The 57671-nt window shown below is 59.5% G+C and carries 46 protein-coding genes, 1 tRNA gene and 1 riboswitch (1 of these 48 running past the window's edge); of the genes, 18 read left to right on the top strand and 29 right to left on the bottom strand.

The features are described 5' to 3' along the window. The 4 genes in view from OU26_RS02300 to hisD are tightly spaced (at most 50 nt apart) and all read right to left on the bottom strand, a layout consistent with a single transcriptional unit that may run on beyond the window. Nucleotides 1-392, bottom strand: partial view of a hypothetical protein gene (locus OU26_RS02300; RefSeq protein ID WP_026646223.1) — the 5' portion only. Its footprint begins 385 nt before the window's first position; the window shows 392 of its 777 coding nt (coding positions 1-392); its start codon is at nucleotides 390-392; its stop codon lies beyond the left edge, outside the window. Continuing rightward, complete coding sequence (gene hisB / locus OU26_RS02295) at nucleotides 392-991, bottom strand: imidazoleglycerol-phosphate dehydratase HisB (protein WP_026646224.1); 600 nt, start codon at nucleotides 989-991, stop codon at nucleotides 392-394. The genes OU26_RS02300 and hisB overlap by 1 nt, the downstream gene beginning before the upstream one ends. A gap of 50 nt (nucleotides 992-1041) precedes the next feature. Next, nucleotides 1042-2226, bottom strand: coding sequence for a histidinol-phosphate transaminase (locus OU26_RS02290; protein WP_026646225.1), 1185 nt, complete (start codon nucleotides 2224-2226; stop codon nucleotides 1042-1044). Then, nucleotides 2223-3605 carry a histidinol dehydrogenase gene (gene hisD, locus OU26_RS02285; protein ID WP_026646226.1) on the bottom strand — a complete coding sequence of 461 codons (1383 nt, stop codon included), beginning with the start codon at nucleotides 3603-3605 and terminating at the stop codon, nucleotides 2223-2225. The genes OU26_RS02290 and hisD overlap by 4 nt, the downstream gene beginning before the upstream one ends. 356 nt (nucleotides 3606-3961) lie before the next feature. On the opposite strand from hisD, the gene OU26_RS09405 reads away from it, so the two are divergent. Beyond that, nucleotides 3962-5281 (top strand): MFS transporter, encoded by a 1320-nt coding sequence (locus OU26_RS09405; RefSeq protein WP_237743749.1) that lies wholly within the window; start codon nucleotides 3962-3964, stop codon nucleotides 5279-5281. Nucleotides 5282-5391: 110 nt separating this feature from the next. Here the strand turns inward: OU26_RS09405 and dnaE are convergent, their stop codons facing one another. The 18 genes from dnaE to OU26_RS02190 all read right to left on the bottom strand — a co-directional run bounded on the left by dnaE (nucleotide 5392) and on the right by OU26_RS02190 (nucleotide 27388). Continuing rightward, nucleotides 5392-8982 carry a DNA polymerase III subunit alpha gene (gene dnaE, locus OU26_RS02275; protein ID WP_026646227.1) on the bottom strand — a complete coding sequence of 1197 codons (3591 nt, stop codon included), beginning with the start codon at nucleotides 8980-8982 and terminating at the stop codon, nucleotides 5392-5394. A gap of 62 nt (nucleotides 8983-9044) precedes the next feature. After that, nucleotides 9045-9974, bottom strand: a complete 930-nt coding sequence (locus OU26_RS02270) for an RluA family pseudouridine synthase (RefSeq protein WP_026646228.1) — start codon at nucleotides 9972-9974, stop codon at nucleotides 9045-9047. Continuing rightward, the gene (locus OU26_RS02265) at nucleotides 9971-10525 is read right to left on the bottom strand and encodes a signal peptidase II (protein ID WP_026646229.1); all 555 of its coding nucleotides are present in this window, start codon (nucleotides 10523-10525) and stop codon (nucleotides 9971-9973) included. Before OU26_RS02265 ends, OU26_RS02270 begins: the two co-directional genes overlap by 4 nt. A 21-nt stretch (nucleotides 10526-10546) precedes the next feature. Beyond that, a complete protein-coding gene (locus tag OU26_RS02260; RefSeq protein ID WP_026646230.1) occupies nucleotides 10547-12166 on the bottom strand; it encodes a DivIVA domain-containing protein in 1620 nt (539 codons plus the stop codon). A gap of 110 nt (nucleotides 12167-12276) precedes the next feature. After that, entirely contained in the window at nucleotides 12277-12558 is a 282-nt protein-coding gene (locus OU26_RS02255; protein WP_026646231.1) for a YggT family protein, read from the bottom strand. Between the two features lie 99 nt (nucleotides 12559-12657). After that, entirely contained in the window at nucleotides 12658-13140 is a 483-nt protein-coding gene (locus tag OU26_RS02250; RefSeq protein ID WP_026646232.1) for a cell division protein SepF, read from the bottom strand. Between the two features lie 30 nt (nucleotides 13141-13170). Beyond that, on the bottom strand, nucleotides 13171-14421 hold the full coding sequence (gene ftsZ / locus OU26_RS02245) for a cell division protein FtsZ (protein ID WP_026646233.1): 1251 nt from the start codon (nucleotides 14419-14421) through the stop codon (nucleotides 13171-13173). A 181-nt stretch (nucleotides 14422-14602) separates the two neighbouring features. Further along, complete coding sequence (dusB, locus tag OU26_RS02240) at nucleotides 14603-15832, bottom strand: tRNA dihydrouridine synthase DusB (RefSeq protein ID WP_081815623.1); 1230 nt, start codon at nucleotides 15830-15832, stop codon at nucleotides 14603-14605. Nucleotides 15833-15871: 39 nt separating this feature from the next. Next, nucleotides 15872-17347 carry a glycine--tRNA ligase gene (locus tag OU26_RS02235; protein WP_026646235.1) on the bottom strand — a complete coding sequence of 492 codons (1476 nt, stop codon included), beginning with the start codon at nucleotides 17345-17347 and terminating at the stop codon, nucleotides 15872-15874. 209 nt (nucleotides 17348-17556) lie between these two features. Next, the gene (pilO, locus tag OU26_RS02230; RefSeq protein WP_026646236.1) at nucleotides 17557-18168 is read right to left on the bottom strand and encodes a type 4a pilus biogenesis protein PilO; all 612 of its coding nucleotides are present in this window, start codon (nucleotides 18166-18168) and stop codon (nucleotides 17557-17559) included. A 15-nt stretch (nucleotides 18169-18183) separates the two neighbouring features. After that, nucleotides 18184-19146: a hypothetical protein gene (locus OU26_RS02225; protein WP_051592915.1), complete on the bottom strand. Its 963-nt coding sequence runs from the start codon at nucleotides 19144-19146 to the stop codon at nucleotides 18184-18186. Nucleotides 19147-19154: 8 nt separating this feature from the next. Continuing rightward, complete coding sequence (pilM, locus tag OU26_RS02220; RefSeq protein WP_026646238.1) at nucleotides 19155-20204, bottom strand: type IV pilus assembly protein PilM; 1050 nt, start codon at nucleotides 20202-20204, stop codon at nucleotides 19155-19157. Nucleotides 20205-20243: 39 nt separating this feature from the next. Then, complete coding sequence (locus OU26_RS02215) at nucleotides 20244-21071, bottom strand: prepilin peptidase (protein WP_237743750.1); 828 nt, start codon at nucleotides 21069-21071, stop codon at nucleotides 20244-20246. Between the two features lie 3 nt (nucleotides 21072-21074). Further along, on the bottom strand, nucleotides 21075-23498 hold the full coding sequence (locus tag OU26_RS02210; protein ID WP_051592907.1) for a hypothetical protein: 2424 nt from the start codon (nucleotides 23496-23498) through the stop codon (nucleotides 21075-21077). A gap of 51 nt (nucleotides 23499-23549) precedes the next feature. Continuing rightward, nucleotides 23550-24833 carry a type II secretion system F family protein gene (locus OU26_RS02205; protein WP_026646240.1) on the bottom strand — a complete coding sequence of 428 codons (1284 nt, stop codon included), beginning with the start codon at nucleotides 24831-24833 and terminating at the stop codon, nucleotides 23550-23552. A 123-nt stretch (nucleotides 24834-24956) separates the two neighbouring features. After that, nucleotides 24957-25400 carry a type IV pilin protein gene (locus tag OU26_RS09610; protein WP_051592908.1) on the bottom strand — a complete coding sequence of 148 codons (444 nt, stop codon included), beginning with the start codon at nucleotides 25398-25400 and terminating at the stop codon, nucleotides 24957-24959. A 541-nt stretch (nucleotides 25401-25941) separates the two neighbouring features. Beyond that, on the bottom strand, nucleotides 25942-26604 hold the full coding sequence (locus OU26_RS02195; RefSeq protein ID WP_026646242.1) for a PulJ/GspJ family protein: 663 nt from the start codon (nucleotides 26602-26604) through the stop codon (nucleotides 25942-25944). Between the two features lie 16 nt (nucleotides 26605-26620). Continuing rightward, the gene (locus OU26_RS02190) at nucleotides 26621-27388 is read right to left on the bottom strand and encodes a prepilin-type N-terminal cleavage/methylation domain-containing protein (protein WP_237743751.1); all 768 of its coding nucleotides are present in this window, start codon (nucleotides 27386-27388) and stop codon (nucleotides 26621-26623) included. Nucleotides 27389-27711: 323 nt separating this feature from the next. Between OU26_RS02190 and OU26_RS02185 the strand changes: the two genes are divergently transcribed. The 16 genes from OU26_RS02185 (at nucleotide 27712) to OU26_RS02115 (ending at nucleotide 48852) form a co-directional block, all read left to right on the top strand. Continuing rightward, nucleotides 27712-29472 carry a GspE/PulE family protein gene (locus OU26_RS02185; protein ID WP_033498835.1) on the top strand — a complete coding sequence of 587 codons (1761 nt, stop codon included), beginning with the start codon at nucleotides 27712-27714 and terminating at the stop codon, nucleotides 29470-29472. Between the two features lie 18 nt (nucleotides 29473-29490). Beyond that, nucleotides 29491-31599 (top strand): type IV pilus twitching motility protein PilT, encoded by a 2109-nt coding sequence (locus tag OU26_RS10605; RefSeq protein WP_272944579.1) that lies wholly within the window; start codon nucleotides 29491-29493, stop codon nucleotides 31597-31599. A gap of 121 nt (nucleotides 31600-31720) precedes the next feature. Continuing rightward, nucleotides 31721-32800, top strand: coding sequence for a hypothetical protein (locus OU26_RS10430; protein ID WP_051592909.1), 1080 nt, complete (start codon nucleotides 31721-31723; stop codon nucleotides 32798-32800). Further along, on the top strand, nucleotides 32688-33515 hold the full coding sequence (locus tag OU26_RS10425; RefSeq protein ID WP_237743752.1) for a hypothetical protein: 828 nt from the start codon (nucleotides 32688-32690) through the stop codon (nucleotides 33513-33515). Before OU26_RS10430 ends, OU26_RS10425 begins: the two co-directional genes overlap by 113 nt. A gap of 92 nt (nucleotides 33516-33607) precedes the next feature. After that, nucleotides 33608-34759, top strand: coding sequence for a hypothetical protein (locus OU26_RS02170; protein WP_026646246.1), 1152 nt, complete (start codon nucleotides 33608-33610; stop codon nucleotides 34757-34759). Between the two features lie 129 nt (nucleotides 34760-34888). Then, on the top strand, nucleotides 34889-35590 hold the full coding sequence (locus OU26_RS02165) for a DUF805 domain-containing protein (protein ID WP_026646247.1): 702 nt from the start codon (nucleotides 34889-34891) through the stop codon (nucleotides 35588-35590). A 35-nt stretch (nucleotides 35591-35625) separates the two neighbouring features. Beyond that, nucleotides 35626-35738, top strand: a riboswitch (TPP riboswitch). Continuing rightward, complete coding sequence (gene thiM, locus OU26_RS02160) at nucleotides 35729-36646, top strand: hydroxyethylthiazole kinase (RefSeq protein ID WP_051592911.1); 918 nt, start codon at nucleotides 35729-35731, stop codon at nucleotides 36644-36646. It overlaps the preceding riboswitch by 10 nt. Before the next feature lie 114 nt (nucleotides 36647-36760). Next, entirely contained in the window at nucleotides 36761-39385 is a 2625-nt protein-coding gene (thiC, locus tag OU26_RS02155; RefSeq protein WP_026646249.1) for a phosphomethylpyrimidine synthase ThiC, read from the top strand. 159 nt (nucleotides 39386-39544) lie between these two features. After that, the gene (gene thiD, locus OU26_RS02150) at nucleotides 39545-40387 is read left to right on the top strand and encodes a bifunctional hydroxymethylpyrimidine kinase/phosphomethylpyrimidine kinase (protein ID WP_026646250.1); all 843 of its coding nucleotides are present in this window, start codon (nucleotides 39545-39547) and stop codon (nucleotides 40385-40387) included. Nucleotides 40388-40443: 56 nt separating this feature from the next. Continuing rightward, complete coding sequence (locus tag OU26_RS02145) at nucleotides 40444-40809, top strand: thiamine-binding protein (RefSeq protein ID WP_026646251.1); 366 nt, start codon at nucleotides 40444-40446, stop codon at nucleotides 40807-40809. Nucleotides 40810-40898: 89 nt separating this feature from the next. Next, entirely contained in the window at nucleotides 40899-41945 is a 1047-nt protein-coding gene (locus OU26_RS02140) for a LacI family DNA-binding transcriptional regulator (RefSeq protein ID WP_026646252.1), read from the top strand. Nucleotides 41946-42226: 281 nt separating this feature from the next. Further along, complete coding sequence (locus OU26_RS02135) at nucleotides 42227-43558, top strand: MFS transporter (RefSeq protein WP_026646253.1); 1332 nt, start codon at nucleotides 42227-42229, stop codon at nucleotides 43556-43558. Between the two features lie 164 nt (nucleotides 43559-43722). Beyond that, a complete protein-coding gene (locus tag OU26_RS02130) occupies nucleotides 43723-45279 on the top strand; it encodes a glycoside hydrolase family 32 protein (protein WP_026646254.1) in 1557 nt (518 codons plus the stop codon). A gap of 317 nt (nucleotides 45280-45596) precedes the next feature. Next, a complete protein-coding gene (locus tag OU26_RS02125) occupies nucleotides 45597-46400 on the top strand; it encodes an ABC transporter permease (RefSeq protein WP_033498831.1) in 804 nt (267 codons plus the stop codon). A gap of 263 nt (nucleotides 46401-46663) precedes the next feature. Next, entirely contained in the window at nucleotides 46664-47722 is a 1059-nt protein-coding gene (locus OU26_RS02120) for an ABC transporter substrate-binding protein (RefSeq protein WP_026646256.1), read from the top strand. 5 nt (nucleotides 47723-47727) lie between these two features. Next, nucleotides 47728-48852: a nucleoside hydrolase gene (locus OU26_RS02115; protein ID WP_152571288.1), complete on the top strand. Its 1125-nt coding sequence runs from the start codon at nucleotides 47728-47730 to the stop codon at nucleotides 48850-48852. A gap of 52 nt (nucleotides 48853-48904) precedes the next feature. Here OU26_RS02115 and OU26_RS10420 read toward each other — a convergent pair whose 3' ends face one another. The 7 genes from OU26_RS10420 to OU26_RS02080 all read right to left on the bottom strand — a co-directional run bounded on the left by OU26_RS10420 (nucleotide 48905) and on the right by OU26_RS02080 (nucleotide 57391). Further along, nucleotides 48905-49495, bottom strand: coding sequence for a hypothetical protein (locus OU26_RS10420; protein ID WP_237743753.1), 591 nt, complete (start codon nucleotides 49493-49495; stop codon nucleotides 48905-48907). A 480-nt stretch (nucleotides 49496-49975) separates the two neighbouring features. After that, complete coding sequence (locus OU26_RS02105) at nucleotides 49976-50767, bottom strand: isoprenyl transferase (RefSeq protein WP_026646259.1); 792 nt, start codon at nucleotides 50765-50767, stop codon at nucleotides 49976-49978. Between the two features lie 4 nt (nucleotides 50768-50771). Further along, entirely contained in the window at nucleotides 50772-51512 is a 741-nt protein-coding gene (gene recO, locus OU26_RS02100; RefSeq protein ID WP_026646260.1) for a DNA repair protein RecO, read from the bottom strand. 44 nt (nucleotides 51513-51556) lie between these two features. Continuing rightward, nucleotides 51557-53182 carry an alpha/beta hydrolase family protein gene (locus OU26_RS02095; RefSeq protein ID WP_026646261.1) on the bottom strand — a complete coding sequence of 542 codons (1626 nt, stop codon included), beginning with the start codon at nucleotides 53180-53182 and terminating at the stop codon, nucleotides 51557-51559. A gap of 133 nt (nucleotides 53183-53315) precedes the next feature. Further along, complete coding sequence (ispG, locus tag OU26_RS02090; RefSeq protein ID WP_026646262.1) at nucleotides 53316-54515, bottom strand: flavodoxin-dependent (E)-4-hydroxy-3-methylbut-2-enyl-diphosphate synthase; 1200 nt, start codon at nucleotides 54513-54515, stop codon at nucleotides 53316-53318. A 67-nt stretch (nucleotides 54516-54582) separates the two neighbouring features. Then, nucleotides 54583-55761 carry a 1-deoxy-D-xylulose-5-phosphate reductoisomerase gene (gene dxr / locus OU26_RS02085; protein WP_026646263.1) on the bottom strand — a complete coding sequence of 393 codons (1179 nt, stop codon included), beginning with the start codon at nucleotides 55759-55761 and terminating at the stop codon, nucleotides 54583-54585. 112 nt (nucleotides 55762-55873) lie between these two features. Further along, complete coding sequence (locus OU26_RS02080) at nucleotides 55874-57391, bottom strand: DivIVA domain-containing protein (RefSeq protein WP_026646264.1); 1518 nt, start codon at nucleotides 57389-57391, stop codon at nucleotides 55874-55876. Between the two features lie 198 nt (nucleotides 57392-57589). Here OU26_RS02080 and OU26_RS02075 point away from each other — a divergent pair. Then, a tRNA-Val gene (locus tag OU26_RS02075) sits at nucleotides 57590-57663 on the top strand. The last annotated feature ends 8 nt before the right edge of the window (nucleotides 57664-57671 follow it).

Below are 57671 nucleotides of genomic sequence, written 5' to 3'. Positions count from 1 at the left end.
GACAACTGGCAGAAGGCAGCGAGCAGTTGGGCTGACGTGACCCGGGTGATGATCACCGCGGATTTCGCACGGTTACCCAGAAGTCCCTGCAGCTCGTCGTCGAACGAAAGCGACGTCTCAGCCTCGGAAAGCACCGCGTCGGCCTCCCGTGCCTCGTCCGAATCGACCGAAGTGGCCGAAGCGTCGGAATCCGAAACATCGGGCGTATCCTGCGTTTCGGACTTGTCGCCGTCCCGTTTGGCCGCCTCCTCGTCCTGGAGCTCCTTTTCAAAACCGGCCATGGCCGCTTCCAGCTCTTCCTCGCTGAAATGCATGCCATCATCGCCGGCTTCGCCGAAGCCGTTCGTGGAATCGTCCGGAAAATCGTCCAAATCGTCCTTGTCGTCGGACATCACAGGGCGCCCTTCGTGCTCGGAATGCCATCGACGCGCGGATCCGGTTCGATGGCGAAGCGCAGCGCACGCGCCAAAGCCTTGAACTCGGCTTCGGCGATATGGTGCGGGTCACGACCGGAAATCACGTGCAGATGCAGGCAGATGCCTGCGTGCATGGCGATGGATTCCATGACGTGCCGAACGAGCGATCCGGTGAAATGCCCGCCGATCATGCAATATTCGAAACCTTCCGGTTCGCCGGTGCACACGCAGTACGGACGTCCGGAGATGTCCACGACGGCCTTGGCCAGCGCCTCGTCAAGCGGCACGGTGGCGTCGGCGAAACGGCGAATGCCACGCTTGTCTCCGAGAGCCTGCTTCAACGCCTCGCCGAACACGATGGCGATGTCCTCCACGGTGTGGTGCGCGTCGATGTCGGTGTCTCCGGTGGCCTTGATTCTCAGGTCGATCAGCGAATGCTTGCCGAGCGCCGTCATCATATGGTTGTAGAAGGGCACGGACGTGTCGATATCGGTTTTGCCCGTGCCGTCGAGGTTGAGGCTCAGCTCCACCTTGGATTCGCTGGTTTCACGAACGATGGTTGCGGTGCGTGCCATGATTGCGACTCCTTTTCACGATGATTGCGATTCTGTTGCGTCGGCTTGTCTCAGCCTTTTTCCACGATACGCAGCGTTTCGACGAGCGCCTCGCGGAATCGCGCCATCTCCTCGTCGGTGCCCATGCACACGCGCATCCAGCCTTCCGGACCGACCACGCGGATGAGTACGCCCCGCTTGAGCAGTTCGTCGAAGATGCGGTCGCGGTCATCGAAGTGGCCGCCGAAGAGGATGAAGTTCGATTGCGTTTCGGCCACTTCCAGCGGCTGACCCTTGTAGGTCTGCTGCTTGAGCCAGGCGGCGGTGGCGTTGCGGGTCTCACGCAGATGGTTCACGCGGCTCAGCTGCTCGTCGGTGTGTTCGAACGCGGCGAGGGCGGCGGCCTGGGTGACCGCGGACAGGTGGTACGGCATGCGGACAATGCGCACGCAGTCGATGATGCCCTTGCTGGCGGCCATATAGCCGACGCGCGCTCCGGCAAAGGCGAAGGCCTTGCTCATGGTGCGGCTCACGGCGAGATTCTCGTATTCACCGATGAGTTCCAGCGCGGTGGGCGTTCCCGGATCGCGGAATTCGATGTAGGCCTCGTCCACCACGACCACCGGGTGCACGCCTTCGGCCGCGCCCGCCACTTCAGCGGTTCTGGCGGCTTCCAACACCCGCTTGAGGTCCTCAGGCTTGAGCGGGGTTCCGGTCGGATTGTTCGGGCTGGTGAGCACGATCATGGCCGGCTTGACCTCTTCGATGGCCTTGATGGTGGCGTCCACGTCAAGAGTGAAGTCAGCATTGCGGTGCGCGAGCTTCCACGTGGTGAACGTGTCGCGCGCGTACTCCGGGTACATGGAGTACGTCGGGTCGCAGCCAAGGGCGGTTCGTCCCGGACCGCCGAAGGCCTGGAACAGCTGCAGCATGATCTCGTTGGAGCCGTTGGCTCCCCACAGCTGGTCGACATCCAGTCTCACGCCGGATTCGCGTTCCAGATATTTCGAGAACGCCTTGCGCAGCTCGATGTGCTCGCGGTCCGGATACCGGTTGAGCGTCGGCGCGATCTCCTTGACGCGCTGGGCGATGGTTTCCACTACCGCCGGTTCCGGCGCATACGGGTTCTCGTTGACGTTGAGGCATATCGGCACGTCGAGCTGCGGCGCACCGTACGGCTCCTCGCCGATCAAATCGTTGCGAAGCGGCAGGTATGCCGGAATCGCGTTGCTTTCAGCTGCGGAAGTTGCGCTCATCGAAGACCAGCCTGCTCTTCCTGTTCCTTGATGGTCGCCTTGTCATACGGATCGTCGATGAAGCGGCTCAGCACGCATTCGCCGTGCGCCGGCAGATCTTCGGAGACGGCGAAGGCGTTCACGCGGGCGGCGAGCGTCTTCAGACCCTGCTCGTCGTATTCGATGACTTCGACGGGCTTCATGAAGGTGTGCACGCCGAGGCCGGCGGCGAAGCGCGCGGTGCCGGAGGTCGGCAGCACGTGGTTGGAACCGGACATGTAGTCGCCCAGCGGAACCGGGGAATACGGGCCACGGAAGATGGCGCCCGCGTTGCGGATCTTGGCAATCACCGCGTCCGGATCGGCGGTCTGCACTTCGAGGTGCTCGGCGGCGTATGCGTTGGCCGCGTCGATGGACTGCTCGATGCCATCCGTGAAGATGATGCCGGACTGGCGGCCACGCAGCGACGTGTTGACGCGCTCGGCATGCTCGGTACGCGGCACGCGGTATCGAAGGCTTTCCTGAACCTTGTCGGCAAGCTCCTCACTGTCGGTGATGAGCACGGAACCGGCAAGCTCATCATGCTCGGCCTGACCGATCAGATCGGCGGCGAGCCAACTCGGGTTGGCGCCCTTGTCTGCGATGATGGCGATTTCGGTCGGGCCGGCGACCGCGTCGATGCCGACGATGCCGGACACCATGCGCTTGGCGGTGGCGACGAAGATGTTGCCCGGACCGGTGATCTTGTCGACCGGGTCGCACAGGATCTCGCCGTCCTGCGGCTCGGATCCCTTGGCGCCGTAAGCGAACATGGCGATGGCCTGCGCGCCTCCGACCGCGTACACCTCGTCCACGCCGAGGATGGCGCAGGTGGCGAGGATGGTCTTGTCCGGCAGACCGTCGGAGTTGTTGCGGCTCGGCGGGGTCGCAATCGCCAGGGATTCGACGCCCGCTGCCTGGGCCGGCACCACGTTCATGATGACGGAGCTCGGGTAGACGGCCTTGCCACCAGGCACGTACAGTCCGACGCGCTGCACCGGAATCCAGCGTTCGGCGACGCGTGCGCCTTCGGCCAGATCGGTGTGGAACGGCGCGGGCACTTGGGACGCGGAGACGGCGCGGCAGCGGCGCACGGACTCCTCGATGGCGGCACGCACTTCCGGATCGAGCTCGTCGAGCGCGGCCTTCATAGCCTCGGCCGGCACACGCAGGTTCTCAGGGCGAATATGGTCGAACTTCTCCGCGAAATCACGCAAGGCCGCAGCGCCGCGAGCCTTCACGTCGTCAAGGATCGGCTGCACAAGTTCGGTGGCCTCGTTGGTGCCCATCTCAGCGCGGGGCATGGCTTCCAGCATTTCGGCTCGGGTCAGCTTCTTGCCTCGCAGGTCAATGATTCGCATATAGTTTTCTTCGCTCATAACGCACCATGGTAACAACGTCAAGTCACGAGAAAGCCCTGGCGTCTCACATTCAACCGCATTGTGAGACGCTGCGGGATATCGAGGGTTTCGCACGCGGCATCGCGCAGCTGCGTGCATCCATGCCCACCTTCCATCCGCGACTCGAGAATAGGGCATCCATACCCCGATGTGTTACGTGACAACCGTTACATGACGGTGTTAGGTTGCTGCCAATCAGACAACCACGATGGCCAAGGAGGACACCGCCCATGTCACAACAATCGTAAAAGATTCCAAAGACAGCAGCAAAACCGAAATTCTTCTACGGATGGTGGATAGTCATCGGCGGTTTTCTGATGATGGCCACCTGCTATACGACGTTCGTCAACTGTTCGTCGCTGTTCCAGACGCATATCGTCTCGGACCTGCACATGACCATCGGCCAGTACAACACCGGCACTTCGCTCGCTTCTCTGATTTCGATCGTCGCCACGCTGTTCATGGGCACCCTGATCGACCGGCTGGGCGCGCGCCAGATTGCGTCCTGTCTGGTGATACTTTCCGCGGTGCTGCTGTTCGGATATTCCGCGGCCACCGCTCCCTGGCATATCTATCTGCTTGCCGCGGTCTCCGGCACGTTGATCACGTCCGGCGTACGTCTGTTCATCTCCGTGGTGGTGACCAATTGGTTCAATCTCAAGCGTGGACTCGCCGTTTCCACGGCGTTGTGCGGTTCCGGTTTCGGTGGCATGATCCTCTCCCCCGTGGCCAGCGCCATCATCGCCAACTATGGCTGGCGCACCGCCTATGTGGTGCTCGGCGTCATCTGCCTGGTGGCGGCGCTGCCGATTCCGGTGATCTTCTTCCGCACCAAGCCGAGTGAGAAGGGACTGCTGCCGCTGGGCGCCGAACTGAGTGATGAGGAGATCAAGGAGGCCGAGCGCAAAAGCGGCCATTCGCTATCCGAAGTGAACGTCGCGGTCGGCTGGAAAGTGCTGCGCAGGCATGCCGGTTTCTGGCTGCTAGTGTTGGGATTCCTGTTCGTCGGCGTCATCAATGGCGCGGTGTCCGTGAACATGGTGTCCAACATGACATCCGTCAACAACAACGGCACCGAAGTGGTGACGGGAGGCCACAGCGTGGTGTGGGCCGGAACCATCATGTCGTTGTATATGGGCGTCGTATTGGTGGCGAAGGTGGCTCTTGGCTGGATTTTCGACCGTTTCGGCATGTACGGCGGCGTGTTTGTCGGATCCGTGTCCTGCCTGCTCGCCTGCCTGTTCCTGTGTTTCCCGACCACGGATTGGGGTCCGATTCTCGCCGCGGTTTTCTATGGTATCGGAACCTGCACCGCCACGATCGGCCCGTCGATTATGATCACGCACGAATACGGCCGCCGTGATGTCGGCAAGCTGACCGGTTTCGCGGTGTCCGCCACCGCGCTCGGCGGCATCATCGGCGCGATCGTGTCCGGTCTCGCGTTCGACAAGGCGCTGTCATTCACCCCGGCCTGGATCATCGGCATCGTCTGTTCGGTGTTGATGGCGGTGTCGTTGTCCGCATCCGCGGCCATGTCCAAGAACGTGGTGGCCAAGTGCATCGCCGACGGCGCTCCGAAGATCGATGCCGAAGGCAACATCATCGAGGAAGGCCAGACGGAAGAGCAACAGGCCTGATCTCAACTCCTTTGAAAGACACGGAACGGGCCGTGGAAATCCATCGATTCCAGATTTCCACGGCCCGTTTCGTCGCTGCTTTCCGCTAAGCGCGCTGAGCGCCCGACCGATCAGGACAGCGGCAGCGAACTTGGGCCGAACAGGATCTTGATTTCGGCAAACAAGGACGTGTCGCGCTTGACGCGGAACCGGTCGCCGAACGTCAGCACCTTGGCGTTGCCCTTGTCATCCATCAGCGCCAGTTTCACCTCGCACGGTCCGGGATGGCTGGTCAGGATCTCACCCAAACGTCGCACATGCGACTGGTCGAGAGCGATCGGCGGCAGGACGATCGTCACTGGACGCTCGTCCTGCGCCTCCAACGTCGGTACGGCGAATTCGGTGGCGCGCATGCTCACCGTCTCGTCGCGTTTCTCCACCTGGCCGCGTATCTGCGCCACGGTGTCAACCGCCAGTTCGGAGGCTGCGGCCTCGTATACCTTGCCGAAGAACATGCATTGGATGGAGCTTTCCAGATCCTCGATGGTCACGATGGCCCAGGGGTTTCCCTTCTTCGACACACGTCGGTCCACGTTCGTGATAAGTCCCGCGATAGTCACCTGCTGCCCGTCCGGCATGCTTCCCGCGCGGTCGATCAGATGCGCGATGGACATTTCGCGCAGCGACACCAGAACCGACTGCATACCGCTCAACGGATGGTCGGAGACATACAGGCCAAGCATCTCGCGTTCGAAGTTCAGTTTGGTCTTCTTGTCCCACTCCTCCACATCGGGCACCTGGACCATGGCGTCTCCCATCGCGGAATCGTCCTCACTGGAATCATCCAGATCCGCGAACAGGTCAAATTGGCCTTCCGCCTGCTTGCGCTTCAGCCCGACCACGGAATTGATGGCCGTCTCATGAATGGTGAACAGGGCCCTGCGGTTCGGATCGATCGAATCGAACGCGCCCGCCTTGATCAACGATTCCACCAGACGCCGGTTCAGCGCCTCCAATGGCACGCGCTTGATGAAGTCGGTGAAGTTCACATACTTGCCGCGGCCGCTCTCTCGTTCCGCAATGATCGCATCCACGGCATTCTTGCCGACGTTGCGGATGGCGCCGAGGCCGAATCGCACGACATCGCCGACGGCCGAATATTCGTACACCGATTCGTTCACGTCCGGTGACAGCACCTGGATGCCCATGCGTCGAGCCTCGCCCAGATACAACGCGGTCTTGTTCTTGTTCGTGCTGGCGCCCTGCAACAAGGCGGCCATGAACTCCACCGGGTAGTGGGTCTTCAGGTATGCGGTCCAGTAGGAAATCAAACCGTATGCGGCGGAATGCGCCTTGTTGAACGCGTAACCGGAGAACGGCACGAGAATGTCCCACACGGCCTGTGCGGCCTCTTTGGAATATCCGTGTTCCCTCATGCCGGCGAAAAACGGGATCTGCTCCTTGGCCAGCACTTCCGGCTTCTTCTTACCCATCGCTCGACGCAGCACATCGGCCTTGCCCAGCGAATAACCCGCGAGGATTCGCGCCGCGGACTGCACCTGCTCCTGATAGACGATCAGACCATAGGTCTCGTCCAGCACCTCCTTGAGCGGCTCGGCCACTTCGGGGTGGATAGGCGTGATCTTCTGCAAACCGTTCTTGCGCTTCGCATAGTTGGTGTGCGAGTCCATATCCATCGGACCCGGACGGTACAAGGCGATCAGTGCGGAGATGTCGTTGAAGTTGTTCGGTTTCAACGTCTTCAGCAGCGAGCGCATGCCGTCGGAATCGAGCTGGAACACGCCGAGCGTGTCGCCTCGTGACAGCAGGTCGTAGGTGGCGCGGTCGTCCAGCGGGATCTTCGTATGGTCGATGCGCTCCTTGCCGTTCGCCTCGATGTTGTTCAGGGTGTCTCGGATCACCGTCAAGTTGGACAGGCCAAGGAAATCCATTTTGACCAGGCCAAGCGTTTCGCATGTGTGGTATTCGAGCGTGGTGGTGATGGTACCGTCGGTGCGTTCCAGCAGCGGCGACGTGTTGGTGATCGGCTCGCTACCCATGATGGTGGCGCAAGCGTGCACACCGGTCTGTCGGATCAGTCCTTCGATGCCCATCGCCTCGTCCGTGATGCGTTTCGCATCCGGGTCGGAATCGTACAGTTCACGGAATTCGCGTGCCTCGGCGTATCGTTTCGCGCTCGGATCGAAGATGTCGTGCAGCGGAATATCCTTGCCACCGGTCTGCGCTGGTGGCAGCGCCTTGGTGATCTTCTCGCCCACCGAGAAGTCGTATCCCATGATGCGGGCGGAGTCCTTCAACGCCTGCTTGGTTTTGATGGTGCCGTAGATCACGCACTGCGCCACTTTGTCGCGTCCGTATTTCTCGCCCACATAATCAAGCACGCGGCCGCGGCCGTCCGGGTCGAAATCAACATCGATATCAGGCAGCGAGACGCGTTCCGGGTTGAGGAATCGTTCGAAGATCAAACCATGCTTGAGCGGGTCGAGTTCGGTGATGCCCATGGCGTACGCCACCATGGCGCCTGCGGCGGATCCACGGCCGGGCCCCACCATCACGCCGTGCGACTTCGCCCAATTGATGTAGTCGGCCACGACGAGGAAGTAGCCGCAGAACTGCATCTGGCAGATCACGCCGCATTCGTAGTCGGCCTGCCGTAGCACTTCAATCGGTGGATGGCCGTTGTAACGCCGTTCCAGGCCTTCCTCGACCTTCTTGAGGAACAGGGATGTCTCGTCCCATCCTTCCGGGCAATCAAAACGCGGCATGAACGCGCCGTCCTCATGGTCGTCGAACATGACGTTGCAGCGTTCGGCGATCTCCAACGTGTTGTCGCACGCTTCAGGAACGTCCTTGAACAGTTCTCGCATCTCTTCGGCGGACTTCAGGTAGTAGCCGGTGCCGTCGAACTTGAATCGTCCCGGCTCATCCAATTTGGAACCGGAGTTGATGCACAGCATGGCGTCCTGCGCGCCCGCGTCCTCGGCACGCGTGTAGTGCGAATCGTTGGTGGCGAGCAACGGCGCTTTGAGCCTTTTCGCGATGTCGAGCAGGTCATTGGCCACCTGCCTCTCGATTTTCAGTCCGTGATCCATCAATTCGATGTAGAAGTTGTCACGGCCAAAGATGTCCTGGAGCTCGCCAGCCGCACGCAATGCTTCGTCGAACTGTCCCAGAAGAAGTCGCGTCTGGATGATGCCCGACGGACAACCGGACGAGGCGATGACGCCTTTCGAGTATTTGGCCAGAACCTCCTTATCCATACGGGGGTAACGCATGACGCGTCCCTCGAGGTTCGCGTCGGTGGAGGCCTTCATGAGATTCACCAGACCCTCATCGTTCTCCGCCCACATGGTCATATGGGTGATGACGCCGGTGCCTGACACGTCATTCGGGTTACGACGCCGGTGCAGCGGGTCGAGATCAGGATTCCAGTTGGTGTCCCAGCTCACACGGGTGGGATCCTGACGCGCGGTTTCCGGCGTCACGTAGGCTTCTATACCGATGATGGGCTTGATTCCCACGTCGACCGCATTGCGCCACATCTCATAGGCGCCATGCATGTTGCCATGGTCGGTGATGCCGATGGCCGGCATGCCCAATTCCTTGGCGCGCTTGACCAGATCCGGTATTTTCGACGCGCCATCAAGCAGCGAATAATGCGTATGGTTATGCAGTTGCACGAAATTTCCGGAAGTAGCCATGTTTTCCAATCTACCTGCGATTGGTGACGTACGCCCCCATTCCATGCCGTACGGCCACGTAACTATTGCGGCTGTTCGGCGTGCCGTGCGCGCATCACATCAAGCGCGTGCTGCAGGTCTGCCGGATAATGCGATTTGACTGTGGTCCACACATGTGTTCTCGGGTGGCGGAACTCGAGCTGCATGGAATGCAGCCACTGGCGTTCGAGCCCAAGCGCCTCGCTCAGCTGCGGGTTCGCGCCATACATGGCGTCCCCGGCCAATGGATGTCCGATGGATGAGAAATGCACGCGGATCTGATGGGTGCGTCCCGTCTCCAGGTTCACAGACACGAGCGTGGCCTCGCCGAAACGCTCCAGCACGTCCCAATGCGTGATGGCCTCCTTGCCGGCCGGTGTCACGCAGAAGCGGAAGTCGGAGACTTTGGCACGCCCAATCGGCGCCTCGATTGTGGCTTTGTCCTCCTTGAGGTTGCCCTGCACGAGCGCATGATACGTCTTGACGACCTCATGTTCGGAGAACTGCCTGCGCATCTCCACATACGCCAAATCGGACTTGCATACGAGCATCAGTCCCGACGTGCCCACGTCAAGCCTTGACACAATACCCTGACGCCCCGCGGCGCCATACGATGTGATGTGCACTCCCCTGTCGATCAGGCTGCCGAGCACGGTCGGACCGGTCCATCCCACGGACGCGTGCGCGGCTACGCCGACCGGCTTGTCCACCACCACGACGTCGTCATCCTCGTAGACGACCGCCATATCGTGGGCGATCGGTTCAGGCTGGGCACGTTCCTCCACGATATCGAATTCGACGGTTTCGCCCGCCTGCAGATTCGACGATTTGGAGATGTCCCTGCCAAGCACACGCGCCTGTCCGCTCTCGATGAGATCCGCCGCTTTGGCACGGGAGATTCCGAGCATTTTGGCGACGGCCACGTCGAATCGTCTGCCGACGAGCGCGTCGGGAGCAGGTACAAGCCGGCTCATGCGGTCTTCGCCCCGTTAACGTTTTCGTTGGACTCCTTGGAACCTTCGAGTTCATCAAGTTCCTGCCGGCTGTACGGTTCGCCGAAGAGCAGCAGCAACACCGCGGCGATTCCGGCGAACATGAGGAACACGTCAGCCACATTGCCGACGGACCACCCATAGTTCAGAAAGTCCACGACCTTGCCGTTGAGGAATCCTTGGGCGTAGGCCACGCGGTCGATGAGGTTGCCGAACGCTCCGGCGAAGCCGAAGGCGAACACCACCGTCCATTTCATGGAGATGGTACGCACGGCAAGCGCAACCAACACCACGCAGGCCGCCATCGCCAGCAGGGAGATCAACCAGGTCATGCCGGATCCCATGCCGAGGGACGCTCCCGGATTACGCACCAACATGAACGACAGCAGTCCGGGAATCACACGTATGGTGCATCCATCGGACAACGCGGACAACGCCCACGCCTTGGTGAGCTGGTCGATAGCGATCGCAGCGACAGCAATACACGCAAAGACGGCCACGCGGATGCGCAGCCGTCTTTGATCATTCTTCATGATGTCAGACACAGGCTATTCTCAGTCGTTGTTATCCTGGGATTCCTGGTCGTAATTGTTCGAGTCGGACACCTGGTTGACGAGCTGGCCGAGGAAGTCGGTGAGTCGCGCACGGTATTCGGTCTCGAACTGCTTGAGGCCCTTGATGTTGCCTTCGATGACCTTGGTCTGGGTCTCGAGGTTGTCTCGGACCTGCTGGGCGTAATCATCGGCAGCGGTGCGGGTCTTCGAATCGTAATCGAAGGCGCGCTTCTGGACCTCGGCCTCATAGGTGTCGGCCTCGGTGTGCTTGTTGGAGAAGTACGTGTCGGCGTCCTGGGTCTTCTGAGCGAGGTAGTTATCGCCGTCCTGCTGCTTCTGAGCCAGATACGCGTCGCCTTCCTGCTGCCTGCCAGCTAGGTAGTTATCGCCGTCCTGCTTCTTGCCGGCGAGATACGCGTCGCCTTCCTGGGTCTTCTGAGCGAGGTAGGTGTTGCCTTCCTCGGTCTTCTGGTTCAGGTAGGCATCGCCTTCCTGCTGCTTCTGAGCCAGGTAGTTGTCGCCGTCCTGGGTCTTCTGAGCCATGTAGCCATCGGCGTTGGCACGGGTGTCGGCGGAGTACTGGTCGGCCTCGGAACGGGTGCGGTTGGAGTAGTCGTTGGCGTTGCCGATGATCTCCTCGTACTTGCGCTGGCTTTCCTCGGTGATTTCCTTCGCCTTTGCCTTGCCCTTGTCGACGTACTGGTCGTGCAGCTGCATGGCCAGCGTCAGCATGGCAGTGGCGCGTTCCGGTTCGGTGTTCGCGGCTGCCGCGGCGCCGGCGATCTTCTGCAGGCTGCCGGTTTCGGTGCTCGGCTCGGACTTGGAGACCTGCTCGCGCAGCTGAGCCTCGCGCTCCTGGGACTCCTGCAGCTGCTGGGCGAGCTGCTGAATCTGAGCATTCTGCTGCTGGATCTGGGCGGCCTGCTGCTGAACCTGATTGTCCTGCTGCTGCGATGCGGCCGCATGCTGCTGGGTCAGCTGCTGAGCCTGTGCGACCTGACCCTGGGCTTCCTCAAGCTTGGCGGTGAGCTGCTCGATCTGCTCGCGCTGACGCTGAGCCACAACCACCTGCTCCTGAGCGGCGGCCAGCTGACGGGACAGATCCTCGGTCTGGGCGCGGAACGTGTCACGCTCGCGCTGAACCGAAGTGAGCTGCTCGCCAAGATCAGCCTGACCGGCGGCTTCAGCGGCCTGAGCGGTGAGCTGGTCGACTTGGGCGGACAGACGATCGATCTGCCCCTTAAGCTGCTCGTTCTGGGAGGACAGCGCACGATTGCTTTCCTCCGCCTCGGACAGCTTGGTCGCAGCGACCTGAGCGGCCTGAGCGGCCTGATCGCCAGCGCCGGCTGCCTGAGCGGAAGCGGACTTCAGCGTCTCGTTCTCCTGCTGCAGGGACTGCACCTGTGCGGTCAGCTCGGAAATCTTGGAATTCAGCCCTGCGACATCCGGGCCAAGAGACTGCGTGGCTTGGCCACCGGCCACCGCCTGCTTGCCAAGGGCTTCCACCGTCTCAGTTACCTGATCAAGGAAGTCGTCGACCTCATCGACATCGTAGCCTTCCTTGAACCTTACGGTCTGAAAGGTATGCTCCCTAATATCTTTCGGCGTCAACAGAGCCATAAATCCTTACACCTCGCTTTGGGCTTGATGCCTTGCTGTTGTTGCTTTCCGTGTCTGACTTTATCACGAAACGACAGGGGTTTTGTGGAAAAAGCCAATTTTTATGCGTATTACACGAGGAAATCAACGACAACAAGAACAAAATAAAGAACAATAAATGCCGCATCAAAGTAAATCGGCCCCATGGGAATAGGGCGGATATACTGCCTCAACCATCGCAGCGGAGGCTCGGTGAGCTGGTAAATGGCATCAATCAGAGAAGCCACCACGCCTCGGGGGCGCCACCTGGGAGCCAATGCCGACACCCAGTCGAGAATCATGCGGATGAACAGAACCGTGATGTAGGCGTTCACCAGTATGTGGACGATGTATCTGATCAATGTCAAAATCATGAGATTCGACTCTACACCTGGCTACAGCCAGCGACGGATATGAAAACGGCCTCCGGATATTCGGAGGCCATTGAAAAACCAACCAGCAAAGAGGTGCGCTCAGTCAGCGAACAGATCGTGGGCGGGACCCTTGTCCTCGGGCTCCTCGACCTTGATGTTCACTTGGGCGGGGCTCAGCAGGAACACACGCGGGGTCACGCGCTCGATGGAACCACGCACGCCGAACACGACGCCGGCGGAGAAATCGACGATGCGATATGCCACGGCTTCGGCTACACCGGTCAGGTTCAGAACCACCGGAATGCCGTCACGGATGGCGCGACCGACCATCTGCGCGTCGTCATAGGTCTTCGGATGGATGGTGGTGATACGGCTCACCCTACCGCCCTGGAACGGGTTGGACTGTTCACGCGGAGCGGATGCTGCGGAAGCGGTCGTCGAGGAAGAGGGCATCGGGGTCACGGAATGATCCGAATCGAACGAAGTCTTGCCGGCATCGACCCCCTCATCATCGAAATCATCATCCTCGGCGACGTCGGACATTCCCAAGTACGACATCGCATTCTTCATGAAACCTGCCATGTATTTTCCTTTCGCGTCTTCGCGCTGACTTTACCGCAGGAAATCCGGAATATCGAGGTCACCCGGATCATTCGCGGAAACCACTTCATGCTCGGTGGTCTGGTCGAACGAAGCAACGCTTGGCGCCGGATTGGATGGAATGTAGCTGGACAACGGCTGCACCTGGGGTGCGGCCGGAGTCGCCTGCGGCTGCACCGGCTGCTGCTGAACCGGCTGGACGGGCGTCGGCACACCCGCGGACAGCGCGGACAGCGGCACGGTATCGTCCTTCTTGGTTTCGGCCCGCGCCTCATCGGCGGACTGGGCCGCCTTCTTGGAGGTTGCATCGAAGCCGGCGGCGATGACGGTGACGCGCACCTCGTCGCCGTAGGCATCGTCCAAGGAAAGACCCCAGATGATCTGGGCCTCCGGATGAATGGCCTTCTGTACCAGCGTGACCGCGGCGGAAGCCTCCTGCAGCTTCAGATCGGTCGGGCCTGCGATATTGATCAGCGCGCCATGGGCGCCTTCGATGCTCTCCTCCAGCAGCGGCGAGCTGATGGCGATTTCCGCGGCCTGCGTAGCGCGATCCTCGCCCCGCGCGGAGCCGATGCCGAACAGCGCGGTGCCGGCGCCACGGAGAATGGCGTTGACATCGTTGAAATCAACGTGGATGTACGAATTCGAGGTGATCAGGTCGGTGATGCCCTGCACGCCGGCGAGCAATGCGGTATCGGCGGTCTTGAAGGCATCGACGATGCCAATGGTGCGGTCGGACAGCTCAAGCAGGCGATCGTTCGGAATGACGATCAGCGCGTCGACTTCCTTGCGCAGGTTCTCGATGCCAAGCGCCGCGGAAGCAGAACGCTGCGGGCCTTCGAAGCTGAACGGACGGGTGACCACGGCGATGGTCAATGCCCCCTGCTGATGAGCGGCACGCGCCACGATCGGGCTGGCGCCGGTACCGGTGCCGCCGCCTTCGCCACAGGTGACGAACACCATGTCGGATCCCTTAAGCGCCTCTTCGATATCGGACTGATGATCCTGCGCTGCCTTGGCACCCTTCTCCGGGTCGGCACCTGCGCCGAGGCCACGGCTGGAAGCATCGTTCAGCGAGATTTTGACATCTGCGTCGGAACGCAGCAGATCCTTTGCATCAGTGTTGATCGCAATGAATTCGACGTTCTGAAGACCTTCAGTAATCATGCGATTGACAGCGTTGCCGCCGGCTCCACCGACACCGACGACCTTGATGTTGGTCTTGTCGTTGAAATTGTCAGTCTGGGCAATCTCGCTCACCATTGTCTCCTGTTCACTCACGTACATGCACAACTCTATCGCAATCGTGCCGATACTACACGCACTTTTCCACGCGTGTACCACCGTTTTTTTCACTTTTTTATCGTCGCCATGTCGATTTCGTCGGGTGCGGGACGATTTCACCACCACGACATCGCCGGTTCGGGCACCCGTAACCCCGCCGTCAGTAGCTGGCATCCATCGGGTCATCCCCGAACAGAGCCTCGCGCTCCTCGTGCGTGGTTTCCCTAGATTCCAACCATCCGTAGGGCAGATGCACCTTTTTCGCAAAGCGAACACGGCCCCTTGGCTTGTCCGCGATTCGCTCCGGGAAACGGATGCTGGGATCCAGCTTGTCTATCTCCCGTCGCACATCCTCAAGATTTTCACATTCCATGAAAGCCCGGCGTGTGGAACCACCCACGGGAAAGCCCTTCAGATACCACGCGATGTGCTTGCGCAGGTCGTGCACAGCCATCTGTTCATCGCCATCGTAGAATTCGGTCAGCAGTTCGGCATGACGTTCGATCACGTGGCACACATCGCCCAACGTGGGATCGATACGCTCGTCACTGCCGGCGAACGCATTTTTGATGTCGGCGAACAGCCATGGACGCCCCTGACATCCGCGGCCGATCGCAACGCCGGCGCAACCGGTTTCGGAGACCATCGCCAGAGCATCGTTGGCGCCCCAGATGTCGCCATTGCCGAAAACCGGAATGTCGAGTGCGGAGACCAACTCGCCGATATGGGACCAATCGGAATGGCCGCCATAGTATTCGGCCGTGGTGCGCGCGTGCAGGGTGACGGCCTTGCAGCCCTCCTCCTGCGCGATATGCCCCGCCTCGAGGAATGTCTCATGCTCATGGTCGATGCCGACGCGGATTTTGGCAGTGACCGGCACGTTGGCCTTGTCGCAGACCTTGACCACACGCTGGATGATCTCACGGAACAAGTCCGTCTTCCATGGCAGCGCGGATCCACCGCCGCGACGCGTCACCTTGGGAACCGGGCAACCGAAATTGAGATCGACGTGATCGGCCATGTTCTCGTCGATGACGATTTTCGCCGCCTGCTCCACGATCGCCGGATTGACGCCGTACAACTGTAGCGAGCGGATCTTCTCGCTCGGAGCGAACCGGCATAGCCGAAGGGCTTTCGGATTCCGGGCGACCAGCGCGCGGGCGGTGATCATTTCCGCCACGTACAGGCCGTCGGGGCCGTAGCTTTCGCAGATCACGCGGAACGGCCAGTTGGTGACGCCCGCCATAGGCGAGAGCACCACCGGGGTTTCGACGTGGACCGGCCCCAGATCGACGGGCTTTATAACGGGAGGAACCGACGGCCGCTCCGCGTCAGTACGCGGGTCGAGCACGTCGGATTCCTCGTAGGCATTCACAATGCTATCCGGCATAGGTCAGACTTGTTCCGTTCAACCGTTCGGCATGGCCGATCAGTACAGGCCACCGGCCTCGGCGATCTTGACGGACTCGGACCATGCCTCGCCGCCCATTTCGACCGGCATCTGCGGCACGCTGACGCGCTTCTCGCCGATGCGCTCGGCGATGTAGTCGGCCACCTTGTCCAGGCTGACGCGCTCCTGCTTCATGGTGTCGCGTTCGCGGATGGTGACGGCCTGGTCGTCCAGGGTGTCGAAGTCGACGGTGACGCACAGCGGGGTGCCGATCTCGTCCTCACGACGGTAGCGGCGTCCGATGGCGCCAGCCTCATCGTAGTCGATCATCCACTCGTTCTGACGCAGGTCGGCGGCAAGCTTCTGCGCCACGTTCTGCAGGTCGGGCTTCTTGCTCAGCGGCAGCACGGCGGCCTTGACCGGAGCCAGACGCGGGTCGAGATGCAGCACGGTGCGCTTGTCGACGCCACCCTTGGTGTTCGGAGCCTCGTCAACATCGTAGGCGTCGACCAGGAAGCACATGAGGGAACGGGTCAGGCCGGCGGCCGGTTCGATGACGTACGGCACGTACTTCTCACCGGTGGCCTGGTTGAAGTAGCTCAGATCCTCGCCGGAGTGCTTGGCGTGGGCGGACAGGTCGAAGTCGGTGCGGTTGGCGATGCCTTCGAGCTCGCCCCAATCGGAGCCCTGGAAGCCGAACTTGTATTCGATGTCGACGGTGCGCTTCGAATAGTGGGCCAGCTTCTCCTTCGGATGCTCGTAGTGGCGCAGGTTCTCCGGCTTGACGCCGAGGTCGAGGTACCACTGGGTGCGGGCGTCGATCCAATACTGGTGCCAAGCTTCGTCCTCGCCCGGCTTGACGAAGAACTCCATTTCCATCTGCTCGAACTCACGGGTACGGAAAATGAAGTTGCCCGGGGTGATCTCGTTACGGAAGGACTTGCCCATGTTGGCAATGCCGAACGGCGGCTTCTTGCGGGACGAGGTCATGACGTTCTTGAAGTCCACGAAGATGCCCTGCGCGGTTTCGGGGCGCAGGTAGTGCAGGGAGTTCTCGTCCTCGACCGGTCCGAGGTGGGTGCGCAGCATCATGTTGAAGTCGCGCGGTTCTGTCCACTTGCCACGGGTTCCGCAGTCGGGGCAGACGATGTCGGCCATGCCGTTCTCCGGCAGCTTGTCACCATGCTTCTCGGCGTAGGATTCCTCAAGCTTGTCGGAACGCTGGCGCTTGTGGCAGTTGAGGCATTCCACCAGCGGATCGTTGAAAACGGCCACGTGACCGGAAGCGACCCACACGGGGGTCGGCAGGATGATGGAGGTGTCCACTCCCACCACGTCGCCGCGGGTGACGACCATGGAGCGCCACCATTCACGCTTGATGTTGTCCTTCAGCGCGACGCCGAGCGGACCGTAATCCCATGCGGAACGGGTTCCACCGTAGATTTCGCCGGCTGGGAAAACAAAGCCACGACGCTTGGCAAGGGATACGACTTCATCGAGTTTGGATACAGCCACAATGCACCTTCTGGATTGAATGGTTTGGGGTCTTTACAAGCGGCAAGCCTACCGTCACATACTGACACCCGCGGCCAAAACGCACACGAACGGCGCAAGGAGAAGCCAGTGTAAGGAAAAGGGCCTCCCGCGAATGCGGAAGGCCCTGAAGGAAAGACGGGCAGACGACCCGTCAACCATGCGAGACGTGGCAATCCACGTCGGCAGGGTCACTGCTTGGTGGCGTTCTTGTCCTCGACGGTATCGTTGTCGAGCAGCAGGGACCAGATCTTGCAGTTGAGGGTTACGGAGTTCTTGGACGCGTCTCCGTCGGTGCTGATCTGGTACTGCACGTCCTCCGGCACGGCGATACGATTGATGTTCTGCACGCCTTGCACGAAGCTGCGCATCGGATCATAATCGCCGGATGCGGTGATGGTCACCGGCACCTGCACCAATGTGCCGGCCTTGATGGTCCCCTGCATTTCAGGAGGCATCACGGCAAGCGTGGCGTCATCGAAGTCCACGGAGGAGATGGTGACTCCGGCCGCTTCGGCAGCGCCGTTCAGCGCGTCGATGAATTCCTTCTGGTTGTAGCCATCAGGAATCTGACGCTGCAGCTGACGCAGACGGTCCTTCTGCAGGCTGATCGTTTCGCTGGCCACGCGCAACTCTTCGATGCGGTCGCGCAGCTTCTTGTTGGTCTCGTCGATCTGCGCTGTCTGCGCGTTCGCGTCCTTGATATGCGTGATTCGAGGAGAAACGCCCACCAGCCACGTGAGCATGATCACGATCACGATGCTGAGAGCCAGGGCTATCCATGCGATTCTATGCTTGTTCATGTTTCCTCCCGCTTATCAGTTGGACGAACCGTTGGAGCTGGACGTGCTTGACGATGAGGAAGCCTGCTGGTCGACTTCCGATGTGCCCTGCGCGGCCTTGGTGAGGCTCTTGCGCAGCTTCTCGAGCAATGCACGGTCTTCCTTGTCGACGCCTGCGGAGTTGTCGCTTCGCGAGGTGGTGTTGCCATCCATCTTCAACGACACGGTGCCCTCATACGTGTAGGTGGTGCCGCCTTCCTTGGAATCCTTGGTGATGGACTTCACATAACCGGTCTGGTATGTGGGGATGCCGGCAAAATTGGCGATGAAGTCCTTCGCCGAAATGAAGTTCGGAGACACGATGCTGAAGTCCACGGTGACCACACCGTTGCCGGACCACACCGTCGCCGTATCCGAAGAGGAGGACGAGGAGCTGCTGTCCGAATCCGAAAGCTGGTAGCTCTTAAGCTCCAGACTCGTGTACTGTCCGCCTTCCGGAAGCGCGCCGTTCAACGAATTGGCCACCTGCATCCAATCCATTTCGTCGTACAGCATGGAGATCTTGGCCTTCTGCGAATCGTCCAGCGAGTTCAGCGTCGCCTCGACATCCTTGAACTGCGCCTTCTCCTGTTGCAGGGACAGGGTCTTCTGCTGCGCCACGTTCACACGATGGTCAGCCCAAGAGGACTGCAATCCCATGAAGACGCTGATGATCACCGCGATGGCGATCACGAAGATCAGCACATACGTCAGCAGGTACTTAATGGCTCGGTCACGGTTGAGAATGACGATGGAACGCGGCAACAGGTTGGCTCGCGTGTCCCAATCGGCGGGATTCTCCGTATTGTTGTGGCCACTGCCCTTCAGCGTGCTGCCGATATCCGACATATGCATAGACAGTAGCGAGGTCTTCTCCCCTTCCTCAGAGACCCTCTTGCCAGTTATTTCCTTGCCGCGGCCACGATGCGACTTGACGGCTTTCTCTTTGTTCTTCTTCATGATCGCACTCACCTCGGCTTCTTTCCGATCACCAGTCCAAGCACACCGCCCAAATCGACCGCATGTGCCACGATGTTCTGCCGTTCCACTTCCTTGGACAACTTGAAGCGGACGAACGGGTCGCCAATACGCACCACCTTGTTTATGGAGCTGGCCAGCACGGGCGGCAGACCGATGAGTCGCGCGCCGGCACCGGCAAGGATGATGCCGCTGATGGGGCTGTCAGCATGATCGACGTCATACATGTTCAGCGTGTTGCGGATGCCGACGATAAGCTGTGCCGTTGTTTCACGGATCACTTCCTCGGCTTTCTCGAGCCGCTCGTCGCCGGTCACATTCTGCAGGCCGATCTGGTTCTTGATGCGTTCCGCGTCATCGAAGGAGATACTCAGCGCGCTGGCGATGCCGTCGCTCACGTCATCGGCGCCGGACGGCACGACACGCATGTAGGCAGGCTTGCCGTTCTTGAGCACGATGACATCGGTGCAGTTGCCGCTGACATTGACCACGGCTTCGGTCTGCGTCTGGTTGGCGTCGCCGAACAGTCGAGCCAACGCGAACGGGCCTGCGTCGATGGAGGTGATGACGAAACCAGCTTCCTCGGCGGTGCGCGCGGTCTTTTCCAAGCCGCTGCGCAGGGTGGCCACCAAAATGCCGTGCAGCTGCTTGCCTTCCTGCTCGTTGTTCACGATGGACATCGGCACGAAGTCCAATTCGGATTCGTCGATGGGCAGCGGAATCATGCCTTTGGCCTGGAACGGCAGGGTGGATCGCAGATCCGCCAGGGGCATGAACGGGAAGTCGGCCTCGCGGAACACCATTCGACGGCTCGAATAGACGAGCGCGGTGTTCTCACGCGGGAACTTGAACCGTTCCACCAGCGTCTTCAGAATGCCGGTAACCACGTCGATGTCCACCACTTCGCCATCCACCACGGCTCCGGTGGGAAGCGGAATCGCCTGGAAATGCTTGATGGTGGGCGAATCCGTGTAGGGATCATCTATGACCGCCGCCCTTATGGCGTCGTTCCCAATCGACAGCGCCGTTATTGCTCTCATGGTCTCTCCTTTATATATAGGTCCTGAAACACGGATGCGCTATGCGAGTCCGGTGAATTGCAGGTACAGTGTGGCGATCGGTGCGCCGGCGAAGATGCCGAGCCATACGCCGAGCAGCATCGATGGTCCGAAAGGTATGCCCCCATGCAGCCCTACCTTCTTGCTGGCCAGCAACACCAGGCTCACCACGCCTCCGATGAGGAACGCGGCGAATGAGCCGATGATGAACTGCGGCCAGCCGAGCCATCCAAGCACGAGTCCGAGGATGAATGCGAGTTTGATGTCGCCATCCCCCATGCCTCCTTTCCAGATGAGGGAAAGCACGAAATAGAACGCGAACAGTATCAACGCGCACAGCGCTCCACGCCCGAGGCGCATCCACTCCCCTGTGCCAAGCGATGCCAAAGCCAGCAACGCCACGGTGGCGACGAGTGTCGGCAGCAACACCACGTTGAGGATGAGATGGTGGTCCAGGTCGATGAACGCGATGACGATGGACACGCAGGCGAACACATACAGCAAAGGCAGCATCCACGGCGTGTACGCACCGAACAGTCCGCCGACGGTCACGGCGAGGAAGGCGATGCCGCCAAGCGATTCGACCAGCGGATAACGTGCGGCGATCGGCTCCTTGCAATGCCGGCATTTAGCGCCGAGCACCATCCAGGAGATGATGGGGATGTTGTCATACCATGCGATCTGCGCCTTGCATTTCGGGCAGAAGCTGCGTTTCGGATTGGTGATGCTGATGTGGTTCGGCACGCGCCAGATCACCACGTTGAGGAATGATCCGAACACGCAGCCGATGGCGAATGACGCCACCAGCAAAACCACCACGGTAGGAATGTCGTCGATAACGCCCATCATCAATCACCACTTCGTTTTGGAGACGTTGGAATCCACCACCGCGGAAAGATTGGTGTTGGACGGAATGGTGACGGTCGTGGTTTCCGTGGTCCACGTGTAGGAGCCGAAACCACCTTTATGTCCATAATCCACATCGGCGTTCCATGCCTGGGACTTGATGATGCGGCCGCGCACGTCACGGTTGGCTCCGCATTTGAGCATCTTCAGCATGGCATGACCATCCTTGCGATTGTATTGACGTTTTATGTCCTTGCCGTTTTCGTCGTTTGCCACGTAGTCACCGGGATAGATTTCGGTCAGGCACAGGTCGCTTGCCGTTTGGAACGTGCCGGCCCATGGATATTGGGTCTTGCCGTCAATCGTGACGGATTTGGTCTTGTTGTTCTCGTTGTACCGGGTGAATTTCGTGGCGTCGTTGATATCGGTCGTCAATCCGACGGCGCTACCTTCGGCCTTCAGATAGTGCACGCCGCCATTCGTGTCGTACAGTCTGATGGTAGTGGTCTTTCCGGATCCATCGGCGCTGGAATCCTCGTCATAGTCGGCTCGATCGGATGTGAAGTTGAAGTTCTCCTTATCGGCGGTCGGGCAGAAATGCGTGGTGACGAAATCGAAGCCTTGCCCCATGATGCTCTTCTGATAGCATTTCGCGTCGAAGTCGCCGGTGCGGACATCGCAGGTGTCGGTGTAGACGCTTTTGCCATCGGCGCTCAGGACGGTGCAGAATCCGGAGGACGAGTTCACGATCTGATTGGTGAGGTATCCCGCTTCGCCCGCCTGGCTGAATGATGCGGTGGCATCCTCCATATCGGCGCCGTTCGAGAAGTATGAATCGCTGAAATTGCTCGTCCACTTCGTCACCATATAGGCCTGTTCATATGGCGTCGCCTTGATGTTGCCGCCCGCGAAATGGGGATCGCCCTCATTGTTCGGGGCGGCACCGTAATGGGTGGGTTCCAGACGTTGGAATCTGGTCTTCTTGTCCCGTTGCACGCCCGCGACGGAGTATCCTTTGCTTTCCGGCAACAGAGACTTGTATTTGGCGGCTTCCGCACTGACTTCCCCCGTCATCTCATTCCAATATCCGGCATTGATGAAGCCGTTGTAGAAGATCCACTTCTGGTATTTGTTGAGCAGGCTGTCCGGATCGGATTTCTCGGCCTGCTGCGCGGCCTCATCGGTATAGTAGTCCGACTGGTAACGCACGCCGTACGATGTGCCGCACTTCTGCAAGGTGGCCGGAGCTTTGCCGTCCGCATCTTCGACGCTCACGCCGGTGACGCAAAGATTCATATTCGAGGCGAGACGAATGGAATTGTCCTTGTAATACACCCATGTGTTCAGCGATGAATACGCGCCGTCGGTACGGCATTCCTCGGTGTATTTGTAGGTGTCGCCGCCGGCGTTGTATGCGGCCGGAAGCAGGATCAAGCCGGAGCCAGCCTGGGGCGTCTTCGAAAGATCAAGGTTCTCGGCAATGGTCTTCTTCTCGTTGGTGACCGGAATCGTGGTGGCGAGCATGCAGGTACGGTTCACCGGATTCAGCGTCGCGACACCCTTTTCGAGGCCATCGAAATCGGTTCTGTCGGAACTCACCGCAGCGGAGAACTTCACTTCCCCGGACGGGTCCGAACCCAGATTCACTCCGGTGTAGTCGACCGGAACCCACACGAACTGCGAGTCCAAACGATTGTAGGGCGCCGCGGCATAAAATCCCATGCCCATTCGGCCACCACCGGCCACCGCCGAATGCGTCGTGGTGGTCGTATCCGTCGAGGCTCCGATCTTGCAGACGGCTCGTTTCAGCGCCTGGGGTTGTCTGGCATCGCCCGACGCACGGCCATCCTTGTATCTGTTGACAAAGCCGGTTCCGATGATCTCCGCATATTGCGTGTCCTTCAAATCCGATGGATTGGTGATCATGGTGGCCGATGCGCCGTCCGGGTCATCCTTGTAGAAATTGATGCGCACACGATAGGACAGATCGTCCGGCGTGTAGGATGCCGTGTCGGCCACGGAATCGACTTTGTTGAGAGCGACGTGGTTCAGCAGCACCGATGCGCCTTCATACTTGGTGAAGGTGCCGTCCTTCGCGCTGTTGCTCGTATCGGCGCTGGTCGCAGGAAGCAATCCCAAAAGCGCGTCAAGGCTGCTGGCGCCCTGCAGTTTCTCCAAGGTCTCCTGAAGATAGCTCAAGCCCACTTCAAGGCCGGATTCGGCGGCGTAGTTAGCTTGGGAGTTCTCTTTGTTGCTCTTATAGGGAATCGCCTGCGCGAACAGGGTGGTCATGACCAATGCGGCGGTGGTGAGCACCACCATGACGAACAGGATGGCCAGCATCATGGCAGCTCCGCGTTCGCCCATACGCTCACGGAGCTTCGCGCGGTACTTACGATTCAGTCTTGACCACAAACCAGTCTGCTTCATCTTCGGCTCCTACCTTGTATATAACGGATGAATACGATTGCTTATCGGCTATCAGGCGTTGCCGGCCTGGCCGTTGATGGCGTCGAACATGGAGAACATAGGCAGGTACAGAGCCACAACCATGAAGCCGACGACCACGCCAAGAACAAGAATCATCAAAGGCTCGAGCAGCGAGGTGAGCTGCTTGGCCATGGATTGGGCTTCTTCGTCATACGCTTTGCCCGCGCTGGCGAGCATCTTGTCGATGGCGCCGGAATCCTCGCCGATGGCCACCATCTGCACCATCATGTTCGGGAAGATCTTCTCGGTGCTCATGCTGTCCGCAAGACGGTAGCCACGTTCCACCAAGCGCCCCACACGCTTGGACGCTCCTTCAATCACATAGTTGCCGGATGTGGAGCCGACGATGTCAAGCGCCTGAAGAATAGGCACACCGGAGGCAAGCATGGATGAGAAGTTGTTGCAGAAGCGGGCAAGCGCCACATTGGTGCTGAGCTTGCCGAACACCGGAGCCTTCAGCGTGAACGGATCCCACCAGGTGCGAATGATGTCCTTGTTGCGGTTGCGCTTCCAGAAAATGGCGAGAGCGACGGCCGCGACAATGATGATCGGCAATGCATACGGCATCGCCTTGCCCATATTCACCATGATCTGAGTGACAAGAGGTAGCTGCGCGCCCATGGAATCATACATGCTGGCGAAGGTCGGCACGATGGTCAGCAGCATGGCCGCGACCAGAACCAACGCGATGCAGAGCACCACGACCGGGTATGCCAGAGCACCTTTGATCTGACCTTGAAGCCTCACATCCGCCTCGAAACTGTCGGCCACGGTGATCAGGGACTTGTCCAAGAAGCCGCCGGTCTCGCCCGCACGGATCATATTCACCATGATGGGCGGGAAGAGGGTGTCTGGATCCGCAGCCATGGCCTCGGAGAACGAGGCGCCGCCTTCCACCTGAACCACGCATGCCTGCAGCGCCTTGCGCAGTTTCGGATTGGTGACCTGTTCGGTGACGATGTTCAATGCTCGGATCAGCGAGACGCCGGCCGCCACCATGGTGGCGAGCTGACGCGCCATGACGGCGAAGTCCTTCTTGCTGGGGTATTTCTCGAACGCTTTGATATTGATTTCGGCATTGAGGCCGGTGCCCGCCGCCGTGTCAACCAGATCCGTGGGATACAGTCCAAGTTTTTTGATGCGTTCGATGGCCTGGTCTCGGGTCTGCGCCTCGACGGTGCCTTTCTCCTTGCGCTGGCCGTCGAATGAGACGCCCTTGTAACGCCACTGCCTTGTGCCGCCATCCATTTGAACCTGTGCGTCGTTGCCGGCCATGATTCCCCTTCGGATTGTCGAATACTGGTATTTATTTGATACGCGAAATGTCGGGGACGTTTGTCGTCCCCGACATCCAATTCAGGCGATTAGCGATATGCCTCACGGCTTAGCAGGAGTAGCTTACTGCTTGGCCGATTCAGAAATCTCGCCAGTAGAGGAGTCATACGTGTACTGCTTGGTGCCTCCATTGGTATCAGAACCGATGATGGTGTAGTTATTCGAGTCAACGCCCGCTGCGATGGTAATCGTGACATCCTTGGAAACCGTAACTTCCTGATCGGAAGATCCCAAGTTTTTCTTAGCGGGACCGGGACCATAGGGGCCCGCCCAATTTGCATCGAACTTCCCGTTGTTGGCGGTCATGGCGGTTTCGACCACGAGGCTGGCGTTCTTGACGTCGGACTGGATGGTGGAGTTCCACGCGGCCTTGCGCTGGTTCAGGTAGATCGGCACGGCCACCGCGGCGAGGATGCCGATGATGATCACGACCACCAGCAGCTCGACCAGGGTGAAGCCCTTCTCGCCCTTGGCACGACGGTTCAAAGCAGCACGCACGCTCTTCATGATGAATCCTTCTTTCCAAAACCCGAAGACCACCGCATCGCCTCCAACGATGGACCCGAGAAGCGGTCTTCCGCGGCCCCTAACGGAACCGCCCTTTTGTATTGATTTTTTCTGGCTCACATAACCAGGTGACTCCAGTATAGAACAGAAAAACCAGCCGCAAACACAAAATCGACACACTCCCCGATGAACTCCCGCACAAAAGCGCTTCACAAATTCATCACGGTTTCATACACATTTCCTTCACAAACATCCGACCCGGCCTTCACCCACGGATCAGCAGGTCTCAACAATCCAAACGACACAATTGGTTCAACGCTGAACCAATTCCATGAAACGTTTGCAATACTATTGAAACCGTTTGCAGTATTCACTGCAATCACACTGCAAATATTCGTGAAGAAAAAACATTAAATCATCACAAAAAACACACTGCATCGGCGTGTCGAGGGTACTAATTCGTAAAACCACCACACAACCAACACAAAAAAGCGGCTCTCCGAAGAGAACCGCCCTCATGAAAACGTTATGCAGGAATCACTCAGCTGCACTTGCTGAAATCTACCGATGCGCCGGAGGCGACGTTGCGCGCCGTGAATGACGTGGACGTGTTCGACGTGACCGGCTTGCCGCCAACGAACGAACCGGTGACCGGAGAGTACCGGACCACGCGGGTGCTGGCGTCCACCTTGAAGAGATCGGTATTGAACAATGCGTTGTCCGTAGTGCTGGCTGTGGTTGAGTTCATCACGGATCCCAGCACCACATGCCTGCTCCACGCGCCGGAACCGGCGTCATATGGTCTGGTCCTCACCGCCACCGATCCATAACTATCTACCGACTTGCCCGACCAGGTGGCCTCCGTGTAGTCGATCACCGCGCATTGCTTCACGCCATCGGCGTCATAGGTGACCAGCGTGATCTTGCCACCCTCGTCCTTGACACCTTCCGCGTTACGGATGTATTGGTCAAGGCTGCGCACCGAGGTGGCTATCTCCGTAGATGACCTGGCGCGGATGGTATCGGAGCTGGTGGTATGCAGATACTGCACGATCGACATGGTGAACAAGGTGGATACCACCGCGAAGATGAACAGCGAGACCGTCATCTCCACCAAGGTGACGCCGCTCTGCCCCTCCGCACGTCTACGCAATGCGCGCAGCAGCCTGCGGTTCAGACTGAATCCGGAATGATTTGCTTCCATGATGCGCCCCTATTCCCTAGTCTCCGACCACATTAAGCAGCTCATTGGTGGTATAGACGGCCGTCTTGCCGTTGTTCATGCCGTCTTTCCAAGTGACGCCCACTACCACGCGAACCATGGGCATATAGGTCTTCGAGTCGAAGATGAACCCCTTGGTGGGAATGGAGTTTCGGCTCAATATCGCGGTTTTCAACGATGAGTCCGCGGAACCATCCAACCCGGCGATGCTCGATGCGCCGGTGATACCGAGATCCGAAGCGGTTTTGCAATCCATAGTGCCGCTCAACCGATAGCACTTCTCCACCACAGTGTTCACCGTATATTTGGTCTGCTTGGCATCCTTGCCTGTGGTGTCCCTCACTGGCTGGATGTATTTGTTGGCGTCCGTGTCCGGCGTATCCGTCGCGGCCAGATCCGAAGGCTGGGATCTTATGGCTCCCACCGCGGCAAGATTGACCTGCGCCTGATTGACGCCATCCACACCCATGCCGGCCAGCAGATCGGCATAATACTGAGCCGGCTTCGATTTGTCGTCCGCTATCTGCGCGCGCATGCGTTCGATACCGTCGCTGCCCAGCGAAACCGCGGCGGACCGCTGCTGTTGGGAGTAGGACGTGCGGATGGCCGTGATGGCGAACTGCGCGGCGGCCAGGCCGGTGATGCTCAGCACCACCACGGCAACCAATACCTCCACCAGAGTGAAACCCGACTCGCCCCGCTTTGTCAATCGTTTGACGCGACCTGCCGCAAGCCCTGTCACATTGCCGCTTTCCGCTCGCTCCATGAGCAGCTCCTTCAGTGCGAAAATCACCCCATCTTCGGAGGTGACAGGAATTTTCTCAGAACCGTAGGCACTTCGGTCCCTCACAGATATTCGATACTGTATCACGATTCTATGCCAACGATTGCATCCCCCAATGTAACATGCATATGGTTCGATTTTGCCGGGCTGACGCGCTACTATATAGAAGAGTGGTACGTCGCAAGGCGTGGCCGCAGCTCACATGACCTTAGACAACTGAACATTTTTGGACCCTCGAATGCCAACATTTGCAAGGGTTTTTGTTTTTATGCCGCGTACACCAGTCCACGGTCCAGGAGGTCATTATGAGCGATGCTGGTTCAGGAGGGCGTTTCCCCTTCCTCAAACGCAATCGAAACGAAGACACGCCGAGCAGCTTCTCTCAGCGTATGGATCCGCATGTTCCGACAACGGGTGAGATCAACCAGATCTTCGCGCCAAGCCAGCCACGTCACGCAGCCGCTTCAGCCAACGATGCCACCGGCGACTTCCCCGCCATGCCCGATCCCAAGAGCGGCATGGACGAAAAAACCGAGCGCCAGTACGCCATGGCGTTGGCTCAAGGCATGAGCCTGCCATTCGTGGATCTCAACGAATACCAGATCGATAAAGAAGTCGTCAACATGGTGCCGGACGATTTGTGCCGCACCAACCAGCTTCTGCCATTGTCCATCGTCAATGGACGCATCACCGTGGCCATGGCCGATCCGAAGAACTTCGCAGCCATCGACGACGTCTCCGCCACCACCGGCATGCCGGTCATCCCCATGGTGGCCATGCCTTCGCAGGTCAAGGAAGCCATCAACCACTATCTGCGAGCCAATGCCGAACTGAACGAGCTTTCGCAGGAGATCGCCGCGACCGCGAAGAAGGAGGTCAACCTCGAGGAGGACAACGCCGAGGACGCCTCCCCTGTTGCACGATTCGTCAGCCTACTCATCAACCAGGCCATCGACGATCACTGCTCCGATATCCACATCGAACCGCAGGAAGACGGCCTGCTGGTGCGCTATCGCATCGACGGCGTGCTGCACGTGTTCCAAAAGGCGCCGAAGGCCATGACCCAGGGCGTGATCAGCCGCATCAAGGTCATGTCCGACATGGACATCGGCGAGCGCCGTAAGCCGCAGGATGGCCGTATCACCGTCAGGCACAATGGCAAGAAGGTGGATCTTCGTGTGGCCGCGTTGCCTACAGTGTGGGGTGAGAAGATCGTCATGCGAATCCTGAGCACGCCTTCCGGCAATCTCAAGGTGGAGGATCTGAACTTCAGCCAGCGCAACTTCGACGTGTTCTCCAAGGCGTACAACCGTCCGTATGGTCTGGTGCTGGTCACCGGTCCTACCGGTTCCGGTAAGTCGACCACCTTGTACGCCACTCTGGGCGATGTGGCGAAGCCGGAGATCAACATCATCACCGTTGAGGACCCGGTGGAGTTCCGTATGAAGGGCATCAACCAGGTGCAGGTCAACAACAAGGCCGGCATGACGTTCGCCGCGGCTCTCCGTTCGATTCTTCGTGCGGACCCGGATGTGGTGCTTATCGGCGAGATCCGTGATGAGGAGACCGCCAACATCGCCATCGAGGCTTCGCTGACAGGCCATTTGGTGCTGTCCACGCTGCACACCAACGATGCGCCGAGCGCCGTTACCCGTTTGACTGAAATGGGCGTGGAACCGTTCCTGCTGAGCTCGTCGCTCGCCGCGGTCATGGCCCAGCGACTCGCCCGACGTCTGTGCAAGAAGTGCAAGCGTCAGGACACCGCCACTGAGGTAGAGCTCAAGATGATGGGCGTGGATCACAAGCCCGGAACTCCTCTCCCCACTGTGTGGCGTCCGGTAGGTTGCCGTGAATGTGCCAACACCGGCTATAGCGGGCGTGTGGCCATCCAGCAGGTCATGGGCGTGGACTCCACGATGGAGGATCTCATCGCCCGTGGCGCCACTTCTATCGATATCGACAAGGCCGCGAGGGAACAAGGCATGACCACTCTTCGTGAGGATGGCTGGCAGAAGGTTCTTCAAGGCATCACCTCCGTGGACGAAGTGCTCCGCGTGACGGTGTGAGGAAAGTGAGCGTGCATCATGAGCGCAATCAGCATTTTCAATGTGTTCGGCAAGGAAGGCAAGTCGCAGAAGACGCAGCAGCCGACGCAACAGTCTCAACAGCAAAGGACGGAAATGACCGACGCGCAGTCGACATGGAATGGCCCCAACGCTCTTGCGGGGCTTAAGGGCGTAACCATTCCGAACACGGCGCCGACATTCGGCGGCGGCGATCCAAACAAGGGTCGTCATTGGTCGACCGACGACGCCATTCAGGTAGGCGACAGCGACCTGAAGAACATCTTCTCCACCATGGATTCCATGCCGGCAGTGCAGCAGGATGAGGTGGACATTCCAGGTTCGGCACCGGATGAGCAGCAGACGCAGGTGCAGCCTGCCGTACAGCAGACCCAGCGGGTGGAGCAGACACCCACCATGCAGCCGACCGTGCAGCAGCAGACTGTCGCGCAGGCGCAGCCGACCGTGCAGCAGCAGACTGTCGCGCAGGCGCAGCCGACCGTGCAGCAGCAACCCGTCCAGCAGTCGGTCGTACAGACCGCCGCGCAACAGGAATATCAGCAGCCGCAGAATGTGGAGCAGACCTTCCAGGCAGCCGCCGCGCAACCGCAGCCTGCCGTGCAGCAGGACGCTGTGCAGCAGGAGCAGGGCACGTACACGTTCCCGTCAACGCCCGAAAGCCAGCAGGTCGATCCCGACCAGCTGCAGTTCGATGCAGATGCCGACGCCGACGCCACGGAACCGACTCCCCAAAGAGTGGAATCCGGTCCTATCCAGCAAATCGACAGCGAGCCGCCGTCATTCGTGCCGGGCAACACGCCTTTTGCAAAGACCCAGGCCGATGTCACGCAGACCGCGGTGCAGAACAATCCACTGGTCATCAACCATATTCCGCAGGATGCCATGTATCAGGCGCCAAGGCAGCCGCAGGTCATGCCTTACGCTGATTTCGTGGTGCCCGAGACCAACGATTCCGATGAGGATGCGGTGCCGAAGGAGCGCAAGATCAAAGCGCAGCAGGTGGAGGATCTCCTGCGCGCCGAGCATCCGGAGGCGGATGACGAGTTCATCTCCGCGATTCGCCAACTGGTTGAGCTCAACGCCTCCGATCTGCATCTGGTGGTCAACGATCCGCCGATGCTGCGTGTGGACGGCAAGCTGAGGCCGGCCAAGGGGCTGAGCGTGTGGGACAAGAACCGCACGTACGAGGCCGTGAAGGTCATGACCAATGAATTGGAGCTTGAGCGTTTCAAGGAGGATTTGGAACTCGATATCTCCTTCGCGGTCGGCGACCTGCTCCGTTTCCGCGTGAACGTGTACCACGACCGTATGGGCGTGTGCGCCGCGCTCCGTACCATTCCGACCACCATCAAAACCGCCCAGGAACTGGGGATTGACCCACGCATCGCCGATCTGGCGTTGCTGCCGCGCGGCCTAGTGCTGGTGTGTGGCCCTACCGGTTCCGGCAAGTCGACCACGTTGGCCGCGATCGTGGACAAGGCGAACGCGGAACGCGCCGACCATATCATCACCATCGAAGACCCGATCGAATTCGTGCATCAGCACAAGAAGTGCGTGATGAGCCAGCGCGAGGTGGGCACCGACACGAAAAGCTTCGCGGAGGCGCTGAAGCGCGCGCTGCGTGAGGATCCGGACATCATCGAGGTCGGCGAGCTTCGAGATCTGGAAACCATCTCCACCGCACTGACCGCCGTGGAGACCGGCCACCTGGTGTTCGCCACCCTGCATACGCAGGACGCGGGCTCCACCGTGGACCGTCTGATCGACGTGTATCCGGAGAACCAGCAGCAGCAGATCCGTGTGCAGGTGGCGTCCACGCTGCGTGCCGTCATCGTGCAGACGCTGATTCCTCGCGCCACCGGTCACGGACGTGCTCCGGCCACCGAAGTGATGATTAACACTCCGGCCGTCGCCGCGCTGATCCGAAGCGGCAAGGCGCATCAGATCCGCACCGTGCTGCAATCCGGAGAGAAGGAAGGCATGCACACGCTCGACCAGGATCTGGCGCGTCTGGTGAACAAGGGCACCATCACATTCGAGGATGCCTTGGTGAAGGTGCAGGTGCGCGAGGAGTTCGAGAAGCTCTGTGGCGCACGCAAGTCCTTCTGATCGTCATCGCATATCCAGACAATGGCGGGTTCGTAACGGCGCGACCGTGGCGGATCCGCCTTTTTCAATGCGTCAAATCGCAATACATATCCATATATTTCGGAAGTGACAGGAAACGACAATGGGTGCAGCAACAGCAACCGCTGCAGGCAAAGCGAAAGTGACGCGATTCGATAAGATCAGACATTGGATTACGCCGTTCCGCCTACACTGCGCGGTTCTCGCCGTGTACGTCATCCTGGTGGCCACGGTGATGTGCTTCCACGAACCGTGGTTCGACGAGGCGCAGGCATGGCTCATAGCACGCGACTGCTCATGGCGCGAGATGATTCTGGAACGCCCCCACTACGAGCATCATCCGCCACTGTGGTGGATGATGCTCGCCATACCCGCAAAACTCGGCGTGCCCTACGAGATCGGTCTGAAAAGCGTCAATCTGGCATGCGCCATGCTCATGATCTGGCTGCTCGAATTCAAAACCAAGCTGCCGGAACTGTTCAAGGCGATACTGCCGTTCTCCTACTTCCTGTGCTATCAGTACGGCGTCACTTCGCGTCCGTACGCGCTGATGATCTGCGCGATGCTGCTTATCGCCATCAATTGGAAGAATCGCGACGAGAAGCCACTGCCGGTCATACTGAGCATGATGCTATTGTGCCTAACCAGCTCGTACGGCATTGTGATCTCCGGCATGCTCGCGGTCAACTGGGTGTTCCGGTTCCTGAAATCCGACCATTCGCTGATCCGCAATAAGCGAAGGTTCTTCGCTTTGCTTGCGCTGCTGGCATTCGCCGTGATTCTGATCATCGACGTCATTCCGGCGAAGGACGTGTTCCACAGCAATTTCGATGTACAGGGAACCGAGGAACCGGTTCCCGTCTGGCAACGGTTCCTTAACGCCTGGATCCTATTGCCGTCTGAAACGCTATTCACGTCAATCCTGACAAACTCATCCTTCAACTTCGTGACGCTCTCATGGGATCAAGTTCTTGAGGCGGGACTGTTCTCCGGGGCTGATGTGGGCGTTCCTCATCCAGATCAGCCGACGCAGGAGCAATGCGACACTACTGCTGACCACGTATTTGGCGATGAGCATCGTGTTCACACAGCACTTCTCCACGCACCACGACGGCATCATACTGGGATTCTTCATAGCGATTCTGGCCATCGACTGCGAGACACGGCCCATCAGCGCCGATGATTGGCCGAAATGGTGCCTTACTTTGGCCGATTGGCTCATCGGCCAACTTGGAGGAAGAACCTCGCTCCGCTATTTCAATCTGATGAAGGCACTTGGAATGCTGCTCATGCTCATCGGCGTGTATTGGACGGCCAGTGCGAGCATCTGCGACATCCGCTGCGATTATGCGCCATCCAGGGCGATGGCGAACTACGTCAAAACCTATCATCTGGATAAATACCGGTGGATGTCGGGATGGACACGTCTCATCAAAATGTCCGACACCACGCCAAGCGTCGCCAAATTGATCGACAAAGGCGGGTACTGCGCCGGTGGAGACAATTGCATCGACTACACTTCCTGGCTGCAGCGGACACAGGTGGAAATGGCCCCATACTTCAAACACAATCTCGCAGCGAACGCGTACCAGGGACACAGCTTTGCGTCATGGGACTGGATAGAGCACCCCTACGAGAGCAAGAAGGACCTCGCCACCTGGAGAAGCTGGGGCGAGCCGGAAGTCTACGACATCATCTACCAACCATTCTATTTCTCCGATCTGGGATACGATCGCAACGACTATACCAAGGTTCGCGTCGTCAATCTCGTCACGCCGTGGAAGGACCAGCGAACGACCGGCTCCTACGACATCTACGTCCGCAACGACATCTACAAGAACGTGATGCACTCCCCCGATACGGGTATCACTTGGCCGGACGGATCCAAACGGAAGTGATCACCCTGACATGCATGTTCGATACACGTTCGAGAAGTCAGAGGAAAGGGCGTACTGCGACGAGACACGGTACATTCCAGTAGACTGGGGTTATGCTGTTGATTGATTCGAATTCGCGCGGTTCACGAATCGCCAAGAATGTTCTGACCGTGGTCATCATATGCGCGGTATTCATCACAGCCATATATTTCAAAAAAGGCACCGTATCGGACGAAAATGATTGGGCCACGCAGCAGATCGAAACCATGCAAGGGATTCGGCAGACGGCGCAGGACAGCGTCGCTTTCGCGCAGAGCATGGAGGATCCGGACCAATATGCGGCGGAAATCGAAAATGTGCAGCAGTACATCACTGACTACGACCAGTTAGCGAAAACCAAGGAAATCCAGTCGATCACCACGCATGATCCGATGCAGCGGGCGATCGGTTCGTTGAACCGCAATCGTCAGCAGGAAGCCGTTTCCAATATGCAGGTCACGGCGCGCAACCTCGACGAGCAGACCAAGACGCTGCTCGACGCGGTGGACAAGACCATGTCCGATGATTTCACCCAGCATGGCGGGCAATGGCTGTTGCAGGTGGATGATCCGACGCAGGTGAACGAGCTGATCGACCGATATGGAAAGGACCGTCATTACTCGTCCATGCAGGATCTGCTCACCGACCTGCAGTCGTTGCAAAAGCTGCGTTCTACGGTGAAGCAGCAAGTATCGGACTCGGTGGCCAATCTGCATAACGCGGAAGTCTCCACTGCGGCGATTGCCGTGCCAGCGCTCAACGGCGATCTTGATCCGGCTGGTTGGTACACACTTGCGACGAACGTGGCGGGGACGATGGGCGTGCAGATCGAGCAGACCATGGAATACGGTTGCGGCGATCAGACCAGCGGACTCCCCCAGGAATTCACCGTGGCCTATTATTGCCAATCATCGGATCGCGCGCAGCGGAACGTCGTGCATATCCTCACCACGCACCCGTCATGGACGCAGACCGCGCGAAGCCCCTGGCTGGTGGATGTCGTCAAACATGAGCTTTCTCATCGTTCGATCATGATCTCCTGTGGAACCATACAGCCCGCGATCGCCGGCGACCGCACGGAAGCGGTGACAAATTCCTATTCCGTGCTGTATCTCGGCGCCGACCGCGGACGCATCGCCGAGCAACAGCAGGGTCTGGCCGAATACGCGATGGATGAGCAAAGCGACCAAATCGCCTCGTCCATCCACGACGGCAATTGTGGGTGAGCAGTAATCTCAGGAGCCAATACGGAATATTCCAGCTCGGGATATAGATTTTCGGAAAATATCCGACCACACTATCGTTTTCACCGTATTTATATGCTGTAAGTCATTTTCCCAGTCGAAAGGCGATCCATGTCAGCACCGAACCAATACCGGCCCTCCGATCAGAGCGATCACCAATACAACCCTCAAGATCATTATGGCTTCAACGATTCGAGCAACACGCAACAGCGATTCGGCGCATACCATACGGCGGAAAGCGACTCGTCCACGCACGCATGGCAGGCGGACGGTGGGTATAGGCGCCCCCACTTCGTCCCGTCCATCAATCAGCCTGCATACGGTTGCAGTATGCGTGAAGCGTTCCTGAGATTCTGGAAGAAGGCCCTTGATTTCAGGGGACGCGCGTCACGCAGCGAGTTCTGGCGGTGGATGCTGTGCGATCTTCTCATCGTAATCATGGCGAGTCTCGTCATCGCGTCGCTGTACAGAAGTACCGGCGGAAGCGGCTTTCCCCGCGCGGTTTTCGGCAGATTCCCGCTCATGTGGAAGATGGCGACAATCATTCCGTTCATCGCACTTTCCATTCGCCGATTGCACGATTCCGGTCGCGGCGGCAGGACGCTCGCCGTGTTACTGGTCGCATCGTTCGCCGGCACGCTTTTGGGAGATTCCGTGGGTTTGACGATCAGTCATGGCGCGATGCATACGATTGACGGCACCAATGCCAGCCTTGGCATAACCGCCATCGCGCTGCTGTTGACGGCCGGTTCCAAAATCGCCTACATCGTCTTCATGGCACTGCCGAGCAAGAACCCAGCCACACGCGACTAGCCCGTGTCAGCACCCTTGTATACATTGAAGGGGAATTGAACATGCGGGGGTGCTTGACGGCCGAGTCCGGCAAGCTGAGATAGGCTCAACGCCTGACCCTTTGAACCTGTTGGTTAGGACCAACGTAGGGAGCAGATCATGAGCATTGACTCATATGCCGACGGCACCGATAACAACGATGGCATGACGTCCGTTCCGGCCACCGATCCGATTCGCACGAAGATCAGGCAGGCCGTCATCGACGTACGCGAGCAGACTCCGCTGGCGCAGTCGTTCACCAATTTCGTGACCATCAATCTGGTGGCCAACGCGCAGCTCGCCGCCGGCGGCACGGCCGCCATGAGTTATCTGCCGGACGATGTGATCGCCACCGCCGAAATCGCCGGATCCAACTACATCAACGTGGGCACGCTGCTGCCGTTCTTCAAGGACGCGCTGCCCGAAATCGCATACAAACTGCACAAGAACGGCAAGACGTGGGTGCTTGACCCGGTCGCGGCCGGCATTGGCGAGACGCGCACGGCCATTCTCAAATCGTTCCGCACATATCCGCCGACCATCGTGCGCGGCAACGCCAGCGAGATTATCGCGCTCGACGCGATGTGGGGTCTCGCCAACGCCGAACCGGACAATCCGACCACTCGCCCCGCGGGCGTGGAGGCCGTCGATGAGGTCGATTCGGCCGTCGACGCGGCCAAGCGCATCGCCCGTCATCTGGCGAAGCATTCCCCCACCGGCAAGGGCGCGGTCGCGGTGTCCGGCGCGATCGATCTGGTGACCGACGGAGACCGCGTCTTCCGTCTGCCCGGTGGCAGCGCGATGATGACGAAAATCACCGGCGCCGGCTGCTCGCTCGGTGGCGTGACCGCGACGTATCTCGCCGTCGCCGAACCGCTTGTGGCGGCGCTGGCCGCATCGTTGCTGTATGACCGCGCATCCGAAATCGCGGAAACGCGGTCGATTGGACCGGGATCGTTCCAGGTGGCGCTGCTCGACGCGCTGTGGAACGTCACCGCAGACCAAGTGGCCGAATCCGAAATCAACGAAACCGTCTGATTCCGTCTTTCTGGACTAATTCCACACAACCACAATCGTATATACGAAATATATACGATTGCATGATTCACAAGACTTCTTCTGGAGCACTTACTCAATAAAAAAAGGGGAGAAATAATGGATAACTATCCATATGCATCCATGCGCGACTGTTTCGACATGAGCGCATATTTCGTGGTCGGCCCTCAGGATTGCAAGGGCCGACCGGTGACGGACGTGGTCGATGACGCGCTGCGCGGCGGCGCGACGTTCATCCAACTGCGCGCCAAGGATGCCGATGCGAAGGACATCACTGAGATGGCCCGCGACATCGCCCAGATTATCGAAGACAACGGCAAGTCCGATTCCGTGGCGTTCGTCATCGACGACCGCGTGGACGTGGTGTGGCAGGCCCGCAACAAGGGCATCAAGGTGGACGGCGTGCATATCGGCCAGACCGATATGGAACCGCGCGAGGCCCGTGCGCTGCTCGGTGAGGACGCCATCGTCGGCCTGTCCGCCGAAACCGAAAGCCTCGTCAAGCTCATCAACGAGCTGCCGAACGGTTGCATCGACTATATCGGAGCCGGTCCGCTGCATGTCTCCACCACCAAGCCGGAAGCCTCCGTGGGCGGCAACGACGGTTCCGGACATACGCTCGACGAGGAGCAGATCAACACGATCTGCACGGCAAGCGAATTCCCTGTCGTCGTCGGCGGTGGCGTGCATGCCGACGATATGGAGATGCTGGCACGTTCCAAGGCCGCCGGCTGGTTCGTGGTGTCCGCGATCGCGGGCGCGGACGATCCGGAAGCAGCCACCCGTGAGATGGTGACGCGGTGGAAGGCGGTGCGCGGCGACAGGAAGCACGGCTATGCTCCGCGTGTGAAGACCACGGCACCAGCCGAGAAGCCTTCCGAAGCAACCGAGAAGAAGTTCACGAACGCCAAGGAGGCCAAGGCCGCCTCCAAGCTGGCGAAGCAGCAGCGCGTGGACATCGCCGCCCGTGGTTCCAAGCAACGCGACAAGGCGCATATCCGCAAGACTACGCCCGTCCATTTCGAAAACCAGTTCGGCTCCTACGATCTGGAAGTGCCGTACACCGAGATCAAGCTGTCCGACACCCCCGGCGTCGGCCCGAACGCGCCGTTCAAGGATTACAACACGGAAGGCCCCAAGTGCGATCCGAAGGAGGGCCTGGCGCCGCTTCGTCTCGACTGGATTCGCGACCGCGGCGATGTTGAGGAATACGAGGGTCGCCGCCGCAACCTCGAGGATGATGGCAAGCGCGCCATCAAGCGCGGCAAGGCCTCCAAGGAATGGCGTGGCCGTCAGCACAAGCCGTTGCGCGCCAAAGACCATCCGGTGACCCAGATGTGGTATGCGCGCCACAACATCATCACCCCGGAGATGCGCTATGTGGCCGAACGCGAGCACTGCAGCGTGGAGCTCGTGCGTTCCGAACTGGCCGCCGGACGCGCAGTGATGCCGTGCAACATCAACCATCCCGAGGCCGAGCCGATGATCATCGGTTCGAAGTTCCTCACCAAGCTCAACGCGAACATGGGCAATTCGGCCGTCACCTCGTCCATCGACGAAGAGGTGGAGAAACTGACGTGGGCCACCAAGTGGGGCGCCGACACCGTGATGGATCTGTCCACCGGCAACGACATCCACACCACGCGCGAGTGGATTCTGCGCAACTCGCCCGTTCCGATCGGCACCGTGCCGATGTACCAGGCGCTGGAGAAGGTCGAGGACGATGCGTCCAAGCTGAGCTGGGAGCTGTTCCGTGACACAGTGATCGAACAGTGCGAGCAGGGTGTGGACTACATGACCATCCATGCCGGCGTGTTGCTGCGCTTTGTGCCACTGACCGCCAACCGCACGACGGGCATCGTCTCCCGCGGCGGCTCGATCATGGCGGAATGGTGCCTGCAGCATCATCAGGAAAGCTTCCTGTACACGCATTTCGATGAGCTGTGCGACATTTTCGCCAAGTACGATGTGGCGTTCTCGCTGGGCGACGGCCTGCGTCCGGGTTCGCTGGCCGACGCCAACGACGCCGCACAGTTCGCCGAGCTCATGACACTGGGCGAACTCACCCAACGCGCATGGAAGCATGACGTGCAGGTGATGATCGAGGGCCCCGGCCACATTCCGTTCGATACGGTGCGCATGAACATCGAGATGGAGAAAGCCATCTGCAAGGATGCCCCGTTCTACACGCTTGGACCGCTTACCACGGATACCGCGCCGGGCTACGACCACATCACCTCCGCCATCGGCGGTGTGGAAATCGCGCGTTACGGCACCGCCATGCTGTGCTACGTGACGCCAAAGGAGCACCTCGGCCTGCCGAACAAAGACGATGTCAAGCAGGGCGTGATCGCCTACAAGATCGCCTGCCATGCGGCCGACATCGCCAAGCACCATCCGCATGCCATGGACCGCGACAACGCGATGAGCAAGGCGCGTTTCGAATTCCGCTGGCTCGACCAGTTCAATCTGAGCTACGATCCGGACACCGCCATCGCGTTCCACGACGAGACGCTGCCCGCCGAGCCCGCGAAGATGGCTCATTTCTGCTCCATGTGCGGCCCGAAGTTCTGCTCTATGGCGATTTCGCAGAACATCCGCAAGAAGTTCGGTGACGCCGCGGCACAGGAGAAACTGGTCGCAGACGCGCAGACGATCGCGGCCGGAATGCAGGCGATGAGCGAGAAGTTCCGCGAAGGCGGCTCCACACTGTATCAGTGAGAGCCAAGCATATTCGTGGATTAGTGCCGTGCATTGACGAATCCACGGCGTAGACTGGCGGTTCTGTGATGCGATGCATGCAGATCCGCCAGTTCGCATACTGATTTGCATGGCGATTCGTATAACAGACGCCGATGAAGGCACCAGGAAGGGAGCATTATGACCAGCACATTGCCACCGGTATTGAGCATCGCGGGATCGGACTCATCCGGCGGAGCCGGCATCCAGGCCGACCTGAAGACCATGCTTGCCAACGGCGTGTTCGGCATGACCGCCATCGCGGCGCTCACCGCACAGAACACCACCGGCGTCACGATGGTCACCAACACTCCCCCAGAAATGCTTGCGGCACAAATCGACGCCGTATTCGAGGATATTCCTCCGGTCGCGGTGAAAATCGGCATGGTCTCCAGCGTCGAACTCATCAGCGTGATCGCCGACCGTCTCACCGCGCACCACGCGGGAAACATCGTCCTTGATCCGGTGATGGTGGCCACATCCGGCGCGAAGCTCATCGAGGACGACGCCATCGCGGCGCTCACCTCCAAGCTGTTCCCCCTGGCCACCGTCATCACGCCGAACATGCCGGAAACCCAAGTATTGTGCGACTTGGCCATCCAGCAGGGCGCGGGCGAAATCGATTACGAGAACGGCAGCTCCATCCGCACCGAGAACGACATGGTCACCGCAGGACATCTGCTCGCCGGCCACTTCGGCTGCGCCGTCCTCGTCAAAGGCGGCCACGGCACGCAGGACGCCAGCGACGTGCTCGTCGAGCCGAACGGCAAAATCACGTGGTTCCGTTCCCGTCGTATCGACAACCCGAACACGCATGGCACCGGATGCACGCTGTCCTCCGCAATCGCAAGCCATCTGGCGCTCGGCGAGGATCTGCCGACGGCTGTCGACCATGCCAAGCTGTATCTGACCGGCGCCTTGGAGGCGCAACTCGACCTCGGCCACGGCTCCGGCCCGATGGATCACGCATGGAAGTGGCGCTAGACCGCACAATCCATCGCAGACAAAGCAAGTACGCGCAACCGCAAGAAAGGAACATCATGACGCTCGATCGCAATGCCGAAAAGCAGGAAGTGCCTGTCGATCCGAAAACAGGCAAACCGTATATCAACACGCTTGCCGCGGTGGCCATCTCCCCCGCCGGTGCAAGCCCGGAGAAGTCCACGTACGTGGCGCAAGCCGTGGATGTGATCCGAGAATCCGGTCTGCCGAATGAGACGAACGCGATGTTCACCAATATCGAAGGCGACATCGATGACGTGCTCAAGGTGATTCGCGACGCCACCATGAAGCTTGCCGGCCAGGGTTACCGCACCGACGTGGTGATCCGTCTCGACATCCGTCCCGGTTTCGAGGGGCAGATCCATGCCAAGCAGGAACTGGTGAACGAGATTCTGTCGAAATAACCCCTGACGGAACAGGGCATTCCACACGTAAGGCGCGTTTTCTGGGAAAAGCACGCCTTTCGCTTTTGTTTGGGTATAGTGTTGCGATTATGACCACGATGAAGGAAATCGCCGAACAGACAGGGGTATCCATTTCCACGGTGTCCCTCGTGCTCAACGGACGTGACGAAGGCAGGGTGAATCCCACGCTTGCTTCGCTGGTGCGGAACAAGGCGACCGAACTCGGGTACAAGATCAACCCGTTGGCGCGAAGCCTACGCACCAACAAAACCCGCATTCTCGGCTTCATCAGCGAGGAAGTCGCCACCACACCGTACGCGGGCGGCATCATTCTGGGCGCGCAGGACGCGGCCAGCGCCTACGGCTACATGCTGTTCACCGTCAGCACCGACGGCAAGGCGAGCGAGGAAAACGAGATCGCCACACTGAAAAGGTACGGCGTGGACGGATTCTTCTATTCAAAGATGTCCAACCGCATCGCCCAAGTGCCGAAATCGCTGGACGACTACCCAGTCGTGATGGTGGACGCCACCGACCACGACAACAAGATACCCAGCGTCGAACCCGATGAGTTCATGATCGCGTACGATGCCACGAATAGGCTCATCAAAGCCGGCTGCGAACGCATCGCCTACGTCGGATGCTCGGAAAGCATGATCGCGCAGGACGGACGCTTGGCTGGATATCAAGCGGCGCTGCACGATGCCGGCCGCGTTTTCGATCCCTCATTGGTCTGCAATGTGCTGAACAACGGACCGGCGCTACGCGCGGTTAGCAAACTGTTCGATGACACCCATCCCGATGGCTTCTTCTGCTTCAACGACGCACGAGCTTGGTATGTGTACGAATGCGCGGCTCGCCGTGGACTGACGGTCGGCAAGGATATTTCCGTGGTCGGCGTGGACAACCACCGCGTGTTCGCGGAGACACTGGAACCGCAATTGACCACCGTCGAACTGCCGCATTACGAGATGGGATACTGGTCCGCCTGCAAGCTGATCTCCATGATCGAGGGCAAAGACGTGGATACCAGCGTCTGGCCGGATACTAGAGCTCCCCTGCCGCCGCTCAACGCGCCAATTCCGGCGAAGATCCACTGCGCGCTGCTGGAAAAGGGCTCGGTCGTGGTTCACTGACTGCGATCGGCGTGCGCAACGCACCCGACATGCCAAAAGATGGTTTCACGCTTCTGCCCGTATTGCGATTCCCTGTAATTTCAACACTTCTTTAGGTGTTGCAATCATTGACGTCAAACGTTTGACGTCAAACGTTTGACGAATCCCTTGCGATGTGTTATCTTATAGCCATGTTCGCTTTCGGCACGGCAGCTGAGAACGAACCGGCGAAAGCCAGATCAACATTAGAAGCGGTCGATACCGCGCGGCAGCGGCATCGCGAAGAGAAAAAGAGAATCAAAATGGCAAGCAACACACGTTCTGCTTGGAAGAATCCTTCCTACCTGCAGAGCTCTTTCGGCATCTTCATGTTCTTCTGCTCCTGGGGCATCTGGTGGTCCTTCTTCTCCCGCTGGCTCACCGACCCGACCCACGGCCTGGGCATGAGCTCGGCGGAGCAGGGCCAGATCTACTCCATCAATTCCCTCGCAACCCTGGTCATCATGTTCGCGTACGGCGCCATCCAGGACCAGCTGGGCATCAAGCGCAAGCTCGTGATCTTCATCTCCGCGGTCGCGGCGCTCGTCGGCCCGTTCGTCCAGTTCGTGTACGCACCGATGCTGACCGCCGGCGGCACCACCCGCTTCATCGGCGTGCTTCTCGGCTCCATCGTGCTGTCCGCAGGCTTCATGGCCGGCTGCTCCCTGTTCGAAGCCATCACCGAACGTTACTCCCGTAAGTTCGGCTTCGAATACGGTCAGTCCCGCGCTTGGGGCTCCTTCGGCTACGCTGTCGTGGCACTGTGCGCAGGCTTCCTGTTCAACATCAACCCGCTGCTGAACTTCTGGGTTGGTTCCATCTGCGGCCTCAGCATGCTGTGCGTCTATGCTTTCTGGGTTCCGGCCGAGCAGAAGGAAGAACTCAAGAAGGAAGCTGATCCGAACGCAACTCCGACCAACCCGTCCTTCAAGGAAATGCTCGCTGTTCTGAAGATGCCGACCCTGTGGGTGCTCATCGTCTTCATGCTGTTCACCAACACCTTCTACACCGTGTTCGATCAGCAGATGTTCCCGAACTACTACGCCTCCCTTTTCTCGACCACCGAAATCGGCAACGCCACCTACGGCACCCTGAACTCCTTCCAGGTGTTCCTTGAGTCCGCCATGATGGGCGTCGTCCCGATCATCATGAAGAAGATCGGCGTGCGTAACTCCCTGCTGCTCGGCGCCACCGTGATGTTCGCCCGTATCGGTCTGTGCGGCGTGTTCCACGATCCGGTCAGCGTGTCCATCGTCAAGCTGTTCCACTCCATCGAGGTTCCGCTGTTCTGCCTGCCGGCGTTCCGCTACTTCACCCTGCACTTCGACACCAAGCTTTCCGCAACCCTCTACATGGTGGGCTTCCAGATCGCTTCCCAGGTCGGCCAGGTGATCTTCTCCACCCCGATGGGCGCCCTGCACGACCACCTCGGTGACCGCCCGACCTTCTTCACCATCTCGGGCATCGTGCTGGCCGCTCTGATCTACGGCATCTTCGTGATCAAGAAGGACAATCAGGAAGTCGGCGGCGACCCGTTCTACACCGACAAGCAGCTCAAGGCCATGAAAGCAGCCGAAACGGAAGTGAAGGCCTAAGCGTAACCGCCAAAATCGGCAAGAACACAACTAAATCGTGCTGCCCGAAGCGTTTTCCCTTTTTCCGTTTCGGGCAGCATTCTTAAAACTTTTATCTAAAAATTCAATAAGCAACAATTCAACAATCGCAAGATTCAACAATCATTAAGAAAGGCTATTCAACGATGACTGGCTTCACTCCGGACGCACCCGTCCTCCACGAAATCAAGAATCACGACGAAGAACTCGCCAAGGCCGAGGCCGGCGTCGCCGATTTCGCAGCCAAGCGCAACAACCGCTGGTACCCGAAGTTCCATATCGCCTCCAATGGCGGCTGGATCAACGACCCGAACGGCCTGTGCTACTACAAGGGCCGTTGGCATGTGTTCTACCAGCTACACCCGTACGGCACCCAGTGGGGGCCGATGCATTGGGGTCACGTCTCCTCCACCGACATGGTCAACTGGAAGCGCGAGCCGATTATGTTCGCCCCTTCGCTGGAAGAGGAGAAGGACGGCGTGTTCTCCGGTTCCGCGGTGATCGGCGATGACGGCAAGCTCAGGTTCTACTACACCGGCCACCGTTGGGCCAACGGCAAGGACAACACCGGCGGCGACTGGCAGGTGCAGATGCTCGCCGAACCAGACAACGATGAGCTGACCAGCGCCACTAAGCGCGGTATGGTCATTGATTGCCCGACCGACAAGGTGAACCACCACTACCGCGACCCGAAGGTCTGGAAGACCGGCGACAAGTGGTACATGACCTTCGGTGTCTCCTCTGCCGAGAAGCGCGGCCAGATGTGGCTGTTCTCCTCCGATGACATGGTCAAGTGGACCTATGAGCAGGTGCTGTTCGAGCATCCGGATCCGGACGTGTTTATGCTTGAGTGCCCGGACTTCTTCCCGATCAAGGACGTCGAAGGCAACGAGAAGTGGGTTATCGGCTTCTCCGCCATGGGCGCTCAGCCGTCCGGCTTCATGAACCGCAACGTCAACAACGCCGGCTACATGATCGGCACCTGGACGCCGGGCGAGCAGTTCAAGCCGGAAACCGAATTCCGTCTGTGGGATTGCGGCCACAACTACTATGCCCCGCAGTCCTTCAATGACGGCAAGCGCCAGATCGTCTACGGATGGATGAGCCCGTTCGTAGCCCCGATCTGCATGGAGGATGACGGCTGGTGCGGCAATCTGACCCTACCGCGTGAGATCACGCTGGGCGCGGACGGCGACCTGCATACCGCTCCCGTGGCGGAGATGGAGGGTCTGCGCGAAGATTCCTTCGACCATGGCTCGATTAGCTTGGCCATCAACGAAGAACGAATCATCTCCGATGACGCCGAAGCTGTGGAAATCGAGATGACCATCGATCTCAACGCCTCCACCGCCGAACGTGCAGGCTTGAAAATCCACGCCACCGAGGACGGCGCCTACACTTACGTGGCATACGACGACCAGATCGGCCGCGTGGTGGTGGACCGCCAGGCCAACGCCCGAGGCGACCGCGGTTATCGCGCGGCCCCGCTATCGGACGCCGAACTCGCTTCGGGAGAGCTCAAACTGCGTGTGTTCGTGGATCGCGGCTGCGTGGAGGTATATGTGAACGACGGCCGTCAGGTGCTCAGCTCCTACAGCTATGCCTCCGAAGGCCCGCGTGCCATCAAGCTCGAATCCGAGTCCGGTACGCTTGAGGTCAAGTCCTTGATGCTTCATCGTCTGAAGTCCATCGGACTCGAGTAACGAGACGTCTGCCGCGTCATGACATATACGAACGGCAGGCAATCAGCCACAAGGCAGTAGCAAGGGGGAATGTGTCCTTCGCATCGTATGGTGCGGAGGACACATTGTTATATACGACATATATACGTTTGCATCGCGTATGGAAGGTGCCGCCGTTCCGTTTCCTGACTACGGCACTGCGTTTCCGCACCATCGTCTATACTGGCGTGCCGGTAACTGAACATTTCTGGCCGGTGGGCGAACAGGCTCCTCACCTTACTGGTTTCTCGCCACCGACCATGTGCGCGTCCACTTTGACGCAGAAAGCAAGGTGAACGATGGCAAAAGCGCACGTTCAACACAAACTGCTTGACATGATGAAACGTCGTATTCCGACAGTGATCGCCATCGTGTTGCTGCTGGCGGTATGGGAGGCATGGGTACGAATAGAGCATGTGCCGTCCACGATGATCGCCTCCCCCAGTGAGATTGCTCAGGCGACCGTCGAAACCTGGCCCACACTATGGCCGGCGACGCAGGTCACGCTACTGGAAGGTACCGTCGGTTTCCTGCTTGCCGTAGCATGCGGCATCTTGATCGGGATTCTGCTGTACTGCTCCCGTATTGCGAACGCGGCGCTGTTCCCACTGCTGTCCGCCGCCCAGACGATGCCGCTGATTTCAATCGCACCGCTATTTCTGATCTGGTTCGGTTTCGAAATTTCCGGCAAAATCGTGATCGTGGCCGTATTCGGCCTGTTCCCGATCGCGGTGCAGACAATCCGTGGTCTGGAAGCGGTGCCGCAGTTCTATTCGGATGTGGCGCTGACATGCGGCGCGACCCGCGCGTGGACGCTGTGGCATGTGAAGCTGCGCGTGGCCGCCCGGCAAATCTACGGCGGCATCCGCGTCTCCGCCGCCTATATCTTCGCCACCGCCGCCACCGCGGAATACCTAGGTGCGCGCAAGGGCCTCGGCATCTGGCTGCAGGCAGCCTACAATTCGTTCCGCACGCCGCTCATCTTCTCGGCCACGCTGGTCATCATCGCCATCACCGGCGTGCTCATGTGCCTGGTGAACCTGAGTGAGCGCGTGCTGCTCGGGCCCGTAGGCGAGGACGAGGATCCTGATGCCGGGCAGTGAGATCCGCATGCCGGCACAACCCGCTCGTCAGGCCGACCCGTATAATAAGATGCGCTGTCAAGCCAATGTGTGGCAAACCGGCAATGTTCCACGTCTCGGCGTCGTATGGGAAGTCATACGAACGATAGGACACCACAAGGAACGTCGGGGGCATTGGACGAACGGGGGCTGGGCCCTTCGTATCGTTTTCTGCCCGAACTCCGTCCGCAGCATCAATCCCTAGAAAACGGTAAAGCAACGGGATTCAAGGGAAATCGCAAGGAATGAAGAAGACAGTCCTCCACAAGGCAATCGCACTTCTCGGCGCAATCACCATGCTTGCCGGCGTCGCCGCATGTGGGCACAGCAACAATGCCGACGAATCGGGAAATGGTCTAAAAAAAGTGACGTTCATGCTGTCATGGGCGCCAGACACCAACCATATCGGCGTGTATGTGGCGAAAAACAAGGGGTACTTCAAGCAGGTCGGCCTTGATGTGGACATCGTGGCGGTGGCACAGGCCGGCGCCGAACAAGCGGTGAACAACGGCCAGGCCGATTTCGCGCTGTCGAATCTGACCAACGTGGGCATGTACACCACCAAGGGCGCGAAAATCAAACAGGTTATGCAGGTGCAGCAGAAGCCGAGCGCCATCTGGTGTTCGCTCGCCTCGAACAAGGCGATCAAATCCCCAAAGGATTTCGATGGCAAGACCTTCGCCACGTTCGGCTCGAACGAATCCGACGCGGTGATCCGCCGCATGATCCAGACGGACGGCGGCAAAGGCACGTTCGACAAAGTGACCGTGGGCACATCCACATTCCAGACGCTGTCCAGCGGCAAAGCCGATTTTGGCGGCTTCTACGCCACTTGGGAAGGGGTGCAGGCCGATATGTACGGCCCGAAGCTCAACTGCTTCACCGAGCCGGATTATGGCGTGCCAGGCAACGCCGACACCATCGGCATTATCACCAGCGACAAGACCATATCCTCCAATCCGACTCTCGTAAGGAAGTTCGTGCAGGCCACCAAGAAGGGGTATGAATACGCCTACTCGCATCCCGATGATGCGGCCGCGATTCTCGTCAAAGAAGCCCCCGACGCGAATCTCAAGCTCGCTTTCGTCAAGAAGAGCATGAAGACCATCGTGGACGGCCAGTATTGGGGCGATCCGGCGAAGATCAAGGATGGCTCGTTCGTGTTCGGCACGAACGACACCAAGGGCGCGCAACAGTATTTCGATTTTCTCGCCAAAGAGGACGCCTACACCGATTCGCATGGCAAGACAGTACACACCGTGCCGGTGGCCAAGAACATCTCGACCGACGAATTCCTGAAGTGAGTCTGATGTCCGTCAAACGCAAGCTGATTCTCGATGTCGATACCGGCATCGACGACGCGCTGGCTCTGGCGTATGTCTCCACGTTCGACGACGTCGAGTTGCTGGGAGCCATCGGCACCTATGGCAACGTGACAGCCGATACGGCCGTGCGGAACACGCGATATGTGCTGGATTGGCTGGGATTGCGGCATGTGCCGGTTCTCGCGGGCTCCACGCATCCATCATGGGCCGATTCCTTCATCGCGGACGCGGGATGCGCGCAATTCCATGGAACGGACGGCCTGGGTGGATTCGGGCCGGCAGCGGACCCGTCTACATCCGATTCGGCGGGAGCGTTCACGCTAACATCGCGTAGGCTGATTTCCGTAGGCGGCTACAACGTGCACGACCGCCATGCGAATCCTTCCACCGATTCGCTCACGCTTTCATTCACCGCATGCGACCGTACAGAAAGCACGCCTGCCTCGCCGGAAGGCGTACGATTCATCATCGACATGGTCCGCCGGTACGGCAGGGACGTCACAGTGGCGGCGACCGGACCGCTGAGCGACATCGACGCGGCGCTCACCGCAGCGCCGGATATCGCGGACGGATTACGGCTGGTGATGATGGGAGGGACGCTCACCCAAGAGGGAAACTGCTGGGATGCGACCGCCGAAACGAACATCATCCAGGATCCGGAAGCGGCGGATCGTGTGTTCCATTCCGGCGCGGACGTGACCATGGTAGGACTGGACGTCACACACCAGTGTCTGCTGGGAAGCGACGCGACCGCACAGTGGCGCCAGCAGGCTGCGCCGACCGGCGTACGGACGTTCCTTGCCGATATCGCCGATTTCTCGATCGCAGCGAATCTTCATACGGATGCGCGTCTCTTCTCGGCAGGCATGCCATTGCATGATCCCCTTGCCGCGGCCGTCGCATTGGATCCAAGTTTGGTGGAATGCTTCGATCTGCCGATGAAGGTCGAGACGCAAACGGGCGATTTCCACGGCACACGCGGCCGCACCGTCGGCGATCCGGCCGGCCTCATCGACCCGGCCGTGCCCCGCGTACACGTCGCACTGACCGTCGATCATAACCGTTTCGTGGCCGACTTCACCCGTAGAATCGCCGGCATCCGGCGTTGATGTGTGTTGTTTTGGACGAAATCCGGTTTGATTTCGTCCAAAACAACACACATCAACGCCGCGGCACACGTGCCTGCTCCAATCGATATGCCAAAACCTGGGCGTTGTCCAAATCCCTGTAGAACATGCGCACCATATCTACACCGCGCCTACTTAGGCACTGCTGTCGATCGCGTTCATCATCGACGACCTGCCGAATGGTCCGCCCCGCAGTCATCGACGGATCCACGTACTTCTGAACCCCGTCGAACTCCCCCGCGATCAGGGTGCCGTCATCTCGTTCCCAGAGAAAATCCACCCGATGCACACGGCCTGGATGGCTCAGGCAGGGGAACTCGACCTGAACCCTATGCACAGGAAACCCCAATTCGTCCAAAACGGCACGGCACTCCGACTCACCACCGTTTTCAACCCTTCCATCACCTTGGGCAAGTACGGCACGAATGCGTTCCCTGTCCCGAAGCATGGGAATCGCATCCACATATTCCAACATCTGCTCCACGGTGGTTTTCCCCTGCCGCAAAGCGGAATCAATCGGCGCCATCGCATAGCGACGCGGCATCATCGCAGCGCAATCGACAAGCGTACGAAGGATAGAGGTCACGCGCGCACCATCCACAGCCACCGTTTCCGCATCATCCAACACATGGAACCTCACATACCTCTGATTCCTCGGACGGCTGTTTCTGCCAACCGCGACATGAATCGGATGCAACTGCCGGTACGAGCAATCCAAACCATGCATGACCGCCGCGCTCGCGCCGCAGAACGCCCATCGCTCATGCCATTGGGATAGCGAACGGAGAATGTGCCGAAGCCGCTCATGCGGGTCGAGCCGATCCCAATATTCCTTGCCTGCATACAGACCACGATGCACCCGGACAATGTTCCCCTGCTTGACTCGACGTGCGACCACCTTGATGTCCGTATCCCAGAAAGGACGCATGCAACACCGATCCCGCTGCGCCTTCGCAATCAGGAGATTCAGAGAACAATGAGTTTCCTTTTCGCCCATCCGTGCAGTTTAGCGGATGTTGGGGGAAAAGGAAAATGTGTGCTTATTCGGACGAAAACCGGTCTGTTTTCGTCCGAATAAGCACACATTGACGGGAACAAATACCCCCTACTTCTTCACGCCACCGAAACGACGATCGCGGTGGATGTAGTGGTCGATAGAACGCCACAGCACCTCACGGCCGCAATCCGGGAACAGTTCCGGCACGAAATCAAGTTCCGCGTAGGCGGCCTCCCACGGCAGGAAGTTGGAGGTACGCTGCTCGCCGGACGTGCGGATCACCAGATCGCAGTCGGGAATATCCGGGTTGTACAGGTGCTCAGCAATCATCTTCTCCGTCACGCGATCGCCAGAGATCTTGCCGTCACGAACCTCGCGTGCAATCGCTGCGCACGCGTCCGCGATTTCGGCGCGACCACCATAGTTCAGGCAGAACACCACATCGATGGTCTTGTTGTTCTTCGTCTTCTCCTGTGCCACTTCCAGCTCGTCGATCACGGACTTCCACAGCTTCGGCCGGCGGCCCGACCAGCGCACGCGCACGCCCCACTCGTTCATCTGATCGACGCGACGGTGGATGATGTCACGCGAGAAGCCCATAAGGAAACGCACCTCCTGCGGTGAACGCTTCCAATTCTCCGTAGAGAACGTGTATAGGGACAGGTACCGTACGCCCGCTTCGATGGCACCTGCGATGGTATCGAACACCACCGGTTCCGCAGCCTGATGCCCATCGGTGCGGATCAGGCCACGCTGCTGTGCCCAACGGCCGTTGCCGTCCATAATCACGCCCACATGGCGCGGAACCTTGTTCTTGGGAAAATCGGGGATGATCGACGGATCGGAAAATGGTGCCGCCGGAATGTCAAGGGATTTGTAATCGACGTTCTCAAAAGCCATACCGCTAATCTAGCAAGCGCATGGAACGAATCGGCCGCTCCAGATAGTATTCACCCCATTCTTCCACCATTTGGTGGGTTTCCCGCTGAATCGTCTGGGTGACGGGAACGCCGTCCAACTCCCCCCAATCACCTTCCACCAAAGCGGAAAGCCGGCAGAGCGCATCCCACGAAATCGCTTTCGATTCCGGCGTATGGTCAGCTACGCACATCAATCCACCGGCGGGGATCGAAAAATACCAGCCAAGAGAGGCCGAAATCGGTTCTCCGCACACCACGCAAGCGCGCAATCGCGGAGTCCAACCAGCGATTGCCAGCGCACGCAGCACGTACGAATCACCGATTGCGGACGAGTCGTGTGCATGTTTGGCCAGCGCGTTCAACGCGCCCAATACCAGACGATATTGCGCGGCCGCAGGCTCCTTTTCCGTCACGACCAGCTTGTCGGCGGTCTCACAGATCACATTCGCCGCCGTATACGCTTGGAAATCGGAGCAGATCGAACCAGCATACGCGGAAATCGATTCGGCTTGGGACACGACATCAAGCGACCTGCCTTCCGCAATCAGCAGCGACACGCGCATGAACGGTTCAAGACGGCCACCGAATCGCGATTTGGTTCGTCTCACGCCTTTGGCCACGGCGCGGATTTTGCCATGGCCGCGTGTGAGCAAGGTAACGATGCGGTCGGCTTCGCCAAGTTTGACGGTGCGCAGCACCACGCCTTCATCCTGATACAGCGGCAATGCATGCCTTCTTTCCTATGCTTGGCGCGACATACGTGATAGCTTCAGTAAATGAACAGTCCCCAGAACGCGAAAACGAGCAGCACGGAGAACATGGCCACCACCGTCAGCCAGAACATCACACGGCCGAAACGTGTGGAGGCCAGCACCGGCTGACGACCGCTGACGATCTCGCCGATGGCTCCCTTGCGCGGCGGCCATTGCACGATGCCGCGATGGGACGCCTCCTCGATCAGGCGCATGAACACCCGAGACCACGCCCATACCACGGCGATGCACACCACCTGGATGACCGGCCAGCTCCAATACATCACGCCCGGATTCTCGGCGGGCGCGCTGCCCCATGCGAGCTTAACAACACCCATGATCACGTCACCGAGCCCCGCGCAGAACAACACGAACGTGGCCATGGTGGCGATCGTCAACGTGACCAGCGAGTTCTTGAAGCCCCGCGCCATTCCCAGCCGATACCGTCGTCCGTGCGCACGCGCCCAGATCTTGCGCGCCAGCACGACGAGCCACAGCAATCCCACGATAAGCAGCAACAGCACCATGCCGACATGCAGTGCCACCAGATAGATGGTCAGACCACGATTGGCCTTGAGCTCCAACGGAACGGCGATCGATTGGTACATTCTAGTGCCGGCGACGCGTTCGCTGGTTTGCGTGAGCCCCTGCGTGGTGCCGACGGCCCAGTCGACCACATCATCCTCATACGCGTCGGCGAATGGCGTGCCGGAATTGGCTTCGTCGCCGAGCCGAAGCACATGGTTGGCGATTGGATACGTGCGTATGGTGACGTTCCGGTTGCCGGCCTTATGCGCCAAATCGACGATTTTCTCGGTACCTTCCACCTGCGCGGTCATGACGTCCTTCGTACCGTACGCCACCAATGTGGGGATGGCGTAGGCTTTCGGCGTCAACGTGTCGATATCAAGATTGGTGAGGCCGAACAGCGAGGCATCGATACCGAACACACGGCGGACAATCGACTGGTAGCCGTCATGTGCGCCGACGAGCGCGAAGTCCTGCGCGGCAAGGAATCCCAACGAATATCTGGGCTCGTATACCATCGGGCTGAGCAGCACCTGGAAGACCACGTCAGGGTCCCGCTGCAGTAGATACGAGGATATCCACGTGCTTTCGGAAGTAGCGTAAATGCCCACTTCGGAGGCGTCCACCGTATCCATGCCCCTCAGCAGGTCAATAACCTGGTCGTAAATGACCGCCGATCCCGGGTAATCGCGCGTGGCGTCGTTGGTGGACCAGACCGGCTTGTCAAGCACTGCCGTCACGAAGCCGGCGGAGGACAGGTCGGTGGCCATGTCTCCGAAGGAGTTGTCACAGGTTCCGTAGCCGGCCCCATGCATGAAGACCACACCAGGTCGGTTGCCTCCAGCGCCTTTAGGCTCGCGGATAAGCACTTTAATCCGCTGTATCTCACCGGTGGAAGGCCGTTTCGCATTGATGACGACATACCGTTTCGTCACCTCGTAATCGCCCTTCTTCGCCAAAGCCTTGCCGGTGGTGTTTTTGAAGGTCACGGACGTGTCGGCGTCAAGTGTCTCAATGGTCTGTTCGGTCGGCTCATAGTTCCATGAGGAAGCCGTCAGATTGGCTACGGAAACCAAGATGCCCAGCAGAATGATGAAAATAGGCAGGCTCACCATCAGCCGCCGACCGCTTGTCCACGGACGGTGCGGTTCCCGTTGCGGTTCCGCGGAACGAGACGGCTCCTCCCTTCGCTGCGGGGATTGGCCGGCGATTGCTGACTGATGATCCTGCTCTGACACGCCGTCCATTCTAGCAATCGCCGTTTTGCGTCACCGGCACGACCACCGGACCGGTCGCGGAGGGAGGCACCTGGCCGTCCGCTTCCATCTGCGCGGCGATCTCCTGCGCCTTGGCGAGCAGGGTTTCCACGATCTGGTCTTCCGGCACGGTCTGGATGACCTTGCCCTTGATGAAAATCTGCCCCTTGCCGTTGCCGGAGGCCACGCCCAAATCGGCTTCGCGGGCCTCGCCCGGACCGTTGACGATGCAGCCCATGACAGCCACGCGAATCGGAGCCGTCACATCCTTCAGGCCTTCGGTCACGGCGTTGGCCAGCTGGATCACGTCCACCTGGGACCTACCGCAGCTCGGGCAGGAGATGATGTCGAATTTACGCGGACGCAATCCCATGTATTCCAGCAGCTTGCATCCGACCTTCACCTCTTCCACAGGAGGTGCGGACAGCGAGACGCGGATGGTATCGCCGATACCTTCGGCCAGCAAAGCGCCGAACGCCAAGCAGCTCTTGATCGTGCCCTGCCAGGTCGGCCCGGCTTCGGTGACGCCCAGATGCAACGGCCAATCGCCTTTGGACGCCAGCAGACGGTACGTCTGCACCATGGTGACCACATCATGATGTTTGACGGAAATCTTGAAATCGTGGAAGCCGACGTCTTCGAACATGCGCGCTTCCTTCAGCGCGGACGCCACCAGCGCCTCCGGCGTGGGGCCGCCGTACTTGGCATAAAGTTCCTTGTCGAGCGAGCCAGCGTTCACGCCGATGCGCAGGGAGATGCCCGCGTCCGTGGCCGCCTTGCAGATAGAGGGGCCGACCTCGTCGAATTTGCGGATGTTGCCCGGATTCACGCGCACGGCGGCGCAACCGGCATCGATGGCCTGGAATACGTACTTGCTTTGGAAGTGGATGTCGGCAATCACCGGAATCGGCGATTTTTTGACGATTTCCGGCAGCGCGTCGGCATCATCCTGGCTTGGCACGGCCACGCGCACGATATCGCAGCCGGCCGCGGTCAGTTCCGCGATCTGCTGCAGGGTGGCCGGCACGTCAGCCGTCAGCGTATTGGTCATGGATTGCACTGAAATCGGCGCTCCCCCGCCGACCGGCACCGGGCCGACCATGATGCGGCGGGATTTGCGGCGCGGATGCAGCGGGCTTTCGCTGATGTCCGCGTCACCGGTTTTGCGGAACGGTTTTTCGTTTTCTGGCATACGTGATCCTTGACATGTGCGGCGCGCTTCACACACCCCGCTATGGTTTTACGATTACTTTCGCTCTCTACCTGTTTATCAGCTTGTCGGCGCGGTCACGCGCCTCACGTTCGAGTTGGCTCATTTCCTCCACGGAAGCGAACAGCGGATTGCCGCGCAATTCGGCGTCCATCTCGTCGAGGACCTCGCGCACGGTGTCCACGATGCCGAGATACGGCAGCCGATGCTCAAGGAAGGCATGGACGGCCTGCTCGTTGGCCGCGTTGAGCACGGCGGTATGCTTTTCGGACGATTCGAGGCAGTGACGGGCGAGGCTTACCGCGGGGAAGGCCTCGTCGTCAAGCGGTTCGAACGTCCATGTGGCCGCCTTCGTCCAATCGCAGGCCGCGGCGACGTCTCCCAAACGCTCCGGAGCGGACAGGCCGAGGGCGATCGGCATGCGCATGTCCGGCGGCGAAGCCTGCGCGATGGTGGCGCCGTCGCGGAATTCCACCATGGAATGCACGATGGATTGCGGATGCACGGTCACGTCGATGCGGCTCGGTGGCACGTCGAACAGTCGGCTTGCCTCGATGACCTCAAGTCCCTTGTTCATCAGCGTGGACGAGTTGATGGTCACGACCGGCCCCATGTTCCATGTGGGGTGGTTGAGGGCCTGCTCGGGAGTGATGTCAGTCATCTGCTCACGTTTCCAGCCGCGGAACGGGCCGCCGGATGCGGTGACGATGAGTTTGGAGACCTCACCGTGCGTGCCGGCACGCAGCGACTGCCAGATGGCCGAATGCTCGGAATCGACCGGATTGATCTGCTTGTCCCGCACCTGCGAATCGAACAGCAGATGGCCGCCGGCCACCACGGATTCCTTGTTGGCCAACGCCAGCTGCGATCCTGCCTGCAGGGCCGCGATTGATGGTTCAAGGCCGATGGATCCGGTGATGCCGTTGAGCACCACGTCGGCGCCGGAGCCGGCCATGCCGATCACTGCGTCGGGACCTGCGGTCACTTCGACTTCCCCTGCACCGGCCTGTTCCAGCGCCTCGCGCAGCGCGGGAACGGCTTCCTTATGGAAAATCGCGACGGCCGGTACATGGAATTTCGCCGCCTGCTGGGCAAGCAGATCGACGTGCGCCCCACCGGCGGCGAGCCCCGTCACGGTGAAGCGATCAAGATGACGTGAGATAACATCAAGGCCTTGGGTGCCGATGGATCCGGTGGAACCTAGGATTACTACGGTTGATGGTTGCATGGATTATGCGTTTGCTCCCCGTATATGCTGCCGATGTCTCGGCATTGGTTTGCGACTATGTGGAACATGAGAACAGGCCGGCGTTTGCGCCAGCCTGTTCGTCGGAAATACGTCAGTCGAACGACGGGAACGACAGATCCGGAATATCAAGATTCGTGCTGTCGATGCTCGCCGGGAAAAGCGGTTGGACGGGCTTGTCCGTTTTCTGCTTTGTCTGAGCCGGTGGTTCGGGCGCCGGAGCGGCAGGTTTGGTGGACGGAACCGCGGACTCGGATGGCTTCGGCTGCGAAGTTGTCACGGCCGGCGCCGCAGGAGCGACCGGCGCAGGAGACGCGGGCGGCGTGACCGGAGCGGGTGCTGCTGGCGCGGCCGGTTCCGGAGCGAAGGACGGCGGAACCGAAGCCGCAAGCGAACCCAGGCTTGACGTAGCGGCGGGCTTCGTGGTTTCAGACATGGCCAGATTCGGAACCTGCGGAGTGAACGTGTTCTCCGTCACGTTCGCCGCATTGACCGTGTGCGCCAAATGAGCCAAGGCGGCAAGCGAGGAATCGGATTCCGTTTCGGGTTCCGATGGAACCGGCTGGACGGTCGGAGTCTGCGGAGCGGCAGCCTGCGGAACGCTGTCGGCAAGCGGATTGAACACCTGGGTCTCCTCGGACACCTTCGGTTTGGAGGACGGCGTCGCCGTCTGCGGATGGAAGACCGGAGGAACCACCGGCGGAACGGTCGGCGCATCCGTCTTCATTGTGGGCGCGCTCACCGGAGACGCGACCGCAGAAGTGAAGATCTCATGCTCCGCTTTGTTCAATGCATCGAAGGGATCCTTCTCATTGCTCGCCGCAGCGAACGGCACAGCCGACGCGGACGGCGCGGTTCCAGTGGAGGGCGCAGCGACCGCGGGATTCGCGAACAACGGAGTGATCATCGGGGAATCGCCGTCAACGGATGCCGGTGCGATGTTGGACTGCGCCTCTTCGGAAGGCTCTCCGACGAAATCGGCGACACGCGCATACGATTCCAGTCGGGTCAGCAACTGACCACAGGCGGCCAGATAATAATCGACCTGCCTCTCGTCATATCCCCTCTTGCCTTTGCGCTGGGTGAAGACCACGTTGGAAATGGTCTGGGCGTTCACGTCAGCAATCGCCTTGGAATCCTCTTCGCTGATCTGTTCAAGACCCAATTCTCCGGCGGCCTTGGTCAGACATTTGTCGATGACGCGATCCACCTGCTTGCGGTCATAGCTCGGGTTCTTTCCTTCGCCCGGCTTGAAACGCTCTCCCGGCTCGCGTTCGGCATGGGCGTCAAGCTTCTTGAACAGATCCTCGGTCTGCGCCTTCCAGGCGACACGGCCATGCTGGGAAATCTCCCAAGTCGTCTGCTTATCCACCACGGCGCGTTCCAGACGAGCCAGCGCCGCGTCCACCTGGGCGATCACATAGCCGCCCTTGACCAGTTCGAAGGAAACGTTCTGAATGTCATGCTGGGTGAGTTGTGCGCCTTCGCCCTCATACAGCATATGCGCGCGTTCAAGGAAAGCATCCACCTGTTCCGCATCGTATCCCCACTTCCGCTTTGCGGCGCGTGCGATCCCCGATGCGCTCCTCTCGGTTTCAGGTTCCTGTGCCATTGGCGTTCAACCTCCTGCTACACGTATTAACGTCACTACTTTACGTGATTGATTCGACGCAGCCGCCATGAAAGGCCGAATCGGCGATAATAGACCGCATGCCGCATCCTCGGGAAGCCCTCCACCGGCATGGATTTCGTCTCGGATCGCCGACACGCGCGGCCAACATCACAGACATACGGTACAGTGGATTGCTGCGGGCGATTAGCTCAGTTGGTTAGAGCGCCACCTTTACACGGTGGATGTCAGGGGTTCGAGTCCCTTATCGCCCACTCCCCGG

Origin of the sequence: Bifidobacterium ruminantium DSM 6489, assembly GCF_000770925.1 — a bacterium.
GTDB classification, from domain to species: Bacteria; Actinomycetota; Actinomycetes; order Actinomycetales; family Bifidobacteriaceae; genus Bifidobacterium; species Bifidobacterium ruminantium.
This window is presented reverse-complemented; position numbering and strand designations above follow the sequence as displayed.

Bases quoted from the DNA above. Each gene is read 5' to 3' on its own strand.
- hisB (WP_026646224.1), bottom strand. From the start codon at position 991: ATGGCACGCACCGCAACCATCGTTCGTGAAACCAGCGAATCCAAGGTG.
- OU26_RS02290 (WP_026646225.1), bottom strand. From the start codon at position 2,226: ATGAGCGCAACTTCCGCAGCTGAAAGCAACGCGATTCCGGCATACCTG.
- hisD (WP_026646226.1), bottom strand. From the start codon at position 3,605: ATGCGAATCATTGACCTGCGAGGCAAGAAGCTGACCCGAGCCGAAATG.
- OU26_RS09405 (WP_237743749.1), top strand. From the start codon at position 3,962: ATGATGGCCACCTGCTATACGACGTTCGTCAACTGTTCGTCGCTGTTC.
- dnaE (WP_026646227.1), bottom strand. From the start codon at position 8,982: ATGGCTACTTCCGGAAATTTCGTGCAACTGCATAACCATACGCATTAT.
- OU26_RS02270 (WP_026646228.1), bottom strand. From the start codon at position 9,974: ATGAGCCGGCTTGTACCTGCTCCCGACGCGCTCGTCGGCAGACGATTC.
- OU26_RS02265 (WP_026646229.1), bottom strand. From the start codon at position 10,525: ATGAAGAATGATCAAAGACGGCTGCGCATCCGCGTGGCCGTCTTTGCG.
- OU26_RS02260 (WP_026646230.1), bottom strand. From the start codon at position 12,166: ATGGCTCTGTTGACGCCGAAAGATATTAGGGAGCATACCTTTCAGACC.
- OU26_RS02255 (WP_026646231.1), bottom strand. From the start codon at position 12,558: ATGATTTTGACATTGATCAGATACATCGTCCACATACTGGTGAACGCC.
- OU26_RS02250 (WP_026646232.1), bottom strand. From the start codon at position 13,140: ATGGCAGGTTTCATGAAGAATGCGATGTCGTACTTGGGAATGTCCGAC.
- ftsZ (WP_026646233.1), bottom strand. From the start codon at position 14,421: ATGGTGAGCGAGATTGCCCAGACTGACAATTTCAACGACAAGACCAAC.
- dusB (WP_081815623.1), bottom strand. From the start codon at position 15,832: ATGCCGGATAGCATTGTGAATGCCTACGAGGAATCCGACGTGCTCGAC.
- pilO (WP_026646236.1), bottom strand. From the start codon at position 18,168: ATGAACAAGCATAGAATCGCATGGATAGCCCTGGCTCTCAGCATCGTG.
- OU26_RS02225 (WP_051592915.1), bottom strand. From the start codon at position 19,146: ATGAAGAAGAACAAAGAGAAAGCCGTCAAGTCGCATCGTGGCCGCGGC.
- pilM (WP_026646238.1), bottom strand. From the start codon at position 20,204: ATGAGAGCAATAACGGCGCTGTCGATTGGGAACGACGCCATAAGGGCG.
- OU26_RS02215 (WP_237743750.1), bottom strand. From the start codon at position 21,071: ATGATGGGCGTTATCGACGACATTCCTACCGTGGTGGTTTTGCTGGTG.
- OU26_RS02210 (WP_051592907.1), bottom strand. From the start codon at position 23,498: ATGAAGCAGACTGGTTTGTGGTCAAGACTGAATCGTAAGTACCGCGCG.
- OU26_RS02205 (WP_026646240.1), bottom strand. From the start codon at position 24,833: ATGGCCGGCAACGACGCACAGGTTCAAATGGATGGCGGCACAAGGCAG.
- OU26_RS09610 (WP_051592908.1), bottom strand. From the start codon at position 25,400: ATGAAGAGCGTGCGTGCTGCTTTGAACCGTCGTGCCAAGGGCGAGAAG.
- OU26_RS02195 (WP_026646242.1), bottom strand. From the start codon at position 26,604: ATGGAAGCAAATCATTCCGGATTCAGTCTGAACCGCAGGCTGCTGCGC.
- OU26_RS02190 (WP_237743751.1), bottom strand. From the start codon at position 27,388: ATGGAGCGAGCGGAAAGCGGCAATGTGACAGGGCTTGCGGCAGGTCGC.
- OU26_RS02185 (WP_033498835.1), top strand. From the start codon at position 27,712: ATGAGCGATGCTGGTTCAGGAGGGCGTTTCCCCTTCCTCAAACGCAAT.
- OU26_RS10605 (WP_272944579.1), top strand. From the start codon at position 29,491: ATGAGCGCAATCAGCATTTTCAATGTGTTCGGCAAGGAAGGCAAGTCG.
- OU26_RS10430 (WP_051592909.1), top strand. From the start codon at position 31,721: ATGGGTGCAGCAACAGCAACCGCTGCAGGCAAAGCGAAAGTGACGCGA.
- OU26_RS10425 (WP_237743752.1), top strand. From the start codon at position 32,688: ATGAGCATCGTGTTCACACAGCACTTCTCCACGCACCACGACGGCATC.
- OU26_RS02170 (WP_026646246.1), top strand. From the start codon at position 33,608: ATGCTGTTGATTGATTCGAATTCGCGCGGTTCACGAATCGCCAAGAAT.
- OU26_RS02165 (WP_026646247.1), top strand. From the start codon at position 34,889: ATGTCAGCACCGAACCAATACCGGCCCTCCGATCAGAGCGATCACCAA.
- thiM (WP_051592911.1), top strand. From the start codon at position 35,729: ATGAGCATTGACTCATATGCCGACGGCACCGATAACAACGATGGCATG.
- thiD (WP_026646250.1), top strand. From the start codon at position 39,545: ATGACCAGCACATTGCCACCGGTATTGAGCATCGCGGGATCGGACTCA.
- OU26_RS02145 (WP_026646251.1), top strand. From the start codon at position 40,444: ATGACGCTCGATCGCAATGCCGAAAAGCAGGAAGTGCCTGTCGATCCG.
- OU26_RS02140 (WP_026646252.1), top strand. From the start codon at position 40,899: ATGACCACGATGAAGGAAATCGCCGAACAGACAGGGGTATCCATTTCC.
- OU26_RS02135 (WP_026646253.1), top strand. From the start codon at position 42,227: ATGGCAAGCAACACACGTTCTGCTTGGAAGAATCCTTCCTACCTGCAG.
- OU26_RS02130 (WP_026646254.1), top strand. From the start codon at position 43,723: ATGACTGGCTTCACTCCGGACGCACCCGTCCTCCACGAAATCAAGAAT.
- OU26_RS02125 (WP_033498831.1), top strand. From the start codon at position 45,597: ATGGCAAAAGCGCACGTTCAACACAAACTGCTTGACATGATGAAACGT.
- OU26_RS02120 (WP_026646256.1), top strand. From the start codon at position 46,664: ATGAAGAAGACAGTCCTCCACAAGGCAATCGCACTTCTCGGCGCAATC.
- OU26_RS02115 (WP_152571288.1), top strand. From the start codon at position 47,728: ATGTCCGTCAAACGCAAGCTGATTCTCGATGTCGATACCGGCATCGAC.
- OU26_RS02105 (WP_026646259.1), bottom strand. From the start codon at position 50,767: ATGGCTTTTGAGAACGTCGATTACAAATCCCTTGACATTCCGGCGGCA.
- OU26_RS02095 (WP_026646261.1), bottom strand. From the start codon at position 53,182: ATGGTGAGCCTGCCTATTTTCATCATTCTGCTGGGCATCTTGGTTTCC.
- ispG (WP_026646262.1), bottom strand. From the start codon at position 54,515: ATGCCAGAAAACGAAAAACCGTTCCGCAAAACCGGTGACGCGGACATC.
- dxr (WP_026646263.1), bottom strand. From the start codon at position 55,761: ATGCAACCATCAACCGTAGTAATCCTAGGTTCCACCGGATCCATCGGC.
- OU26_RS02080 (WP_026646264.1), bottom strand. From the start codon at position 57,391: ATGGCACAGGAACCTGAAACCGAGAGGAGCGCATCGGGGATCGCACGC.